Source organism: Nocardioides gansuensis, assembly GCF_003076135.1.
GTDB classification, from domain to species: domain Bacteria; phylum Actinomycetota; class Actinomycetes; order Propionibacteriales; family Nocardioidaceae; genus Nocardioides; species Nocardioides gansuensis.
Window position 1 is genome coordinate 1 of the sequence record NZ_QDGZ01000012.1, and the last position, 57671, is coordinate 57671.

The following is a 57671-nucleotide window of genomic DNA, read 5'->3' on the forward strand; positions in this document are numbered from 1 at the left end:
AGTTACGGCGGCCATAGCGAAAGGGAAACACCCGGTCCCATACCGAACCCGGAAGTTAAGCCTTTCAGCGCCGATGGTACTGCAACCGCGAGGCTGTGGGAGAGTAGGACGCCGCCGGACAAACATTTGGAAGAGGGTCACCCCGAGAGGGGCGGCCCTCTTCTGCATTTCAGGGCAAGCGCATTGCCGTATCCCGGCCAGATGTCGTCCACAGCAGGGCCCGGCGTCGCGTTCTCCACAGGCGTTCGGCTCGCCCGCGCTGGTGTGTCGGAGCCGCGGTGGATCATCTGGCGTGGAGGTGATGTGCAATGTCTGCACGAGAAAAGGACGCGGCTCCCGACGAGCTGGTGCCGGTCAACGAGGTCCGGCTCGTCGGCCGGCTCACGGCCGCTCCGGCGCAGGTGGAGCTGCCGAGCGGCGACCACCTGACCACGTTCCGGGTGGTGGTGGACCGTCCGCCGGGCACGTCCCGTCAGCGCGTCGACACCCTCGAGTGCGCCGTCTGGTCCGCGCGGGTCCGGCGCACGGTGGCCCGGTGGGGGCCGGGCGACGTGGTCGAGGTGAGTGGTGCCATCCGCCGGCGATTCTTCACCGCCGGCGCCGGAAAGGCGTCCCGGGTGGAGGTGGAGGTCGCCGGGGCTCGGGTCATTCGTCGTGCACGGAGCGCATGAGCACGCCGAGGCTGGGCTTGGGCTGGAAGGAGGTGGCCTTCTCCGGCAGAAGCAGGCCACGGCCGATGATGTCGCGCACCTGGCCGTAGTCGGTGGCCGGGAGCAGGACTCCGGTCACCTTCGAGCTCGCCGCCGACATGGCGTCCTCGGCGGAGTGGTGGTGGTCGATGCGCTTCGGAGGAGTCGGCAGGCGCGGGATCAGCTGGTCGAGCAGCCACCCCAGTGCGAGCTCGACCGGGGCGCCGGCGAGGTCGAGGACGGCCCAGCTGCGTCCGTTGGTGACCACGAGCGTGTGGGGCTCGAGGGCGTTGAGGGCTTCGTGCTGGGGCAGCTCCCGGACCCGGGCGCCGGCTTCCCTGGCCGCGGCCGACACCGCGGCCAGGGGCGTCCCGACCAGTGTGCGGTGGATGGGGCCCAGGAAGAGCGGGGTGTCCTGCTGGTCGACGAGCATGGCCAGGCCGCGGTCCCACGGGGTCCCGGGCCGTTCCTCCTGGAGGGCGAGGTAGGCGGCGTAGCGGTGATGGCCGTCGGCGACCAGGGCGTCGGTGGCGGCCAGTCCCTCGTTGACACGGTCGAGCTGGCCGGGATCCCGGATCGCCCAGATCCTGTGGTGCTGGCCCGCCTGGTCGGTGAAGTCCCACCCGGGCTCTCCGGAGCCGACCTCGTCGACGACGGCCCGGATCTGGGGGGTGCCGTCGTGGACGAGGAGGATGGGTGCGGGGTTCATGCCCATCTCGGCCATCCGGCGTGCCAGCTCCGACACCTGGCCGGGGTGGATGCCCTCGTGCGGCCAGACAGCCCGCTCCTCGATGCGCGTAGCCCGCCGCGACAGGTCGAGTGCGCCGACGAGCCCGCGGATGCTGAGCCCGGCAACCGTGTACTCGTGGAGGTAGAGGCCGAAGGCGGTGTCCTGGCTGACGTGGCCTCGTGACTGCCAGCCCGCCAACCGCTCGGCGACGGCGCGGTAGGGTCGCGCGAAGGCGCGTGCCGACGCGGGGTCGCCGACCCGGCCGGGGGACAGCGTCAACGCCCTGAACGGTGCCAGTCGAAGGGGCTTCGCCACGGAGGGCGGGGCGACCACGGCGTCGACGTCCATCGAAGCATCGTAGGGGGCAGGCCGAGTCGGACGAGGGAAGGGGTGGGAGTGCCGGAGACGTCCCTGCTCGGGTCGACCCAGGGAGCCCTGCTCGGGCTCCATGACCTGGTCATGTTCGACCTCGACGGGGTCGTGTACGTGAGCGGGCATGCCCTCGACGGCGTACCGGAGCGGCTCGAGCGGGTGCGTGCCGCGGGCGTGCACCTGGCCTTCGTGACCAACAACGCCTCGCGCACGCCTGAGCAGGTCGCCCAGCACCTCGAGGAGCTCGGCGTACGCGCGGAGGCCAAGGACGTGGTGACCAGCGCCCAGGCGGCGGCCCGCCTGCTGGTCGAGCGGTTCGGTGCGGGCGCGCGCATCCTGATGCTGGGCGGCGAAGGGCTGCGGTCCGCGCTGGAGGCGGAGGGCCTGGTGCCGCTCGAGGAGCCCGACGACGTCGTGGCGCTGGCAAGCGGATACGGGCCCGACGTGCGCTGGCGCGACATCATGCGCGCCGCCACGCTCGTGCGAGACGGATTGCCCTACGTCGCCAGCAACACCGACCACACCATCCCGACGTCCTACGGCCTGGCGCCCGGACACGGGGTGCTGGTGGGGACGATCAGCGGCTTCGCCGGAGTGGAGCCCGTCGTGGCCGGCAAGCCGGCACGCCCGCTCATGGAGGAGACGATCCGGCGGGTCGGCGGATCACGGCCGCTGATGGTGGGCGACCGCCTCGACACCGACATCGAGGGTGCCCACGCCGTGGGCGTCGACTCGCTCCTGGTGATGACCGGCGTGACGCACCTGGTCGACCTGGTGGCGGCGGGCCCGCACCTGAGGCCGACCTATGTCGCCGCCGACATGGAAGGCCTGTTCGAGGCGCACCCGGCGCCGGCGTGGGCCGAGGCAGCAGCCACGCTGGGCGGCTGGCGGGCCATCGTGGAGGAGGGTCGGCTGCACGTCGAGGGCTCGGGCAGCTCCTCGGACTGGTGGCGGGTCGTGGCCGTGGCGGCGTGGCGCCACCTCGACGACGCGGGCCAGCCCGTGGACATCGAGGGACTCTCGCCACCGGTCGCGTCCGAGGCGGCGGCGCGCGGGTAACCTCGGCGGCATGGACGAGCAGCCCACCGAGGACCAGGCACCCGAGACCGCCGTCGAGAGCCCGGTCGAGAGCACGGGCGTGCCCGCGGTGGACGAGGTGCTCGGCAGCCTGCACCGGCTTGCGGACCTGCCGCTGGACGAGCACGTCGGCGTCTTCGAGCAGGCCCACGACCGGCTTCGCCGGGCCCTGGACGCGCAGCCGGACAGCTGACGTGCCACCTCGTCGGCTCAGACTGGACGCCGAGCTGGTCCGCCGTGGGTTGGCCCGGTCGCGCGAGCACGCCAGCGAGCTGATCGCCGCTGGCCGGGTGACGGTCTCCGGCGCGGTCGCGACCAAGCCGGCCACCGGGATCACGACCGACGTCGCGATCGTGGTGCGCGACGACCCCGAGCGGGAGGAGTACGTCTCCCGTGGCGGGCACAAGCTGGCCGGGGCCCTCGCCGCCTTCGCCGGGCACGGGCTCACCGTGACGGGGAAGCGTTGCCTCGACGCCGGCGCCTCCACGGGCGGCTTCACCGACGTGCTCCTGCGCAACGGGGCCCGGGAGGTGGTCGCGGTCGACGTCGGCTACGGCCAGCTGGCCTGGTCGCTGCGCAACGACCCCCGCGTCGTGGTCCACGACCGCACCAACATCCGCGACCTCACCCCGGAGCTGGTCGGCGACCCGGTCGACCTGGTGGTGGGTGACCTCTCGTTCATCTCGCTGCAGCTGGTGCTCGACCCCCTGCTCTCCGTCACGGCGCCCGAGGGGGAGCTGGCGCTGATGGTCAAGCCGCAGTTCGAGGTCGGCAAGGACCGGGTCGGCAAGGGCGGAGTGGTCCGTGACCTCGCCCTCCGCGCGGAGGCCGTCGACGACATCGCCCGTGCCGCGGCGGGCCGGGGCTGGGGCGCGGTCGCCGTCACCACGAGTCCGCTCCCGGGGCCCTCGGGCAACGTGGAGTTCTTCCTGCTGCTCAGGAAGGGCGCCCCGACCATCGGCGCGCCCGACATCGAGGCCGAGGTGGAGCGCAGCCGGTCACTGGGGGTGGCGGGTGAGAAGGTGGACCCGTGACCCCGACCCATGCCCGCCGCCGCGTGCTGCTGCTCGCCCACACCGGCCGAGCCGACGCCCGGGACGTGGCGCGTGCCTGCGCCAAGTCGCTCACCTCCCACGGCATCGTGGTGCGGCTGCTGGAGCAGGAGGCGGCCGACCTGGCGCTGGACCCCGCGGCGTACGACCCGGTGATCGAGACCGTGGGACCCGAGTCGCTGGCCGGGGAGGGTTGTGAGCTGGCCCTGGTCATCGGCGGCGACGGCTCGATCCTGCGGGCCGCCGAGCTGACCCACGCCAGCGGCACGCCGCTGCTGGGCGTCAACCTCGGGCATGTCGGCTTCCTGGCCGAGGCCGAGGAGGAGGACGTCGAGTCGACGATCGAGGCGATCGTCTCCCGACGCTACGCGGTCGAGGAGCGGCTCACGCTGGACGTCCGGGTGCTGCGCGACGGAGAGGTCGTGACGACCACGTTCGCCCTCAACGAGGCCAGCGTGGAGAAGGCCGCGCGCGAGCGCATGCTCGAGGTCGTCGTCGAGATCGACAACCGCCCCCTGTCCCGGTGGGGCTGTGACGGCGTGGTCTGCGCGACGCCGACCGGCTCGACCGCCTACAACTTCAGCGCCGGCGGACCCGTGGTCTGGCCGGCCGTCGAGGCGCTGCTGATGGTGCCCATCAGTGCGCACGCGCTCTTCGCCCGGCCGATGGTGGTGGCACCGACCTCCGTGCTCGCCGTCGAGGTGCTGGCCAACACCGAGGGCGCGGGCGTGCTCTGGTGCGACGGCCGGCGCGCCGTCGACCTGCCGCCCGGGGCGCGCATCGAGGTGCGCAAGGGCGCCCGGCCGGTGCGGCTGGCGCGGCTCCACGAGGCGCCCTTCACCGACCGGCTGGTGGCCAAGTTCGACCTGCCCGTCGAGGGCTGGCGCGGTGCGTCCGAGCGCCGGCGCCGCGACGCGGGGGACAGCGATGCTTGAGGAGATCCGGATCTCCTCGCTCGGCGTGATCGAGTCCTCGACGCTCGAGCTCGGGCCGGGCCTCACGGTCATCACCGGGGAGACCGGCGCCGGCAAGACGATGGTCGTCACCGCGCTCGGCCTGCTGCTCGGCGGCCGTGCCGACAGCGGGGCGGTCCGCAACGGGGCCAAGGCGGCACGCGTCGAGGGCGTCGTGGCCACGGGGTCGCTGCCCGACTTCGTCACCGCCGTCGAGGACGTCGGCGGCGACACCGAGGACGGACAGGTCGTCCTGGCGCGCAACATCGCGGCCGAGGGCCGCTCCAGGGCCTGGGTCGGCGGCGCCTCGGTGCCGGTCGCCCGACTGGGGGAGGTCGCCGAGCCCCTGGTCGCCGTGCACGGTCAGAGCGACCAGCACCGGCTGCTGCGGGGGGCGGCGCAGCGCGACGCGCTCGACCGGTTCGCCGGCGAGGCCGTCGCGGGGCCCGCCGCCCGCTTCGCGGAGCTCTACGAGCGCCTCGGTGCCGTGGAGACGGAGCTCGAGGACGTCCACCGCAACGCCCGCGCCCGGATGCTCGAGGCCGACCAGCTGCGTCTCGGGCTCAGCGAGATCGAGGCGGTGGCGCCCGAGTCGGGCGAGGACGTGTCCCTGGCGGCCGAGGAGCAGCGCCTCGGCTTCGCCGACACCCTCCGCGCCGCCGCCGAGCAGGCCCGGGAGGCCCTCTCCAGCGACCAGGACGCCCCGGACGCCCTGGGCACCACGTCCGCGGCGCGTCGCTTCCTCGAGGCCGTCCGTGACCACGACGCCGAGGCTGCCGACCTCGCCGACCGGCTGGCCGAGGTGAGCTATCTGCTCTCCGACGTGGCGGCCGACGTCGCGTCGTACGCCGCGCGGCTGGACTCCGACCCCGCGCGCCTAGCCGCCGTGAGCGAGCGGCGGGCGGCGCTGACCGCCCTGACCAGGAAGTACGGCGACACTGCCGACGAGGTGCTCGCCTGGGCCGAGCAGGCTGCCGCCCGGCTGCTCGACCTCGACGACACCGACGGACGCGTCGAGCGGCTGACCCAGCAGCGCGACGAGCTGCGCGCCGAGCTCGCGCAGGTCGCCGCCCAGCTGACGGCCGCGCGCACCGAGGCTGCCCAGCGGCTCTCGCGGGCGGTCAGCGACGAGCTCACCCTGCTCGCCATGCCGCACGCCGAGGTGACGATCGCCGTGCGCCAGCAGGAGATCGCCGTGCCGGAGACGCTCACCCGCAAGGCCCTCCAGGTCGACGGACGCTGGGTCGCCGCCACCGCGACGGGCGTGGACGAGGTGGAGTTCCTCCTCGCGGCCAACACGGGTGCCGATGCCCGGCCGCTCGCCAAGGGGGCCAGCGGGGGCGAGCTATCCCGCGTGATGCTGGCGCTCGAGGTCTCCCTGGCCGAGACCAGCCCCGTGCCGACGTTCGTCTTCGACGAGGTCGACGCCGGCGTCGGCGGCAAGGCGGCGATCGAGGTCGGTCGCCGGCTGGCCATGCTCGCCCGCCGGGCCCAGGTGCTGGTGGTGACCCACCTGCCGCAGGTCGCGGCGTACGCCGATCGGCACGTCGTCGTCGCCAAGAGCAGCGACGGCACCGTGACCACCTCGGGCCTGACAGTCCTCGACGAGACCGGCCGCGAGCGGGAGCTCTCGCGGATGCTGGCCGGGCTCGAGGAGTCCGACACGGCGCTGGCCCACGCCCGCGAGCTGCTCCAGACCGCTGCCGCGGCCCGCGACGCGTGACCCGCGGCGTGCCTCCCCAACGGGCAGCTGCCGGCTGACACCATGGGTCCGTCATGAGGATTCCCACCCGTCAACGCACCGCCCCCGACCTGCCCGGCGTCCTCGGTCCCGCGCGCTCGGCCCACCGCACCGCCCTGCTGCTCGCCCGGGTCGGACCCGGCGACGTGGCGGTCCTCGACCACCACGACCTCGACCGGGCCACCGCCCAGGCGCTCGTCGACGCGGGCGTCGTCGCGGTGCTCAACGCCGTGCCGATGATCTCCGGGCGCTATCCGGCGCTCGGCCCCGAGGTCCTCGTGCAGGCCGGTGTGCCCGTCGTGGACTCACTCGGCCAGGTGGCGCTGGCCCGCCTCCCCGACGGCGCCCAAGTCCGCGTCCACGAGGGCACGGTGCTGGTCGGCGATGAAGTGGTCGGCGACGGCCGGGAGGTCGACCTGCCGCTGGTGCGCGCCGAGATGGAGCGTGCCCGGTCGAGCATGCGGGCCCAGCTGGAGAGCTTCACGCACAACAGTGCGGAGTTCCTGCGCCGGGAGGAGGACGTGCTGCTGCACGGCCGGGGCATCCCCCGGCCCTCCACCACCCTGGCCGGCCGGCCGGTCGTCGTGGTGGTGCGCAGCCACGACTGGCGCTCCGAGCTCGCCGGCATCGCGCCGTTCATCCGCGAGCAGCACCCGGTCCTGATCGGGGTCGACGGAGGGGCCGACGCGCTCCGCGAGGCCGGCCACCGCCCGGACGTGGTGGTGCTCGGCACCGTCGACCCCGACGAGCTGCCGACACGTGAGGCGCTGCGCAAGGCCGCCGATGTCGTCGTACTCCTCGAGAGGGGCGCGGCACGGTCACTCACCGAGCCGCTCGTCCGGCTCGGCATCAAGCCCGTCGTCTTCGAGACCGGGGCGACCAGCGAGGACGCGGCGCTGCTGCTCGCCGACGCGGCGGGCGCCGCCCTGATCGTGGGCGTGGGCATGCCCGCCACCCTGGACGAGTTCCTCGACCGTCGGCGCGCAGGCCTCGCCAGCACCTATCTGACCCGGCTCAAGGTCGGCCAGCGGCTCGTCGACGCCGCGGCCGTGCCCCGCCTCTACGACGGCAGCGTGCGGCCCCGCCACCTGGCGGCGCTCGCCGTCACCGGCCTGGTCGCGCTCGGCGCGGCCGTCGGCGTCACGCCGGTCGGCCAGGAGTGGGGCGACGCCCTCGCCACCACCGCCACCCAGCTCCTCGACACCCTCCAGGGAAACTTCCAGTGATCACGTTCCGCCACCACCTGACCAGCCTCGTCGCCGTCTTTCTCGCGCTCGCGGTCGGCATCGCCCTCGGCGGCGGTCTGCTGCATGAGCAGGTGGCGTCGGGGGACGCGGACCCGGAGGCGGCGGGTGCGCCGCAGGCCGACCCGCGCGGGGCGTACGCCGACGGCTTCGCGGCCGCGGTCGCGCCCACCCTGCTCTCGGGCAGGCTCGCGGAGCGGTCCGTGGCCCTGGTGACGCTGCCGGGCGCGGACGAGAACGTCGTAACCGCGCTGTCCGAGCAGGTCGCCGCGGCGGGGGGCTCGGTCACCGCGCGCTTCAGCCTCACCGACACCTGGACGACCCCGGAGCAGAAGTCCCTGGTCGACACGCTCGGCAGCCAGCTGATGACCCAGCAGCCGGAGGGCTCCGTGGCGGCCGAGGCCACGACGTACGACCGGGTCGGCGAGCTGCTCGGCGATGCGGTGGCGACGACCGAGGAGTCCGCCACGGAGCTCAACGGGAAGTCCCGTGCGGTGCTCGACAGCCTTGCCGGCGGAGAGCTGCTCACTGCTCCGGAGGAGGTCGCGAAGCGGGCGCCTCTCGTGCTGCTGGTGCTCGGTGAGCCACCCGCGGCCGAGGGCGGCGACGCGATCCTCGGCGGCCTGGTGACCGGACTGGCCCGCGCAGCCCGCGGGGTCGTGGTCGCGGGCACGACGGCCGACGGGGGAGATGGCCAGCTCGGCCGGCTCCGCGGCGATCCGGTGGCGGCCCAGGTCGCCACGGTCGACGGGATCGACACGGCCGCCGGCCGGACCGCCACCGTGCTCGCCGTCGCGCGGTCCCACGACGCGGACGGCGGAGCCTTCGGTGCGTCGGGTGCGGACGGCGCCGCCCCGCTGGGGTAGGCTAGAACCCCGTGAAGAACGCGACGCGCACCAAGCACGTATTCGTGACCGGAGGCGTCGCCTCCTCTCTCGGCAAGGGGCTCACGGCATCCAGCCTCGGCAACCTGCTCAAGGCGCGTGGTCTGCGCGTGACCATGCAGAAGCTGGACCCCTACCTCAACGTGGACCCGGGCACGATGAACCCGTTCCAGCACGGTGAGGTCTTCGTGACCAATGACGGGGCGGAGACCGACCTCGACATCGGACACTACGAGCGGTTCCTCGACACCGACCTCAACCAGATCGCCAACGTCACCACCGGGCAGGTCTACTCGACCGTGATCGCCAAGGAGCGCCGCGGCGACTACCTCGGCGACACGGTGCAGGTGATCCCGCACATCACCAACGAGATCAAGGACCGCATCCTCGCGATGGGCGGTCCGGAGATCGACGTCGTGATCACCGAGGTCGGCGGCACCGTCGGCGACATCGAGTCGCTGCCCTTCCTCGAGGCCGCGCGGCAGACCCGCCACGAGATCGGCCGCGACAACTGCTTCTTCATCCACGTCTCCCTGGTGCCCTACATCGGTCCGTCCGGTGAGCTGAAGACCAAGCCCACCCAGCACTCGGTGGCCGCGCTCCGCTCGATCGGCATCCAGCCCGACGCCGTCGTGTGCCGCGCCGACCGCGAGCTGCCCGACGGCATCAAGCGCAAGATCTCGCTGATGTGCGACGTCGACGAGGAGGCGGTCGTGACGGCCGCCGACGCCCCGTCGATCTACGACATCCCCAAGGTGCTGCACCGCGAGGGCCTCGACGCCTACGTCGTACGCCGCCTCGACCTCCCGTTCCGCGACGTCGACTGGACCGACTGGGACGACCTGCTCCGCCGCGTGCACCACCCGAAGGAGGAGGTCACCGTCGCGCTGGTCGGCAAGTACATCGACCTCCCCGACGCCTACCTCTCGGTCGGCGAGGCACTGCGCGCCGGCGGCTTCGCGCACGAGGCCAAGGTGCACGTGCGCTGGATCGCCTCCGACGAGTGCGACACGCCGCAGGGGGCCGCGAAGCACCTCAGCGACGTCGACGCGGTGCTCGTCCCGGGCGGATTCGGCATCCGCGGCATCGAGGGCAAGCTCGGCGCGCTCCACTACGCCCGCACCCACGGCATCCCCACCCTGGGCCTGTGCCTGGGCCTGCAGTGCATGGTCATCGAGTTCGCCCGCAACGAGGCCGGCCTGGAGAAGGCGGGCTCGACCGAGTTCGACCCCGGCACGCAGGAGCCGGTGATCTCGACGATGGAGGAGCAGAAGGCCTACGTCGACGGCGCCGGCGACCTGGGCGGCACGATGCGCCTGGGCCTCTATCCCGCCGCGCTCGAGCCCGGCAGCGTCGTGCGCGAGGTCTACGGCGCGGCGCAGGTCGAGGAGCGCCACCGCCACCGCTACGAGTTCAACAACCTCTACCGCGACCGGCTCGCCGAGGCCGGCCTGGTCTTCTCGGGCACCAACCCTGACCTCGACCTCGTCGAGTTCGTCGAGCTGCCTCGCGGGGTGCATCCCTACTACGTCGCCACCCAGGCGCACCCCGAGCTGCGCTCGCGGCCGACTCGGCCGCACCCGCTCTTCGCCGGCCTGGTCGGCGCGGCGATCGAGCGCCAGCGCGAGCTGCGCTTCCCGATCGACGAGTCCGGGCTGCACCGCGCCGACGAGGACTGAGCCCTCGTTCTGTCGGGATCTCAGCGCTGGCGTGCCTCGAGGATGCGCGAGAGCACGAAGTTGTTCGCGTGCAGCTGGTTGCGGGCGTAGGCGCTGATGCGCTCGTCGCTCGCGGCCTCCTGGGCTCGAGCCAGGAACTCGGCGTTGCCCGCACCGAGCGGGTACATCGCCCGGATCACGACGCCCTGGTTGAGCAGGCCGCCCTGCAGGCTGCGCAGCTCGTCGAGGTAGCGCAGCGCGAACGGGGCGAGCAGCTCGGCCTGCTGGGGCCGCCAGAACATGGCGCCCAGCTCGAGCGTCTCGCGGCTCGCCGGCACGGAGTAGTCGACGAAGAAGGCCTTCCAGACCTCCTCCTTGGACTCGACGTGCGGGTGTGCCGCCAGGACGCGGAGCCGCTTGGTGTGGGCGTCTGGGTCAGGGTCGGACTCGAGCAGGGCCTGGACCGCCTCCGGGTCGTGCTGGTCGAGCTCGGCCCGGCGCGCGGCCATCCGCCACGCGAGGTCGGTGTCGGTGGCCGCCTCCACCGCCTCCTCCAGGGCGGCCCAGTGGGCGTCGGTGGATGCCGTCACGGCCAGCGTCCGCAGCGCCGGCTGCCGGTGCTCCGGCAGCTTGGACAGCGCCAGGGTCACATCGGCGAGCTCCGCCACCAGCGCGGGCGACTCGGCGGCGGAGGCCCACCTGCCTGCGAAGGCCGCGCCCATCAACAGGAACGGCTCGATCAGGGCCGGGCTGCGCTCGGCCGCCAGTGCCCGGGTGGTGGCCCGGGCCGCGTCGCGCGGAGCCAGCTCGCCGAGGAGCAGCAGCTGGGTGCAGGTGCCGATGACCAGCGCCCGCGACGTCGCGTCGGGCAGCTCGGCCACGCGCTCCAGCATCAGCCGCAGCGACGTCGGGTCGGGCCGGACGGCGGCGAAGGTCAGGTCGCCAGCGTTGAGCAGCCGCAGGTCGCCCTCGGGCAGGTCGAGCTCCACCCGCGGCGCCGTCATCTCGACCGACATGGTGCCGGTCGGCCGCAGGCGGTCGCCCGACGCGTCGTACGACGCCACGTCGAGGCGGTGGGGCCGCGGGTCCTGGTCGTCGGGGGACTCCGCCACCAGGGTGCTGCCCTCGAGGCTGATGACGTCGGTGCCGGCCCGGTCGAGCCACGCGGTCGTCCACTCGCCGAGGTCGCGGCCGGCGGCCGCGCCGAAGGCGCTCATCAGGTCGTCGAGGACGGTGTTGCCCCACGCATGGTCGCGGAAGTAGCTGCGCAGGCCCTCGACGAAGGCGTCCTCGCCGATGTAGGCCATCAGCTGCTGGAGCACGCTCTGGCCCTTGATGTAGGTGATCGCGTCGAAGTTGGCCATCGCGGACGCGACGTCCGGCACGTCGCCCCGGATGGGGTGGCGGCCCGGGCCCATGTCCATCTCGTAGGCCGTGCGCTTGAAGAGCGCGAGGAAGCTGCCCCACTGCTCGTCGAACTCCGTCGCGCGGGCCAGGCTCCAGTTGGACGCCCAGGAGGCGAACGCCTCGTTGAGCCAGAGGTCGTCCCACCAGCGCATGGTGACGAGGTCGCCGAACCACATGTGCGCCATCTCGTGGTGGATGAACTCGGCCCGCACGTCGCGCTGGTTGTGGGTCGGGGGAGTGCGGAACAGCTGGCTGTCGCCGTAGGTGACGCAGCCCCAGTTCTCCATCGCGCCGCCGAGGTTGGGCACGAAGACCTGGTCGTAGCGCTCCTGCGGGAACGGCATGCCGAACTTCTCGCCGAAGAACGCCAGGCCCTGCCGGGTGAGCGTCACCAGCTCCTCGAGGTCGCGCTCGAGGTGGGGGACCAGCGACTGGCGGCAGAAGAAGCCGAGGTCGTAGCCGTCGTGCTGCTGGCGGACCTCGTGGAACGGGCCCGCGTTGACCACGACGACGTACGTCGAGAGCCTCGGGGTGTCGGGGAAGGTCCAGACCCTGCCGGCTTCGGTCTCCACGACCGACTCGGGGGCGCCGTTGGACGTCACCAGCCAGGTGTCCGGCGCCGTGACGACGAAGTGGTGCGGGGCCTTGAGGTCGGGCTGGTCGAAGCAGGCCCACAGCCGCCGCGCCTCGTCGGGCTCGAGGCTGGTCCAGACGTAGACCAGCCCGTCGGTCGGGTCGACCGTGCGCAGGATGCCCTCGCCCTTGCCGGTGTTGCGGGTGCTCGCCTCGACGACGAGCACGTTGTGGGCGGCCAGGTCGTGCAGCGGCAGGCGGCCGCCCTCGGCGGTCGTGATGTCCAGCTCGGCACCGTTGAGGGTTGCGCGCGTGATGTCGGCGGCGCAGTCCACGAAGGTCGCCGCCCCGGGTGAGGGGCAGCTGAACGTGATCGTGCTCGTCGAGGTGAAGAGGTGGCCCTCGAGGAGACCGGTGAGGTCGACGTCGATGTCGTAGCGGTCCACGGTGACGAGGGCTGACCGGGTCGCGGCCTCCTCGCGGGTCAGGGTGAGCAAGGTCATGGAGGTGACCGTATCCCGCGGCGACCAGCGGGATACGGTCGGAGCCATGCATCCCGAGGTGAGGGGCGAGGCGGTCGCCGACCGGCCCGCGAGCTGGCCGGTCGTCAGCAGCAGGGACGTCCACCGTGACTCCTGGGTGGTGGCCGTGCGCGAGGACGTCGTGACGCGTCCGAGCGACCCGGACGACCGCTTCGTGCGGCTCTCGGTGGAGCACCCGGGGGCGGTGGTCGTGCTCGCCGTCGACGCCGACGAGCGGGTGCTCTGCCTGCGCCAGTACCGGCACACTTCGCAGCACGACTTCGTCGAGCTCCCCGCCGGCCTGCGGGACGCGGGTGACGAGCCTCCGGTCGAGACGGCCAAGCGCGAGCTGCGCGAGGAGGCCGAGCTGCAGGCGACCTCGTGGCAGCTGATGCTGAGCACCTACGCCAGCGCCGGCATCACCAGCGAGGTGCACGAGATCTTCCTGGCGCGCGGGCTCTCCCACGCACCACGAGGAGACTTCGCGATGCTGCACGAGGAGGCCGAGATGGAGGTCTTCTGGGTGCCGATGGCCGACCTCCTCGAGGCCGTCCTCGACGGCCGGGTCCGCCAGGGGCCCCTCGTGCAGGGCGTGCTCGCCTACGACGTGCTGAAGCGGCGCGGGGGTCTCGCCCCGATGTGACGTCGGTGGGCGGTAGTGTCGTGCCGCTGTGACACTAGTCACGGCGAGCGGACCGGACGGCAGGGAGGCCACGCGGTGAAGGTCGGCGTACCGAAGGAAGTCAAGAACCACGAGTACCGGGTGGCACTCACGCCCGTCGGGGTGCACGAGCTGACTGCCCACGGCCACGACGTGTACGTCGAGCAGGGCGCGGGCCTGGGGTCCCAGGTCCCCGACGAGGAGTACGCCGCGGCAGGCGCCACGATCCTCGACACCGCCGACGACGTCTGGGGCCACGTCGACCTGGTCCTCAAGGTGAAGGAGCCCGTCGCCGAGGAGTACCACCGCCTGCGCGAGGGCCTCACCCTCTTCACCTTCCTCCACCTCGCGGCCGACAAGCCGCTCACGGAGAAGCTGCTGGCCCGCAAGGTCACCGCGATCGCCTACGAGACCGTCCAGCTGCCCTCGGGCGCGCTGCCGCTGCTCTACCCGATGTCCGAGGTGGCCGGCTGCCTGGCCCCGCAGGTCGGCGCGCACGCGCTGCTCAAGGCCCAGGGCGGTCGCGGTGTGCTGATGGGTGGCGTGGGCGGCGTCGCCAACGCCAAGGTCGTCATCATCGGTGCCGGCGTGTCCGGGCAGAACGCCGCCAACATCGCCCTCGGCATGGGCGCCGACGTGACGCTGCTCGACACCGACCTGGACAAGCTGCGACTGTCCTTCTGGCGCTACAACAACCGCGTCCACGGGCTGGCCTCGTCCAGGCTCGCGATCCAGCAGCAGGTGCGGGAGGCCGACATGGTCATCGGAGCCGTGCTGATCCCCGGTGCCGCGGCGCCCAAGCTGGTCAGCAACGAGCTGGTCTCGCAGATGAAGCCGGGCTCGGTCCTGGTCGATATCGCCGTCGACCAGGGCGGCTGCTTCGAGGACACCCGGCCGACCACCCACGCCGACCCGACGTTCCAGGTGCACGGCTCGACGTTCTACTGCGTGGCGAACATGCCCGGCGCGGTGCCCAACACCTCGACGTACGCCCTCACCAACGCGACCCTGCCCTATGTCGTGGCGCTGGCCGACAAGGGCTGGCAGCAGGCCTGCCGCGACGACCACAGCCTCGCGCTCGGCCTCAACACCCACGCCGGGCAGCTCACGAACGCGCCGGTCGGCGAGGCGGTCGGCATCGAGGCAACCGCACCGGAGGCCGTGCTCGCGTGATCGACCGCGCCGTCCGGACCTATCTCGACCACCTGGGCGTGGAGCGCGGGCTGGCGGCCAACACGCTCACGTCGTACAAGCGCGACCTGCGGCGCTACGTCGAGTTCCTGGACGGCCGGCAGATCAGCTCCTTCGACGAGGTGACAGAGGACGTCGTCGCGGACTTCCTGGTCAGCCTCCGCGAGGGTGGGCCGGACCACCCGCCGCTGAGCTCGACGTCGGCGGCTCGCACGGTGGTGGCGGTCCGCGGCTTCCACAAGTTCGCGGTACGGGACGGGCTGGCGACGGCCGACCCGGCCAGCGGCGTGAAGCCGCCGGCGCCGGCGAAGCGGCTGCCGAAGGCCCTGCCGCTGTCCGACGTCGAGGCGATCCTGGACGCCGCGGGCGCGCCGGGCACGCCACTGGCGCTGCGCGACCGGGCCCTGCTGGAGCTGCTCTACGGCACGGGGGCGCGCATCTCGGAGGGCGTCGGCCTGGACGTGGACGACCTCGACGCCGTCGACGGCACCGTGCTCCTGCGCGGCAAGGGCTCCAAGGAGCGGCTCGTGCCCGTGGGCGGCTATGCGCTGGCCGCGGTGGACGCCTACCTGACCCGGGCCCGGCCCGGGCTGGTCGCCCAGGGCAAGGGCACCCCGGCCCTGTTCCTCAACGCCCGCGGCGGGCGGCTGTCGCGGCAGAGCGCCTGGGCGGTGCTGGCCAAGGCAGCCGACCGGGCCGGTGTCACCAAGGCGGTCTCGCCGCACACGCTGCGCCACTCCTTCGCCACCCACCTGCTCGACGGCGGCGCCGACGTGCGCGTCGTGCAGGAGCTGCTGGGCCACGCCTCCGTCACCACGACGCAGGTCTACACCCTCGTCACCGTCGACAACCTCCGCGAGGTCTTCGCGACGGCCCACCCGAGGGCCCGATGACCGGCCGGCCCGTGCGCGCCGCGTCCGCAGCCCTCGTGCTGGGGCTGCTCGCCGGTGCCTGCACGGGCGGTGGGGAGCCGACGCCCGCGGAGCCGTCGCCCACTCGGCCGACCGCGTCCGCCTCGCCCACCGAGAGCCCTGCCGAGGAGTCGTCGGCTGCCACGCCGTCGCCCTCGGAGACCTCGCGGTCTCCCTCGCCGGTCTCGGTCCCGGCGCTCTTCGAGCGCACCTACCGCGGCGGTGGCCTGCGGCTCGGGGCTGTGCGGGAGCAGACGGCCGCCTACACGTCGTACGACGTGACCTATCGCAGCGACGACCTGACCATCTCAGGCGTGCTCAACGTCCCTGCCGGCAGGGGCCCCTTCCCAGCGGTCGTGCTGGCGCACGGCTACATCGACCCGGCCTACTACGTCCGCGGCCAGGGGATGACCCGCGAGCGCGGCTACCTCGCCGAGCGCGGCTTCGTCGCGCTGCACGTCGACTACCGCAACCACGCCGAGTCGAGCGACGACGCCAGCATGGTGAGCCTGCTGCGGCTCGGCTACGCCGTCGACGTGATCAACGCCGTGCATGCCCTGCGCCGCACGCAGGCGGTGCCGGTCGACGACGACCGGCTCTTCCTGATGGGGCGCTCGATGGGCGGGGGAGTCGTGCAGACCGCGCTCGTCGCCCAGCCCGGCCTGGTGTCCGCGGCGGCGCAGTGGGCGCCGGTGAGCTCGCGCGCCGCGGAGAACTTCGACAGGTGGATCCGCCGCGATCCAGGCCGGTCGGGCCTGGTGGACGCGATCAGTCGCCGGTTCGGGCTGCCCGAGGACGCGCCGAGGTTCTGGCGCGAGATGAGCCCGCGCACCTACTTCCACCGGGTCACCGAGCCGGTGCTGACCGTGCAGGGCGGCTCCGACGACACCTGCCCGCCGCGGTGGGCCCGCGCGACCCACCGGGCCCTGCTCCGGGCTGGGGCCGACTCGACGCTCGCCTGGTACGCCGACGAGGAGCACGCCTTCGGGCCCCGTTTCTTCGGGGCGATGGACCGCACGGTGGCGTTCTTCCGCGCCAGCTCACGGGGCTGAACGGCGGCAGGGTTGAATGGGGCAGGTGCCCTCCCTCGACGTCCCCACCACGACCGACGCCGACGAGGTGTACGACGTCTTCGCGGCGTGGGTGGAGGGGCAGGGCCTGACCCTCTATCCGCACCAGGACGAGGCAGTCATCGAACTGCTCGGCGGCAGCCACGTCATCCTCGCGACGCCGACGGGGTCGGGGAAGTCGCTCGTGGCGACCGCGGCGCACGCCTCCGCCCTGGCTCGCGACCAGGTGAGCTTCTACACCGCTCCCATCAAGGCGCTGGTGAGCGAGAGGTTCTTCGCGCTCTGCGAGGTCTTCGGCGCCGACAACGTCGGCATGCTCACCGGCGACGCGTCGGTCAACGCGGATGCGCCGATCATCTGCTGCACCGCCGAGGTGCTGGCCAACATCGCGCTGCGCGAGGGCCGCACCGCCGACGTCGGCCTCGTCGTGATGGACGAGTTCCACTTCTACGCCGAGCCCGACCGCGGCTGGGCATGGCAGGTGCCGCTGCTCGAGCTCGGGGACGCACAGTTCCTGCTCATGTCGGCCACCCTGGGCGAGATCGGCTGGCTCGCGGACGACCTCACCCGGCGTACGGGCCGCGACACCGCAGTCGTCGACAAGGCCGAGCGTCCGGTGCCGCTCCACTTCACGTGGTCGATGGTGCACCTCGACGAGGCGCTGGAAGAGCTGGTCACCACCGGCCAGGGGCCGGTCTACGTCGTGCACTTCACCCAGGCGGCCGCCGTCGAACATGCGACGGCGCTGCTGAAGGGGCGGGGTCTCGATACGCTCGCTGGCGCTCGCTACTCGACCACCGATCGCGAGGAGCGCCGGGCCCAGATCAACGAGCGGATCGCGAGCGTGCGCTTCGGCCCCGGGTTCGGCCGCACCCTGGCGAAGCTGCTCAAGGCCGGCATCGGCGTCCACCACGCGGGGATGCTGCCGAAGTACCGCCGCCTGGTGGAGCAGCTCGCGCAGGCCGGGCTGCTCCAGGTCATCTGCGGCACCGACACCCTCGGCGTGGGCATCAACGTGCCGATCCGCACCGTGCTCTTCACGGGGCTGGCGAAGTTCGACGGCAGCCGCCAGCGGGTGCTCCGCAGCCGCGAGTTCCTGCAGATCGCCGGGCGGGCAGGACGCGCGGGCTTCGACACGGCCGGCTACGTCGTCGTGCAGGCGCCGGAGCACGTGATCGACAACGAGAAGGCGAAGGCCAAGGCCGAGGCGAAGAACGCCGCACCAGGCGCCAACCCGAAGCGGAAGTCCAAGGCACAGCTGAAGAAGCCGCCCGAGGGCACCGTGGTCTGGACCGAGCAGACCTACGACAAGCTCGTGGCCGGGACGCCCGAGCGACTGGCGTCGCGGATGAAGGTCGACAACGCGATGCTCGTCAACGTCCTCAGCCGCGAGGAGGACGCCTTCCCGGTGCTGCGGCGGCTGCTCATGGACAACCACGAGGAGCGGCGCCAGCAGCTCAAGCTGGCCCGGCGTGCGCTGCGGCTGACCCGCAGCCTGCTCGGCTCGGGCACCGTCACCCGGCTCGACCAGCCGGACGAGCACGGACGGCGGTACGTGCTGACCGTCGACCTGCCCGACGACTTCGCGCTCAACCAGCCGCTGTCGCACTTCGCCCTGGCCGCGCTCGACGTCCTGGATCCCGAGGCGCCGACGTACGCCCTCGACGTCGTCTCGGTCATCGAGTCCGTCCTCGAGGCGCCGCGCCAGGTCCTCTTCGCCCAGCAGCACGCCGCCCGCGGGGAGGCGATCGCGGAGATGAAGGCGGACGGCCTCGAGTACGACGAGCGGATGGCGCTGCTGGAGGAGGTGACCTGGCCCCAGCCGCTCCGCGAGCTGCTCGAGGGCCTCTACGAGACCTACCGGCAGCTGCATCCGTGGCTGCGCGAGGACGCCCTCTCACCCAAGTCGGTGGTGCGCGAGATGTGGGAGCAGGCGATGTCGTTCACCGACTTCGTCGCGCGCTACCAGCTCGCGAGGTCGGAGGGGCTGGTGCTGCGCTACCTCACCGACGCCTACCGGACGCTGCGGCAGACCGTGCCCGAGGCGCACCGGTCGCCCGAGGTCGAGGAGATCGTGGAGTGGCTGGGGGAGACCGTCAGGCAGACCGACTCCTCCCTGCTCGACGAGTGGGAGGCACTGGCAGATCCCGACCACGCGCCGCCGGACGTCACCGAGCACGTGCCGCCCGCCCCGCCGCGCCGGCTGTCGTCGCAGCGGGTGTTCGAGGTCATGGTGCGCAACGCGATGTTCGCGCGCGTGCAGGCCTGTGCGCGGGACGACATCGACGCGTTGGTGCGGCTCGAGCGCGAGGCGGCCGACCGGGTGGAGCCGGCCCGCTCGGTCGTGATGGGACGCTCGGCCTGGGACGCGGCCCTCGAGGACTACTACGCCGAGCATGACTCCGTGCTCACCGACGCCGACGCACGCGGCCCGGCTCTCGTATCGCTCGCCCCGGAGCGGGTGGGGGAGCCGCCGGGGGCCGAGGAGCGCACCACGGCCCGGCTGCGCGACGTACGCCAGACGATCCACGACCCCGAGGACCACCACGACTGGGTGGTCGAGGCGGTCGTGGACTGCGACGCCTCCGACGAGTGCGGCGAGCTGGTGCTGGTGGCCACGTCGATGCGACGGCTGGACGGTTGACGCTGCCTCCACAGGCTTGTGCACAGGCGGCCTCGACCTGTGCACGGGAACGGGGCCCGGTGCACAGATTTCCGCCGTGGGGTGGGGGAATCCGCCCGAGTGTTGTGACCCCCGGGGGAGGGGCATAGGGTCACGCGGAACGGCGGGGGATCTGTCGCCGTGTCGACAAAGTTTCGGCGCCTTCACGTGGTGCAATCGGAGCAGCAAGGAGCGAGGAGCAGACATGGACGACGGTGGGTTCTCGGGTTTCCACGGACAGGGCACGAGTGCCTCCGAGATGCCGCCGCTGGTCCGGCCGCCCGCACCGCCTACTCCGGGAGCCACCGAGATGTCAGAGCCCATTCCGTTCCGGAAGCCCGAGCCCGAGCCTCTCGTGGCCAAGGTCGAGCCCGAGCTCGGCCCGACCGGACGCCCGATGCCGGTGCTGCCCGAGCCGAAGCCGGTCACCGAGCACGGCCAGGCCCGGGTCGTGTCGATGTGCAACCAGAAGGGTGGCGTCGGCAAGACGACCACGACGATCAACCTGGGCGCCGCGCTGGCGGAGTACGGCCGCAAGGTGCTCCTCGTCGACTTCGACCCGCAGGGCTCGCTGTCGGTCGGGCTGGGCCTCAACCCCCACGAGATGGACCTGACGATCTACAACCTCCTGATGGAGCGCGACGTGCGTCTCGAGGACGTCGTGGTGCCGTCCGGTGTCCCCGGCATGGACCTGCTGCCGTCCAACATCGACCTGTCGGCCGCCGAGGTGCAGCTGGTGCACGAGGTCGCCCGCGAGCAGACCCTGGCCCGCGTGCTCGCCCCGGCGCTCGAGGACTACGACGTCATCCTCATCGACTGCCAGCCCTCGCTCGGCCTGCTCACCGTCAACGCGCTGACGGCCTCCCACGGCGTGATCGTGCCGCTGGAGTGCGAATACTTCGCGCTCCGCGGCGTGGCCCTGCTCAAGACCACGATCGACAAGGTGCGTGAGCGCCTCAACCCGCGCCTGGAGATCGACGGCGTGCTCGGCACGATGTTCGACGGCCGCACGCTGCACGGGCGGGAGGTCATGGAGCGCCTCGTCCAGGCCTGGGGCGACACGGTCTTCCACACGGTGATTCGCCGGACCGTGAAGTTCTCCGACTCCACCGTCGCCGGCGAGCCGATCACCAGCTATGCGTCGTCGTCGACCGGCGCCGAGAGCTACCGCCAGCTCGCGAAGGAGGTGCTCGTCCGGTGGCCCGACGAGTGAGCCTGCCTGCCGCCGACGACCTCTTCCGCGAGACCGCCCCCGCCCCGTCCGGTGACGAGGGGCCTCGCGCCCGCGCCGTACGCGCCGTCGCCGACGAGCCGGAGCCGGCACCGGGCCCCTCGAGGCGGCCGAGCGGGCGCGTCCGGCACGACGAGAAGATGACGGTCTACGTCACCTCCGACGAGCTCCTCGACCTGGAGCACACCCGCCTGGCGCTGCGGCGCGAGCACGGCCTGGCCGTCGACCGCGGCCGCCTGGTGCGCGAGGCGGTGTCCCTGGTGCTGGCCGACTTCGAGGCGAACGGCCTCGACAGCGCGCTGGTGCGGCGGCTCACCGAGGAGTGAGTGCCACGATGACTGACCTCGCTGTGCCGGCGGCCGAGCCCGGCAGCGAGGCCCCGGCCTTCGCCGTCACCCTCGACAACTTCGAAGGCCCCTTCGACCTGCTGCTGAGCCTGATCGCCAAGCACAAGCTCGACATCACCGAGGTGGCGCTGTCGAAGGTCACCGACGAGTTCATCGCCCACGTGAAGGCGGGCGGGCCCGTCTGGGACCTGGAGCAGACCACCTCCTTCCTGCTCGTGGCCTCCACCCTGCTCGACCTCAAGGCCGCGCGGCTGCTGCCGCAGGGCGACGTCGAGGACGAGGAGGACCTCGCGCTGCTCGAGGCGCGCGACCTGCTCTTCGCCCGGCTCATGCAGTATCGGGCGTTCACGCAGGTCGCCGGCGTGCTGGAGAGGCGGCTGGCCGAGGAGTCGAAGCGGCACCCGCGCCAGGTCGGGCTGGAGGACCGCTTCGCCGGCCTCCTCCCGGAGGTGCTGATCGGCATCGGCCTCGAGCAGTTCGCCCAGCTCGCCGCCAAGGCGATGGAGCCCAAGCCGGTCCTCGAGGTGTCGCTGAACCACATCCACGCCGCGAAGGTCAGCGTGCGGGAGCAGGCGGCCCTCGTCGTCGACCGCCTGCGCCGCAACGGCACGATGACGTTCCGCGCGCTCTGCGGCGACTCCCCGGACCGGCTGACGACCGTCGCCCGCTTCCTGTCGCTGCTGGAGCTGTTCCGGGAGGGCGCCGTGTCCTTCGAGCAGGTCACGCCGCTCGGCGAGCTCTCCGTGCGCTGGACCGGGGCCGAGGACGGCGAGATCGAGATCAACGACGAGTTCGACGGTGCTCCGCCGGACGCCGAGGACGACGTGCCGCTGCCGGAGTCGGAGGAGAATGATCAGCATGACTGAGGACACCATGGCCGAGGTGGCCCCCGAGACCCTGGAGGTCGCGGTCGCGGAGCTGCGGCCCTCTCTGGAGGCCATCCTGATGGTCGCCGACCAGCCCCTCGACAAGGTGCAGCTCGCGTCCGCCGTGGGCCACCCGGTCGGCGACGTCGAGGAGGCGCTGCACGCGCTGGTGGCGGAGTACGCCGAGCAGGGACGCGGCTTCGAGCTGCGCAACGTGGCCGGCGGCTGGCGCTTCTACAGCCGCGAGGAGTACGCCGCGGTGGTGGAGGGCTTCGTCCTGGAGGGACAGCAGGCCCGGCTGACGCAGGCGGCGCTCGAGACACTCGCGGTCGTGGCCTACAAGCAGCCGGTCTCCCGGGCCCGGGTGTCCGCGATCCGTGGCGTCAACGTCGACGGCGTGATGCGCACCCTGCTGACGCGCGGCCTGGTCGAGGAGGCCGGCAGCGACGAGTCCTCCGGGGCCAACCTCTACCGCACCACGACCTACTTCCTGGAGCGGATCGGGATCACCTCGCTCGAGGAGCTGCCCGACCTCGCGCCGTACCTGCCCGACATGGACGACATGGAGGACGAGCTGGCGGCCATGGCCTCGGCGTCCTCGCCCGACCCGGGCCCGGGGCCCGCCGCATCGCCGGAGCCAGAGCCAGAGCCAGAGCCGGCACCCCAGCCGAGCCAGCCGAGCCAGCCCACCCACCCGGCGCCGCACAGCGGTGACGGCACCGAGCCCGACGGGGGCACCGAGATCACGTGAAGCCGCACGACCAGACCCCCTCCCAGCCGGCCTCGCAGCGGCCGGAGACCGACGACGAGGGCCTGATCCGCCTGCAGAAGCTGCTCGCCCAGTCCGGCGTCGGCAGCCGCCGCAAGTGCGAGGAGCTGATGCTCGACGGCCTCGTCGAGGTCGACGGTGAGATCGTCACCCGGCTCGGCACCAAGGTCGACCCTCGCACCGCGGTCATCAGGGTCGACGGCAAGCGCCTGCCGCCGATCAGCGACAAGGTCTACCTCGTCCTGAACAAGCCGCGCGGCGTCGTCTCCACCATGTCCGACCCCGAGGGGCGCAGGTGCCTGGGCGACCTGGTCGCCGACCGCCCGGAGCGGCTCTTCCACGTCGGGCGGCTGGACACCGACACCTCCGGGCTGATCATCCTCACCAACGACGGCGACTTCGCCCAGCGCCTCGCGCACCCCTCGCACGAGGTCGACAAGACCTACGTCGCCGAGGTCGAGGGAGAGCTGACCCGGGGGACGATCGCCCGGCTGCTGGGCGGGGTCGAGCTCGAGGACGGTCCGGTCCAGGTCTCCTCGGCCCGGCTCGTCGGCGGTGACCCGGTCAAGGGCGGGATCGGGCGCACGATCGTCGAGCTGGTGATCCACGAGGGCCGCAACCGCATCGTCCGGCGGCTGCTCGACCACGTCGGCCACCCCGTACGCCGCCTGACCCGCACGCAGATCGGCCCCGTCTCGCTCGGGCGGCTCGGGGTGGGGGAGATGCGCGAGCTGACCGTCGCCGAGCTGGGCGAGCTGATGGACGCCGGCGAGCTCTGAGCGCACCCTGCGCGCCCTAGGCTGCCGTCATGCGGTTCGTCGAGCTCAGCCACGTCATCGAGGAGGGCATGACCACCTACCCGGGCATGCCCGGCCCCGAGCTCTCGCCCTACCTCACGTTCGAGGAGGCGGCGGACCACTACGCGCCCGGCACGATCTTCCAGATCGCCCGGATCACGATGATCGCGAACACGGGGACATACCTCGACACGCCGGCACACCGGTACGCCGACGGGCACGACCTCTCGGAGCTGCCGCTCGAGCGAGTGGTGGACCTCCCGGCGGTCGTCGTGGACGTCGACGAGGCGGGCACCGGCGCCGAGGCGTTCGTGGACGTGGACGTCGCGGGGCGCGCGATACTGCTGCGCAGCGGCTGGGACGTCCACTGGCGCACGGAGCGCTACGGCGACCCGGAGCACCCGCACCTGACCGAGGACGGCGCCCGGCACCTCGTCGACCAGGGGGCCGCGCTGGTCGGCATCGACTCGGTCAACATCGACTCCACCGTGGACGGTGAGCGTCCTGCCCACTCGCTGCTGCTGCGCGCCGGCATCCCGGTGGTCGAGCACCTGACCGGGCTCGACCGGCTGCCGGGCACCGGCGCCCGGTTCAGCGCTGTCCCGCCCCGCGTCGTCGGGATGGGCACCTTCACGGTGCGGGCCTACGCGACGCTGGAGTAACGCAGCGCGTGCTCACGGCCTGAACCCTCGCCGCACCGCAGCCCACCCCACGACTAGTCTCTCCCCGTGGCAGTCAGGGCAGTGCGCGGAGCGACCCAGCTCGACGAGGACACCCGGGAGCACATGCTCGACCGGGTGGCCGAGATGGTGACCGACGTGATGGAGTCCAACGGTCTGAGCGTGGACGACTTCATCTCGATCCTCTTCACGGCGACGTCCGACATCGTCAGCGAGTTTCCGGCCTATGCCGCCCGCCAGCTCGGCTTCACCGACGTACCGCTGATGTGCGCGCGGGAGCTGGAGATCGCCGGCGCGATGCCACGCGTCGTACGGATGATGGCGCACGTCGAGACCGACCTGCCGCGGGCCGAGGTCACCCACGTCTTCCTCCACGGCGCCGCCGGCCTGCGGCGCGACCTGGCACGCACCCACACCGATGAGTGAGCTCGCCGGGCCGGTCGAGGTCGTCGGCGCCGGCCTGCTCGGCACGTCCGTCGGCCTGGCCTGCCGGCGGGCTGGGCTCGAGGTGCTGCTGTCCGACGTCAAGCCGTCGCACGTGCGTACGGCGTCGGGCCTGGGTGCCGGGCGCCCCCGCCGTCCCCAGGACAGGCCCCAGCTCGTCGTGGTCGCCGTGCCGCCCGACCACCTCGCCGAGGCGATCGTCGCGGCGCTCGAGGGCAGCGACGCCGTCGTCACTGATGTCGGCTCGGTCAAGGGTGCCCCCCTGGCCGAGGTCACGGAGGCGGTCACGCCCGAGGCACTGGCCAGGTACGTCGGGTCGCACCCGATGGCCGGCAGCGAGCGCTCGGGGCCGCTGGCCGCGAGCGCGGCCCTCTTCGACGGCCGGCCGTGGGCGGTCACCCCGCACGCGGGAGCCTCGCCGGAGGCCGTCGAGCTCGTCGACGAGCTGGCCCGCGTCTGCGGCGCTGTCGCGGTCCGCCTGGACCCCGCCGACCACGACCTCGCGGTCGCGCGCATCTCGCACGTGCCGCACCTGGCGGCCGTCCTGGTGGCCGCGCAGCTCGCGAAGGCCCCGGCCGACCACCTCGCGCTGAGCGGACAGGGCGTCCGGGACGTCACCCGGATCGCCGCGAGCGACCCAGGACTGTGGCAGCAGATCGTCGGGGCCAACGCCGACGCGGTGCTGGGGCTGCTCGCGCAGGTGCGCGCCGACCTCGACGCGCTGATCGACGCGATCGACGGGGCACACCACGGCGACGCCACCGCGCTGGGCGCGGTCCTGGCTCGCGGGGTCGCTGGGACCGCGGCCATCCCGGGCAAGCACGGGGGCCCCGTGCGCCCGATGGCGTCGGTCTTCGTCTCCGTGCCCGACCACCCCGGCGAGCTGGCGCGGCTCTTCGGCGACGCGGGCCAAGCCGGCGTCAACATCGAGGACGTGCACATCGACCACGACCCCGGCCGGCCGGTCGGGCTCACCGAGCTCGTGGTGGCCGAGGAGCACACCGAGCGGCTGCTGGCCGCCTTGGAATCACGGGGCTGGACGACCCACCGGTAGGCTGCGCCGGTGAGCACCATCGTCGTCGCCATCGACGGGCCCTCCGGATCCGGCAAGTCCAGCACCTCGCGTGGCGTCGCCGACCGGCTCGGCCTGCGCTACCTCGACACCGGCGCCCAGTTCCGGGCGATCACCTGGTGGCTGCTGCGCGAGGGCGTCGACATCCACGACCCCGAGGCCGTCGCCGCCCGGGTCGGCGAGGCGGAGATCGAGTCGGGCACCGACCCGCTCGCACCCACCATCACCGCCGACGGCGAGGACGTGTCGGTCGCGATCCGCAGCGAGGCCGTCAACGCCGCCGTCAGCCCCGTGAGTGCCGTGCCCGAGGTGCGGACCCGCCTGCTCCAGCTGCAGCGCGAGGCCATCGGCGAGGGCGGCATCGTGGTCGAGGGCCGCGACATCGGCTCCGTGGTCGCCCCCGACGCCCAGGTGAAGGTCTACCTCTCCGCCGACCCCGAGGCCCGGGCCGTGCGCAGGGCCCTGGAGGAGGGCGGCTCCGACGTCTCCGCCACCCAGGAGTCGCTGCTCGCCCGGGACCGCATCGACTCGAGCCGCACCACCGCCCCGCTCACCATGGCGGAGGGTGCGGTGCACATCGACACCACGATGTTCACCCTGGACGAGGTCATCGACCAGGTCGTCGCCCTGGTGGAGGCGGTGGAGGCGGTGGAGGCCAGCGCCCGTACCGGCCGCGCCCCGTTGCCGGCGAGCCAGATCGACGACGACCCCGACACCGGGTTCGTCGAGCCGTCCACAACAGGAGCACCATGAACGACCAGACCACGCTCGAGCCCGACGTCACCGGGCCCGTCCCCGTGCTGGCGGTGGTCGGTCGGCCCAACGTCGGCAAGTCCACCCTCGTCAACCGCATCATCGGGCGCCGCGAGGCCGTCGTGGAGGACGTGCCGGGCGTGACCCGCGACCGCGTCTCCTACGACGCCAACTGGAACGGCCGCGCCTTCACGGTGGTCGACACGGGCGGCTGGGACCCCGACGCGCGCGGGCTCGCCGAGCGCATCGCGGCGCAGGCCGAGATCGCCGTCGGGCTGGCCGACGCCGTGCTCTTCGTCGTCGACGCCACGGTGGGTGTCACCGACGCCGACGAGGCGGTCGTGCGCATCCTGCGCAAGTCCGGCAAGCCCGTGGTGCTGGCGGCCAACAAGGTCGACGACATGCGCACCGAGGCGGAGGCCTATGGCCTGTGGAACCTCGGCCTCGGCGAGCCGGTCCCGGTCTCCGCACTGCACGGCCGCGGCTCCGGCGACCTGCTCGACGCGTGCCTGGCCGCACTGCCGGAGACCCCGCCCGAGTCCTTCGAGGAACAGGGCGGCCCGCGCCGCATCGCGATCGTCGGCAAGCCCAACGTGGGCAAGTCCTCACTGCTCAACAAGCTCGCAGGCGAGGACCGGGTCGTCGTCGACAACGTCGCCGGCACGACCGTCGACCCGGTCGACGAGCTGGTGGAGCTGGGCGGCCGCACCTGGAAGTTCATCGACACCGCCGGGATCCGCAAGCGGGTCAAGGAGGCGTCCGGGCACGAGTACTACGCGTCGCTGCGCACCTCGACCGCGATCGACCGCGCGGAGGTGGCCGTGCTGGTGCTCGACGCGCAGCAGTCGATCTCGGAGCAGGACATGCGGATCATCCAGATGATCCGCGACGCCGGTCGCGCCATGGTGATCGCCTTCAACAAGTGGGACCTGGTCGACGAGGAGCGCCGCTACTACCTCGAGCGCGAGATCGAGCGCGAGCTCGTCCAGGTGCAGTGGGCGCCCCGGATCAACGTCACCGCCCGCACCGGATGGCACGTCGACCGGCTCGTGCCGGCCCTCGACAAGGCGCTGGAGGGCTGGGAGACCCGCGTCTCGACCGGCTCCCTCAACACCTTCCTCGGGCGGCTCGTCAGCGAGCACCCGCACCCCGTGCGCAGCGGCAAGCAGCCGAAGATCCTCTTCGCGACGCAGGCCACCACGGCTCCACCGACGTTCATCCTCTTCACCAGCGGCAAGCTGGACGCGGCGTACGAGCGCTTCGTGGAGCGTCGGCTGCGCGAGGAGTTCGGCTTCGTCGGCACGCCGATCAACATCACGGTCAAGCCGCGGGAGAAGCGCAAGCGCTGATCAGCGGGACGGCTCGGGAGTGTCGACGTCCGGCGTCTCGCAGTCCTTGACCTTCGGGTTGAGGCCGGTGTAGTTGAGCGGGCCGGCCGCGACAGTGACGGCGATCGTGCCCGCCTCTGCGCAGTTGGTGCGCTTGTCGGAGAAGTAGTCGCGCTGGTAGGCCGCTGCTGCCCCGATGACGAGCCAGACGAGCACCAGCACGGTCAGGACCCTTGTCATGCTTCCACGGTACGCCGCGGGCCATGGGCGTCAGGGCTGTAGACCCAAGGCCTGGAACCACGCCACCGGGTCCACGTGAGATCCGCCGTCGGGCCTGATCTCGAGGTGCAGGTGGGGCCCCGTGCTGTTGCCCGTCGAGCCCAGCACGCCGATCGGCTGCCCCACCTCCACGGTGGCGCCGCTGTCCACCACCGCCGCCTCCTGGTGGCAGTACCAGACCTCCGTACCGTCCCCTAGGGTGAGCACCGTCCGCAGGCCGTAGGGACCTGCGTCGCCCACCGAGGTGATGGTCCCGTCTCCGATCGCGGTCAGGGTGGTGCCGAGCGGCGCGACCATGTCCAGTCCGGTGTGGATGGTCGCCCAGTGCGGCCCGGTCTCGCCGTACCCGGCCGACAGGTAGTAGCTGGCCACCGGGAGGGGCAGGACGTGCGTGAGATCCGCCAGCTCGCCGGTGTAGCCGAGGGCCGCGAGCCTTGCCATCTCCTCGCCGATCTCCTCCGCACGGGCGTCGGCGGCCTGGTAGATCTGCGCGAGCGCCTTCTCCCGCGCACGCACCGCCCGCTCGAGCCGGGCCATCCGGGGCGCCTTGGCCGCCGGCTGGGCTGCGGTCGTGGGGTCGACGCCCGGTTCGGGGAACGGGGCAGCGGAGGCGGCAGCCTGGAGGAGGAACGGTGCGACGAGCCCGAGAATCACGCCACCGGCTTGCGCTGATGACACGGGGGAGGCCCTTTCCGAGTTGCGAAGACGCCCCATCCTCAGCAGGGATCCCCACCTCGCGGGGCCGAACAGCCCGAAGGGGGGCGATCGGGCCACTGGGCATGGGCACAAGGAGTCACGGGGCTCGTCACCCGTCTTGCTGCAGAGCCCGACGGGTAAGGCCCGGATTGTCCAGCGACAGAGGGGCTGCGGTAAGGTTTCGCTCGCTCTCGCGGCGGTACGGCGCGGGGGCGTTCGGGCTGTAGCGCAGCTTGGTAGCGCACCTGACTGGGGGTCAGGGGGTCGCAGGTTCAAATCCTGTCAGCCCGACCGAAGAACACGCTCTGACCTGCGACAACAGAACAGCGGTGTTGACGTCCAACCGGCGGAAAGCCGCCCTAATTCGGCACTTTGGCCGCACTTTCAGGCCGCATTGGCGGTTGGCGCCCCCGGGCGACCTCGCTCGGCGTCTTAGACCAGCGTCCGTTGGCCTGGCTGGGAGGCCCGGTGTTCGGCACCTCATGGATGTCAGTCGGCGGCATCGCGTCCGTTCCAGGGTGGTTCCTGGAGCACACGAGACCCGGTGTCGACCGGTTCCCCGGCCGAGGCCGGGGAGTGCTGCGCGGCTTGGTCTCTCTTTGGGTTGACTGGGGGCGACCACACGGGTTCCGGGATGCCCGATACCTGGCAAGGATGGGAGGACTCAACTGTCTCGCCGGAGGACCTCGCCGATTACCTGCGTGACCTACGCGGCATGTAGCGAGAATATGGGCTGGAGACCGCCTCGGTGTACGGCCACTTCGGACACGGTTGCGTGCACAGCGGGATGCCGTTCTACCTCTCGGACACGGCCGGTGTGGCGCGCTATCAGGAGTGCTTGGAGCGAGCCGCGGACCTGTCGGCGAGGTACCACGGGTCGTTGTCGAGGAGCACCGCGACGGTCAGGCTTGTGGGGAACTGCTCGCCTGCGCCTGTACATGGCGCAGATCCGGAGCAAGCTGGAGCCGGATCCCTCGCGGCCGGCGTACTTCCGCACCGAGCCCGGCATGGGCTACCGCTTCGACCCGTAAGCGGCGAGGGACTGTATCCACTACTTCGTGAACTCACCCGCTTTGGCAGAACCTTTCGACCAATCGTGTGGGCCCGGAGACGATGAGGTGGTCGTATCGCCGCACCTCGGTTTCGGGACGTGCGTAGGTGAAGTCCTCACCGGTGCGCTTCACGCCCACGACGGTCACTCCGTGGGTGGTACGAGGAGCCGATTCCGCAAGGGTCTTGTCCCAGGTGAAGCGCGGGGCGAGCGTGCGAGCGATGGAGAACTCATCGTCAAACTCGATGTAGTCCTCCATCCGGCCAGTCAGCATGTGGGCTACTCGCTCTCCCATGGAGAACTCGGGGTAGACGACATGCGTGGCGCCGACGCGTTGCAGGATCTTGCCGTGCTTGCGGGTGATGGCTTTGGCCCAGATGTCTTTCACCCCCGCCTCGGCCAGCGCGAGGACGGTGAGGACGCTGGCTTCGATGTCGTCGCCGATGGCGACCACGGCTCGGTCGAAGTCGGCCACGCCGAGTTGGCGCAGTGCCTGGTCGTCGGTGCTGTCGGCCTGGACGACGTGGGTCAAGTCGTCTGCCCAGCGTTCTACCAGTGCCGGGTTCTCGTCGACAGCGAGCACTTCATGGCCCATCTGGACAAGGGACTCGGCGACCGCTGATCCGAAGCGTCCGAGGCCGATGACGACGACCGTGGTGGGGTCGGAATTCCTGAACTTAGCCAACAACGGGTCGCTCCTCTGGCAGGTGGAAGTGGCGGTGACGTGACTTCAGGGCCAGGGCCGAGGCCACGGTGATCGTTCCTACTCGGCCGACGTACATCAAGGCCATGAGCGTCAGTTGAGCGATGGGCGGCAGGTCTGGGGTGATGCCGGTGGACAAGCCGACCGTGGCGAATGCCGAGATGGCTTCGAACAAGACGACGTCGAGGGTGTAACTGGTGGCTAGAAGGATGACCATGGTCCCGGCCGCGATTGCCCCGATGGCGAGGAGCACAACGGTGAGCGCCTGCCGAAGGGTGCTTCCGCTGATCCGGCGGTGCGCGATGTTGGTGTCCGGTTCGCCTCGCACCTCGGACCAGATGACGTAGGCGAGTAGGAAGAACGTGGTGACCTTGATACCGCCCGCGGTGCCGGCGGAGCCGCCACCGATGAACATGAGGACGTAGTTCACCGCCAAGGTCTCTGGCGTGATCTGGCCGTAGTCGACACTGTTGAAGCCGGCGGTTCGCGGCACCACTCCACCGGTGACTCCACCGACGATCTTGCCCCAGGGCGATAGCGAGCCCAACGTGCGGGCATTGGACCACTCCAACGCCAAGAACGCGCCCGTCCCGAGGACTAGAAGCAACAAGGACCCGTAGACGGTAAGCCTGGTGTGGACCGACCACATCGACGGACGGCGCCACCGGCGACGCAACTCGAAGAGAACCGGGAAACCAATACCGCCGGCGATGATCGCGATGCAGATCGGGAACGCGATCCAGGCGTCGTCGACGAACCCGATCAGGTTGTCGCTGTAAAGCGCGAACCCGGCGTTGTTGAACGCGGAGACCGAGTGGAACACACCATGCCAAGACGCCTCGCCGAGACTGTCGTCGTAGCGGATTCGGAACCGGGCGGTCAGGATCAATGCGAAGACCGCCTCGAACAGCAGCATCGTCACCGCCACTCGGCGGATCACATGCCGCACGTCGCCGATGTTCAGAGTCTTGGTCTCTGTCCTCGCGATGAGCGAGGACTTCAGGCGAAGCTTGCCTCCCACCAGCAGGCCGAGCAAGGTGGCGGCCGTCATGATCCCGAAGCCACCGATCTGGATGAGCGCCATGATCACGACCTGGCCGAACGGCGACCAGTAGGTCGCGGTGTCGACCGTGGTGAGTCCGGTGACGCACACAGCCGAGACGCTGGTGAACGCTGCGGTCAGAAGGGGCGGTCGCGTCGGGCCAGGCGTAGAGATCGGTAGCGACAGGAGACCTGTACCGATGATGATGGCGCTCAGAAAGGCTAACGGGACAATCCGTGCCGGATGGGTCACACTGCGCAGCGTCCTTCCCAACGCATTCCTCTCATCGACGTCACGCGGTGTCCTAACACAGCCCTAACACAGCCAAGCGGACGACACCGTCGTCCACCACGGGCCCATCCTGCATGATGAATTGCATGAGCGGAGAAGGGCGAGGTGAGGCCGCTCTTGCAGTGATGCTCATCGTCATGTGCGGAGGAGCGGCGCTGATCAATCTCACCGCGCCTCTACTCGCCGAGCCTCGCGGTCTCGCGGTGGCGCTCTTTGCGGGGCTGCCGCTCGCTGCCATCCGGTGCGCGATCGGGGTCCTCGAGAGCAATGACTAACTGGGCACCCCGAGCCGCGTACAACCGGAGGGTCGGCTCTCTGCGGCGGCGCTCCGCGCGATGACCGTGCCGACCTGGGTCGCGATTCTGCTCATGGTCATCGGAGCGGTTGGCATCGTGCGCGGGTCGCTGATCGTGGCGTTCGGCGGATCTGGCCGGTTCCGCTTCGACGCCGCGCTCAGCCTCATAGCAGGTTTCTCACTCGGCCTGCTGGGCCAGTACCTGCATGCCCAACGTTGATGTGAGCCCGGACCCGTGCGCGCGGACACGGGCGTGCCGCATCTTGCCCCGCCGGGGCGGGGCCTCATTGATGCCTGCTTTTCGGCGGTAGCTTCTCCCGTGCAGATCCGTCGCTGGCAGCAGGGGAGCGGCGTACTAGATCCCGGCATCTTTACCTACCCCAATGGCGGAAAGACGCATCTCCGCCACCGCCGAGTCGCCCCCGAGCGTCCCGATCCCATCTGGGCGCCGGTTCTGTTCGAGCATCTCGACATCGCGGAGACTGCTCGAGAGTTCTCAACTCGAGCGAAGGAAGAACCGCCCACGGTCTCGGGTCCGTGAGCGGTTCTGAGAATGAATCTACGCCGAGGTTGTCCTCAGCGCAGGCACAGATGATGCACGCTCGTGCCACTGAACAGCCAAGGGTTCGCAACAACGCACTCGAGGACCCGCCGCCCCTCGGTCCGTGATCCCGCAGGCCGACTCGCGGCGCTTAGGACGCACTATTGCAACGCACGACTCGCGGCAATAGCGAGCGGCTGCGGGGGTCGCCAGTGCCCGGGCTTGAACCTTCACCATGGTTCCGACGTGTCGGACGTGGGACGCTGTGGGGGTGAGGACCTACGGGCAATACTGCCCGATCGCGCGGGCATCGGAGCTTTTGGGCGAACGCTGGTCCACCATCATTCTTCGCAACATCCTCGTCGGCTGCCAGACCTTCAACGAGATTGCCGAGGGAGCCCCGGGTCTGTCGCGCGGCCTGCTGTCCCGACGGCTGCGTGAGCTCGAGCGGGCCGGGGTCATCGTGATCCGCCCCAAGCCGGACGGGCACGGCTCGATCTACGAGCCCACGCCTGCGGGACGAGAGCTGTCGCAGGTCATGATCGCGCTCGAGACCTGGGGTCGCAGGTGGGCCGAGCTAAAGCCGGAACACGCTCATCCGGGCGTCGTCCTGTGGGTCTGGGCCAACTTCTTCCTGGACCGTGACCGCCTTCCTCGGCGGCGCGTTCTGATTCGGTTCGAGTACCCCACGCTGCCGCAGTCCGCTCGCCGGAGCTGGTTGCTGATCGAGCATGGCGACGCCGAGTACTGCCTCAAGTTTCCGGGCGGCGAAGAGGAGCTGATCGTCGTCGTGCACGATCCTTTGGCATTCGCTCGCTGGCACATGGGCTTGGTCACGTGGAGAGAAGCCTTGCGTGCCGGAGCGATCGAGGTGCAGGGCGCCCCGACGCTGGCCCGAGCGTTGCCGACCTGGAATCGCCACGGCTGGGCCACCGATGACCCGAGGTCGCGATTCGAGCCGACATTGACCGGGCACACCGCTGCAGAGGCCTGAGGCGCAGGAACCTGGAGCTATCCCTCGGCTCGTGCGGGTTCAGATTCTGAACTAGTCGCGCCCCCGCCTTCGCCGGACATTGGAGGCAACTGATCCGATGACGGTAAGAGGTGTGCGATGGATCTCGATGAGTTGGTGTTCCACCCCTGGTCGGCGCAGGGACCGCGCACCGTGCCGACGTTCGTCGCCGGTTCGGGTAGCCATGTCGTGGACGCCCACGGCCGTCGCTACTTGGACTTCAGCTCGCAACTGGTGTTCAGCAACCTCGGTCACCAGCACCCACGCATCGTTGCGGCGGTCAAGGAGCAGGCTGACCGGTTGTGCACCCTCGCCCCGGGTTATGCCTCGGACGTCCGCGGCGAAGCCGCGCGGCTGATCGTTGAGGTCGCCCCGAAGGACCTGGGGCACGTGCTGTTCACCACCGGCGGGACGGAGGCGATCGAGCATGCGGTACGGATGGCCCGCCTGCACAACGGACGGCCCAAGGTGCTCGCCGCCTACCGCTCGTACCACGGCTCCACGACGACCTCGATCCACCTCACCGGCGATCCGCGCCGCTGGGCGTCGGACACCGGGGCCGCGGGCGTCGTCCACTTCTTCGGCCCGTTCCTGTGCCGCTCGGCATTCGGGGCGAGCACCCCCGAGGAAGAGTGCGAGCGGGCGCTCGCGCATCTGGAGCAGGTGATCCTTCTCGAAGGCCCGTCGACCATCTCCGCCTTGGTCCTGGAACCTGTGACTGGCAGCTCAGGCGTCATCGTGCCGCCAACGGGCTACCTGCGGGGTGTCCGGGAGTTGTGCACCCGTCACGGCATCGTCTTCATCGCCGACGAGGTGCTCGTCGGTTTCGGCCGCACCGGAGCATGGTTCGGCGTGAACCACGGGGGCGTCGCCCCGGATCTCCTGGTCTTCGCGAAGGGCGTGAACTCCGGATATGTGCCGCTCGGCGGGGTGCTGGTCGGCGACCGGATCTACGAAACGTTCACAGAGCGCCCCTACCCGGCGGGCATGACCTACAGCGGACACCCGTTGGCCTGCGCCGCCGCAGTGGGCACCATCGGCGCGATGCAGGACGAGGGCACCGTGGCGGCAGCCGCGCGGCTCGGCACCGGCATGCTCGGACCCGGACTTGCGAAGCTCGCCGCGAACCACCCCTGCATCGGGGATGTCCGTGGCATCGGCGGGCTGTGGACCCTCGAGCTGGTGCGTGACCGGCAGACCAAGGAGCCGCTGGTTCCGGTAGGTGCCACGGGGGAGGCGAATGCACCGATGGCCGCGTTCGCCCAGGCGTGCCTCGGTCGTGGTCTGCTCACGCTCGTCTTGGGCAACCGCATCCACGTCGCACCACCGCTCAACGTCAACGACAGCGACGCCGCCACCGGGCTAGCCATCCTCGATGACGCGCTGGCTGAGGCCGACACGTTCCTCGCGTGACAAGCCGAGGCCACCGCACCCATATCGGTATGCGTAAAGCCGTGAGGAGTCGAGCGGGTCTTGTCAGAATGAGCAAACCGGGGGCCGGACCATGACTACGGGATCGGCTCCACGTGGCGGCGTACCCGGTCTCACCGTCGAAGCTGGGCCACCTCGGCCAGCCGCTCGAGCTTGTGCGGGTTGCGGATCGCGAAGATCTGCCTGATCTGCCCGTCCTCGATGACGAACGACACGGCCGTGTCGTTCTCGCCGCCCGGGTCAATGCGCGCCGCGATCCCGCCGTTGAGCTCGACGACGAACGCCTTCGCCCCAGGCGCGAGCTCCGCGAAGCGCGCCATCACCGGCGCGAGCTTGGCTGCACCGCGCACTGGCTTAGGGATCGTCGGGGCGAGGCCGCCGCCGTCGCCGACGACGAGCACGTCGGGTGCGAGCACCTCGAGCAGGCCCGGCACGTCGCCGGTGGTCAGGGCGGCAAGGAACCGTTCGACGACCTGCTCCTGCTCGGTGCGGCTCACCGACATGCGCGGGCGGCGAGCGGCCACGTGCTTGCGGGCGCGGACGGCGATCTGCCGCACCGCAGCGGGCGACTTGCCCAGCGCCTCGGCGATCTCGTCGTGGGGCACGTCGAAGACCTCGCGCAGCACAAAGACCGCACGCTCCGTCGGGAGCAGGGTCTCAAGGACCGCGAGCATGGCGATGGACACGTTCTCGGCGAGCTCGACATCTTCGGCCACATCGGGGCTGGTGAGCAGCGGCTCGGGCAGCCACTCTCCGACGTAGTCCTCGCGCTGCCTCGCCAGCGTGCGCAGCCGGTTCAGCGACAGCCGGGCGACGATCCTGACCAGGTAGGCGCGAGGCTCACGCACCTCTGCGCGCTCGGTGTCGGTCAGCGCGGCCCACCGCAGCCAGGCCTCCTGCACCACGTCCTCGGCGTCGGCTGCCGAGCCCAGCATCTCGTAGGCGACGGTGAAGAGCAGGCTGCGGTGGGCGACGAAGGGGTCCTCGCTCATGACGCGGACGCTACTCCGGGTCGCTCGGCGAGCGGCTTCATGCCACAGGCCGCCGCGAAGCCGTCGGACTCGATGCCCAGGGCGACGTTGCCGCGCGTGGTCAGGTTGGCGAACCCGATGACAGAGGTGAGCTCGATGACCGCGGCCGGCCCCAGCTGCGCGTGCAGGCGGTCGACCAGCTCGTCGGTCACGGTGGGTGGCGTCTGGCTCATCGCCTCGGCGTACTCCAGGACGTCACGCTCCAACGGCGTGAACATGTCCGACTCACGCCACCGCGGGATCTCCCGCGCCTTGTCGACGTCAAGGCCCCGGTTGCGCGCCTCGAAGTAGTTGAAGTCCAGGCACCAAGTGCAGCCGACTAGCGAGGCGACGGCCATGTGGGCGAACGACTTCAGGCCCTCGTCGCAGGCGTCCCACTTCTCGAGCTTGCCGCCGAAGCCGAAGCTGGCGAACAGCACCTTCTGGTTGTGCCAGAACACGCCCACGGACGTTGGCACCATGCCGAGCCTCTTCTCGATCATCCGCTTGATCAGGGCTCCCTTGATGCCGGTGATCTCGGCCGGGGCGATGCGGGTGGTGTGCTCCATTGCTCCTCCTGTGTAGGTGGTCATGTCATGAAGACACCGGCCGAGCCGCGTGTGTGACACCTCGTGCGGAGCGATCTGCGAACCCGCGGGGAGGAAGTGAGCAGCCGAAGACGCCTCGCGGTCCTGGCGCGTAGGGAAGCCTGGCCCGACGAAACGCTCGAGTGCAGGGTGCCGCTAGGCCGTTGGGCGGTCAGCAACGCCCCCATCCACTAACCAGAGCCTCGCCGTCGTGCGGGAAGGGCCAAGAGCGTCGGCATCAAGGTTCTTGACCGAGGTCGTCGTGTCCCGCGGAGTTTTCGACCATTACGAGGCGGTTCACAGGAACTGATGCTTGCTCACCCTTCCTCACATACGGCGGAGTGACGCACAGCAAGGACTATTCATCCGAGTGGTCATGCGGGCAGCATTGCGCTGTGTCGGTGCGCCACACTCGTCGCGTGGAGTTGCACGCTGAGGAGCCGGATGGTGCGCGTTGGCGCGCCGTCGACGACGGCGCTCTCCTAGCGCTTCTCCGACAGTGGCTTCCGGTCGACCGTCCCGGTCTGGTTCTTGTGGACGGGCGGTCCGGCTCCGGAAAGTCGACCTTCGCCGCCCATGCGGCCGACCTCCTGGAAGGTTGCGTGGTCAGCACCGACGACATTGCATGGAATCACGCGATGTTCGAGTGGACCGATGTCCTTCTCGCCGGGGTGCTGCAGCCATGGCGCCGTGGCGAAGCTGTGAAATTCCGGCCGCCGGCCTGGGAGTCTCACGACCGCGAGGGTTCTATCGCTGTCGAGAGCGGCGTCTCAATGATAGTTGAAGGGGTCGGTGCCGCGCGCGCAGGACTGGCGGGGTTGGCCGATCTCGCGGTCTGGGTGCAGTCGGATCTTTCGCTGGCACGCACACGGGGACTCGCTCGCGACGTGTCGCAGGGGACTCGGACGCCGGCCGAGGCGGAGGCGTTCTGGGGCGAGTGGATGATGAAAGAGGAACCGTTCCTGGCCGCGGACAGGCCGTGGGAGCGGGTGCATCTATGGGTCCTTGGCACCCCTCCGGACGGGCAGACGTGGATCAGGGACGGGGTGACAACCCAGTAATGGGCGAGCGGTTATGCTCGCGGCCTGTCCCGGGCTTAAGCGCCGGTGTGACGCCCCCTGATGACGGCCGCGTGGGTGGATGCGGCCCCGCTACCCCCGTAGCTGGGCAGGGGACGACCGTTCTCGCACAACGCCCGCTACACGAGGCGCCACAGAGCACGTCCTGCAGTTCGTTGCCGACACTGAACCGAGATCGATCACTGGCCGTCAGGCCCTCTTTGTCGTGCAGTGGCGCGCTGCCGACTCTATCGGGTGACTCGTCGAGGACCACCCCGGAGCGGTGGACCGGCCCGCTCCGCACAGGTCTCGGCTCCGGCCCCTGAAATGTGCCCCGCGGACCACCTCAGCCCATCCGTGTCATGAGACCCGGGCATCGATCTGAAACCCGAGCTCCGACCCACTCATGACGGATGGAGAAACTGGCAAACACGCTGGTCGCCGTGCACCGCCACGCCGGCAGCCTCCAGACGTACCACGGCTCGCATCTGTGGGTCACCGAGGCCTCGCAGGTCTGCTCCTCGGCATGTCCAGGTGCCACCGACGCCAAGCTCAGCCGGGCCGCGGGCTGCGACGCGACCCTCGCGGGCAAGTCACTGAGCGGACACCGGGATCTTCACCCATCCTGACGGGTTCGCCTGGGGGATGGCTCACTACGCAAGCGGCGGCAGCGCACCTGCACCACACCACCGGAAACGTGAGCCTAACCGCCAAGATCGCTACCCAAGTCAGGGTTACAGCGTGGCGGCGTCCCGGAGAGCGGCGACGATCGGGGTGATCTGCTCCAGGCTGTCGGCATTCGCCTGGACCGAGACGACGACGCCGGTGCGCGGGAAGGCGACCAGCCTGGTGACGAACGTGCCCCAGCCTCCGTGTCCCGAGGCCGGGGCTGTCGTGGGGACCGGTGGAGTCTGGATGGGAGAAGTCGATGCTCCCCAGGCCGTAGTACTGGCCCGGAAGTCGACCATCGCCCGCAGGGACGAGGCGTCGGAGAGCACGAAGCCGCCGTACAGCTCGTAGCCCCACCGGGCGAGGGTCGCCGCGTCCGTCTCGACTCCACAGCCGTCTGCCGCACGTGCATCCGTGAGCGTGAAGGCCAGGTTCTCGAGCCCGGGATGGTCCAGGACGTCCCCGTGGACGACCGACCAGAACTCGCGATGGGTCACGTGCTCAAGGATCTCCCCGAGGAGCAGGTAGTTGATGTTGGCGTACTCGATCGTCGTACCTGGGCGGGAGTGCGGCGAAGGGAGGGCCTCGAGCTGTTGATCGGCGGTGGCACCACACTCGCCGAGCGGGCCGACGGGGTCGGAGAGCCCGCTGCGCATGCCGAGTAGGCCCCGGACGGTCGCGTCGTTCAGGTCGAACCGGGCCAGCGCGGGTGGAAGGTGCGCGCGCGCCGCGTCGTCGAGACCCAACTTGCCCTCCTCGACCAGGCGCAGCACCTCGGCGGCGGTGATCGTCTTGGCGATGCTGGCGGTCTCGACCCTCGTGTCCGGCGTGAGCCCGGCGCCCTGCGGGTCGACGCCGGCAGCGCCCACCCAACTCCCCGCGTCGGCGACGATGACCGCCGCGACGATGCCGCGGACCGTGCCCCGTTCCACGGCCTCCTCGAGCACCGCCTGCAGGGAGTCGGCCACGGGGTCTGGCAGATCCGGCTCGGGGTAGGGCGGGAAGTTCCCGATCTCCACGGCCATGGGTGGACGGAGACCGGTCACGGGGGCGTCGGTCGGGGTGGGACGCGGTTCGGTCGTCGAGCCGCACGCGGCCAGCACTGCAGCCATCGTCGTCATCACGACCATCCGCAGCAGTGTCGAATCCATGGTATGAGCTCCGATCGTGGTGTGGCTGCCACGACGCCCCTGGTGACATGACGAGGCGGACGAGATCGCGCGTGTGCCATCCCTGGGGCCAGTTCCGCTGACCCAGCGGCGACCAGGTGTCATTGGGCGGGCCGGACGTCCATGGTCGACAGGAAGGCTTCGAGGAGCGGCTGGGCACCGCCGTACGGCGCAACGGCCGGGTGTGACCGGTTCCGCCAGACCGCGACGACGGTCATCGCCCGAGCGTTGTAGATGCCGCCGCTGAAGAAGGCCTGGACGTCGTACCGGAACGGCACGAGCAGGCCGGGATGGCAGTCCCGCTTCTCGAGGCACAGCTCGACGGCGCGGTCCTCGATCCCGGTGCCGGGCGTGTTGCTCGATGCCTCGCAGTAGTCCTCCACCCACGCCTCGATGTCGGCGATTGACTCGATCCTCGTACCGGGATCGAGGGGCACGGACCAGACGCTCACGCGGACGTCACCGGCCGGGGACTGGAAGGCTTCGTGCGCGGGGCTCAGCGGGTTCCGGGAATCGGCGTCGCCCCTCCAGCCCCGGCTGGCGGGCACCACCGTCCAGTCCGAAGGGTGGCCGACCTCAAGGTCGTACCGGTCCGACCTGTAGGCACTCCACCCGCTCGTGTCGAGCCGCTCGATCGCCGTGGACGGCGTCGGACTGGAGGACGGCGTGTCGATCGGCTCGACGTTGTCGGACCGGTCCCGACCGACGCCGGAAACTCCTGCGGCGACCACCGCGACGACCGCGGTGACCGCGCATCCGACTGCGATCGCGGCGCGTCGGCGTGATTTGGTCTTCGCCGATGCTCGGATCACCGCCAGGTCGGGGACGGCCGGCTGCAGGAGGTCGGTCTGGGCCCGGATGGCTGAGGCCACGCACTCCTCGAGGTTCATCTCACCTCGCCCCTTTCGAGTTCTCGCCAGCAGGAATCGTCGTCTCGGTGTCGGCCAGCAAGCCACGCAGACGTGCCATCGCCGCCGACGACTGCGACTTCACGGTCCCCGGCCGAATGCCGAGCAGCTCCGAGATCTCGGCCTCGGACATGCCCTCGTAGTAACGCAGCACGATCACGGCACGCTGCCGCGGCGGCAGGTCGCCCACCGCCGACCAGACCCTCTGGTGCTCGACGACTCGTTCTCGTGCGAAGGCCGGCTCGGCTCGGTACCCCGACCCATGGCGGACGTCGTGCTCCACGACTTCCGGCGCCGCCAGCTCATCAGCTGGTTCACCACCATCTTCCGCAGGTACGCCTCCGAGCTGTCCGCGTCCCGCACCCGCGGCCAGGTCCGGTACGCCGAGACGAAGGCGGCCTGCACGGCGTCCTCTGCCAACGGGCGGTCGCCGCAGATCGCGTAGGCCATCCGGTGCAGCCGGTGGGTGACGGCCGCGACCAGCTCCGCGTACTCCGCCTCATCCTGGGCCTGCATGACGCTCCTCGCCCGATGTCCGACCAACCTTGACCCTAAGACGCCGCGACCCGTCTCACCGGTTCGTAGAACGGCTCAAGAGATCTAAGATCTCGGTCCCGCCGCGCGGGATTGGCCCGCCGACGGGAAGGCCTGGATCAGGAGGTCGGCGTGAGCAGTGCCCTCGAGGTCATGCCAACGGTGTGACCCAGGCTGTCGAGGAAGCGGCCACGCAGAAAGCTCGTCCGCCGGAGCGCCCACAGGGTCTCCACGGTGACCCACGAGAGGTCGCGTGCCTTGTCCATGTTCCAGGTGCTGAGCAAGTGCACGACCGGGCCGATGTGGTCGTCGATCTCACGTCCGACCGCATCCAGGAAGGATCGCCGGATCGGTGCCTCGACCTGCGCGAGGACGTCGTTGACCGCTTCGTAGTCCTGATGGACGTCGGCGGGCGCGAGGCCGTGTGCCTTGCACGTGTCGACCACGGCGATCGGCAGGTCGTGCTCGATGTGGCTGTTCATCCCTGCGATGGCGTACTGCACCGGCAACCGACTGCCGCGGCGCGACTCGAACAGCGGTCGCCACGGGGTTGGAACACTGCGCCGCCCAGCGTCTGCGTCGTACGCCGCCAGCCAGAGGTTGGCGAAGCGGACATCAAGGTCGGCCATCACTTGCGCATCCTGGAACCTGATCGCCGAAGCGCCTGGCAGGGCGATGATCTCCGCTATGCGCTCGGTCACCGTGAGGTACATCCGGTTGAACACCGCGACCCCGTCGTCAGCGGCGAGCGCCGCGTCGATCTCCCACATCCGGGCAATGACGCCGGCGACGGTCGTAGGCAGGCTCACAACATGAAGTATTCACTGCCGCAGTACTGATCGTGTGATCGGCGGACGAAAACGTCACGGCCGACAGCCGGGTTTGCTGCATGGAGGGGTGGACGAAAACTGGAACGCCGGGCGAGGCGGTCTTGCACTCTCCCTCTTGAACTTTGGCGGGCGACAACATAGGGCCGCTGAGTGCATTAGGGCTTGTGGCGCTCGGCTTCCGGTACTCCGGCGTCGTGGAGAGAGCGTGTTGAGCATCGCTGGCTCTTGCTGCACCTACGAGAGGCTTGTAAGCGCGCTGGCCGTCGTGCGCGCACATGCCGCGGTCTTGGGCGGGTCACATGCGGAGGTGCTGGGACTTCGAAGGGTGTCGGTGCGATGCAGAACCCTATGGGAGGGCGGGAAGCCAACCGGGAATGGGGCAGGGGCGCCCGGGGCCAAACCGGATTCCATCACCGTAAAGACTCCGGCAAGCCTGGTCCATCCGGGGCATTGCATTGCGGTTGGACGTGTCCGAAGGTGGTTGCGTTCCCTTCGGGAAGGATCATGGTGATGAGTCCTGATGGCGCTGGACTGACGGCCGGACGGCCGATCGATTCGCCGTTCGAACGTTCGCGGGGGACACAGCCGGTGCGGGGATTGCCTGATGAGCACGATGGGCTCGAGTCGGGCATGGCGCTGTGCCTGTCCGGGGGTGGGTGTCGGGCGATGCTGCAGGACCCGCTCGACGCGGATTCCGCGGGCACAATGCCCCTCGCGGACATATTCACGCGTCTCGACGCTATGCCCGAGGCGCTACTCGTCAACTGCGGAGATGTCGTCGCCGACGCGGGCGTCAGGTCGTGTGTCGACCGAGAACCCGACCGGGGCAGGCTCCCATATCCTGCCCGTCCTCTCAGTGACGCGTCGGCGTACGGTGCCTGAAACAGCGCCACCACGAGATGAGGGCGCGCCTCCGTGGTGGCCGTGGGCCCTGCGCGGAGCCGTTCGCAGCCCGGGGAAGCTACGCGATGACTGGCAGTACGTCGTGGTGGAGGAGGTCGTGGGGGCCACCATCGAGTTGATGCGTTGGCCGTGGCCGCATGCTGACAGCAGAGGCCGGCTGTTCTGGACCCCCGACGCCGAGGAAAAGGTCATGACTGCGGCCGTACCGCAGCGATTGATGCGGCTGCAGCTGTACCGACCCAACCAGCTCCTACGACGGCCGCGGGCCGGCGACACTTTCGCCGCCCGAATCTCGTCTCCAGCACCAGGGTGGGCTGGCGATGTCCAGGTCGACGATCTGGCGGACATCTTCCCCGGTCCGGTGTACGACGTCAGTGCCGAGGCCCGCGAGGCCGCCAAGCTGGCCTACCAAGGGGCCTCGTCAGCAGTCTTCGATGGCAGCCAGAACGAAGATCTGCTGGCGGAAGCCCGAGAGCAGCGTGAGCAGCGCCCGAAGGCAAGACGCCTCAGGGTGACTCCTCTAAATGAGGTCATCGACGACGAGGGGGATGCAAGGTGAACCCGGTCCTTCAACCGGTAGAGAGTGCCACACTCGCGCCTCCCACGGACGGGGCCGGCGCCCTTGTCCAGGCGATCCTCGAAGAGCCGGATGCCTTGGCGTACTTCCTGCTCAACGTCGGGGACGGTGACACTCAGCTGCTCTTGCTACCCCCGGACAGCAACGACGGACAGCGTCGACTGGTGATCGTTGACGTGGCCACGACCCGGAAGCTGCCTGACCTGATCGAAAGCCTGCACCGGGTCCAGGTGCCCGCCGCCACGGGCAACCAGCCGCTGATCCAGCGACCCGGTTCGCCGGGGCAAATCCGCCTCGTGGTCGCTACCCACCCTCACTTCGACCACATCGGCGGAATGTTTGAGCTGTTCGAGACCTACAACGCACTCCACCCCGGACACTCCGGCGAGTCAGCCGAGACCGCAGGCGCGGACCCAACTGCCCCCAACGAGACCAGCAAGTCGACGCCGTACGCCTCGAGCGCCTGCATCGACCAGTTCTGGGAGCCCGGCTACTTCTTCCCGGGTCCGAGCTTCCATCGGCTCATGGCGCACCTGGAAACCAGCCCGTGGATTCGACGGCTCCAGCCCACGAGCGGAACTTCCACCTTCCTGGACTCCGTGAAGGTCACTGTCATGGGGCCGGGCGTCGGCCTGCGCACCCGGTTCGACACCTACGGGGTCGAGGTCAACAACTCCTCATTGACCTTGATGTTCGAGTACCCGGCCCACCGCATCTACACCGAACCGGACCCAGACTCGGACGACCGGCTGAACCGGCGGAGCGTACGCAGGAGGAGCCGCCGCCTACTGCTCGGAGGCGATGCCCAGTTCGCGTCGTGGGCCCAGACCACGGTCGACTTCCCTGACCTCCACAGCGAGCAGAACCCCGTCCTCGCCAAGGAGCTACAGGCGGCCAGGGGACGGGACTATCTCGCGTGCGACCTGTTCAAGATGCCGCACCACGCCTCCAAACACGGCATCAACCTGGAACTGATGGAGCGGGTCAACGCAAAGTACGTTCTCGTCTCCTCGACGGGAGGCGGGGGTCGCTATGGCTTCCCCCACGCACTGGCCATGGACGCGGCCCGCGAGGCCCGCCAAGCAACCACTTCCTCTCAGGCCGCCAGGCTCACTGACCACGCGCTCGGAATCCACGTCACCGGTGCCGTGCTCGACGACCAGGCCAAGACCGCTCTGGGATCAATAGCCGTGCTGGTGTCACCCCAGCCCAAGCGCGGCATGCGCATCTTCCGCCTGATGGACGACGCGGGGGAGTTGATCGATCTCGCGGCCGCGCGCGAGGTAATCACCTGACCGTGCTCTCCGCAACGACCAGCATGCGGAAGAGTAAGGGCGCGCTGCACGATGACGTGGAGACAGGGATGATGTGGAGACAGGCTTGTCAAGCGATGAGGGGCTGGACCGGGCCCTGTCGCGCCAGCCGGCGTCGATGCTTGGCCCCATTGGCATCTCCGTTTCGACGCTTCGCCCATCGCTAGGCACATGACCGCCCGGCATGAGCGGCCTCCACCGAGTTCCCGCACAAGCCCCGCCGCCGAGGCGAGGAGTAATCTCGGTCGCGACGGGAGGAGCGCCGCATGAGCGAGGAAATCCGGGTGGAGTTCGTGAGCGGTCCGGACGCCGATCCGGCGGAGATAGACGCGCTGACGAGGGCGTTGCGGGCCGAGATCCTAGAGGTGGACGAGGTGGACCGCGTCGAACAGGCGTCCGCCGGTCCGGCGCCGGAGGGTTCCAAGGGGCTCGATGTCGCGGCCATCGGGGCGCTCGTCGTCGGCGTCGCTCCGGGAGTACAGGCGGTCACGAAGGTGATTGAGGTGGTCCGCAGCTGGCTGGCAAACCGCTCGCCGTCAACGCCCCCGCTGCAGATGTCGATCGGCGACAAGAGCATCACCGTAGTGGCTAGCAAGAAGCAGCAGGACGCGTTGGTTGCCGCCTTCGTCGCGGCGTTGGCGACCGGGGACGCCGGCGAAGCCGGGAAGCCGGCAGAGTGATTCAGCGGCTGCCCCAGGCGGGCGGTCCGTAGGCGCCGGTGTTCAGCTCGATCGGGGACGTGTCGCCGAATGCCTTGAGCCAGAGCGTCTTACCAACACCCTCCGTGGCGGGCTCGAGCCAGACCACCGCCGGCTCGTCGCTGGGGGCCCAGGTCGGTGATTGTGCGCTCCCGCTGACCGTGATGGGGCTCACGCCGCGCGCGTCGACACTCTCCTGGTAGACCACGTTGCTGGATCCGTCCCGGTCCCGGAGGAAGAGCAGACCATGGTCCGACCAGTCCGGGTGGCTGTCCGAACCGTCCAGCCCGTCGGTGACGGGTTCCTGCGCCTCGCCGTCGGCCGAAATCGCCCACAGGGCCGTCGTGTCATCCCCCTCGACATCCCGCATCACGATGATCCGGCCGTCGCCGGTCCAGGTCGGTGCGCCACGAAAGTCGTCCTGCCTCACCAAGCGGACCAGGTGCCCGTCCGGGTCGATGATGCCCAGGCCGACCGACTGGCCATTGGCGTCCACGCAGATCGCGGCGAGAAGCCCGCCGTCTTGGCTGAAGGCTGGCCTCGTGGTGAACGGGCAGTCCTGGCTGGCTACGCTGTCGAGGAGCCGCGCGTCATTGCTGCCGTCGACGCGGGCCAGCCGAGGTATCCCTCCAGGGGCTTCGCCCCGGGTGGTCAGGTACACCATCCACTGGCGATCCTCAGAGATCGTCGGGAAGCCCGCCGCCGGATCGTGGAGGATCAGACGGGTGTTTCCGGTTTCGGTGTCGAAACCGAAGATCCCCTGACCGAGCTGCGGGTCCTTGGCAGCCACGAGAAGCTCGGTGTCCGGCAGTACGGGCCCGGATTCTTCGACGCCGGAGGTCACGCCGGAGGTGCTGTCGTCGCCGTTCAGTGCCTGCCAGGTGTACCCACCGATGACCAGCACGCCGATGAGACCCGCCGCGGTCAGACCGGCGCGCTTGAGCGCGACTGGGTGCCACCGTCCAGGAATGCCACCTCCACCATCGGCCTCGGTCTCGGTGTCGGTCTCGGTGTCGGTCTCGGTGTCGGTGTTGGTGTCGGTGTGGGTGGTGTCGATGTCCGGTGCTTGTTCTTTCACGGGCCGGTCTTCGACGGTCGGTCCACCGCGCGTGGCCGACGCCGGCTCATAGTCGGGGATTGCCGGTGTCGGCAGCTCTCCGGCCGCGTCCAGCACCTTCTGCGCCTGGCTTCGGACCGACAGACTGTCGTCGTGGCTGGCCAATCTGGCCAGCTCTAGGCGGGCGGCGAGCGAGCGGCCGGGGTGTTTCTCGTCCAGGACGTGGGCCAGGCCCTGCACGGCACCCAGGCGCTTGTAGGTCACCAGGGCGCGAGCATCAGCGAGGAGGTCGGGTTCCAGCGGGGCGGGCCGGGTGACGGGCGTGCTGCGGCGGGCGACGTACACCTCGCCCTGGACATCGAAGCTCTTCACCGGGGTCTGGTTCGGATTGCGCGAGGTCACCCGGTCGTGCACGAAGTTGTACAGCTCGTCCAGCGAGATGAGCCCGTCGAGGTCGCGGTCGGCTTCACCACTGCGAAGACCGTCGATCACCGCATGGGTGAACAGGGACGGCTCCTCCTCCCCGTCGAGCGCCAGCTGTAGCGAGGTCGACGCGGTGATCACCGCTCTACCCTTACCGCCGAGACGCTCGGTGAGATCGACAGTGTCGGCCGCCTTGGCGAGCTTGACGAAGGCTCCTGAGTAGCAGCAGTCGACCAGGCAAAGGATCAGGCTGGCTCGTGACTCCTCCATGGCGTCGCGAACGAGTGCGGATGGGACGCCGGTGACCTTGAGCTTGAACGCGTCGGACAGGTCGGTGTTCGTCGTCGCGAAGTAGAGCTCTCCGCTGGGGGACTTCACGCCGTGACACGAGAAGTGGGCGAGCAGGGTGTCTCCGTACTTGCCGGCCCCGAAGAACTCCGCGATGGCGAGTTCTATGTCGTGGCTGGGTCGGTTGAAGACGGTCTTGACCCCGAAGCCGCCGACCGCCTCGTCGCGGAGCACGTCGGCCAAGGCGCGCGCATCGGTGGCGGGCGCGTTGAGACTCGTCAGCTTCGGATCGCTGTACTCGTCCGTCGCGACGATCAAGGCCCTTCGTACGCCGGCCATGGCGCCTCCCGATCGAGTATTCCGGGTCCTACGGTCCTCGCCTCCTGATTGAGGTGTCAACGTGGAATCTGCACCTGCTGGGGAGGACGGCGGGAGCGCTGTCGGACCGCCGCGTCAACACCGTGGTTTGGACGCGGCCACGCGAGGTGCCTGAGATGCGTTCATATGGGGAACCCTTGGAACCGGACCGGTGAGCGATCCCCGTGCTTGGTCGGCATCGAGACCTGGGCACTTGTCCCACCTGTGAGCGCACTCTTTGGTTCGCCGCTCAACCGGGGACGACCGGACGAACAACCGGCGCGCCCAGGAGCGGGAGATGGTCTCAGATGCGCCACGACAACTTGGGCTGGATCTCGGCTACGGGCCGGAGCCGTGAGCTGAAGCTCTACGGCACCACCGATGCGCGACAGAATGCCGCCGATTTGCCTGGAACATGACTCGTTCGGGCCTTGTCCATCGCGGTGTTGTCGGAGGACCGTGGGCCCACGACGGATCGTTTCGGGGAGACGCCATGGCTAGGACGCGGCATGACATCGCCACAGTGTCGCTGGGCAAGGTTGCCGACGCAGAGACCCAGGCGTGGCATCCGGTCCTCGACACCTACGCGCGGGGTGTCGAGCTGATGCGTGCTCTGCCCGCAGAGGACCCGGAATCCTGGCAGTGGGCGGCCAACACTCACGGGGTCCCCGTGGGTACGCCGCTGCGTCCGGCTTGGGGGCAGTGCGCCCATGCTTCGCTGTTCTTCTTGCCCTGGCACCGCGCCTACCTTGCCTGGTTCGAGGGGACAATCCGCAAGCTCACGGGCGATGACGGCTGGGGGCTGCCGTACTGGGATTACTCCGACCCGGACAATCCGGACGCGGTGTTCCTTCCTGCGGAGTTTCGGGTGCCGACCAGGGTTGTCGACGGCGAGGCCGTGCCGAACCCCCTGTTCGATCCAGCCCGGAACGAGGGCCCCATCCCAGGCGAGGACATCGACATCGTGCAGGCGCTCGCCGAACGCAGATTCGTCGGGGGTGTTCCTGACGTCGGATTCGGCGGCACCGACCGTGATCGTCGCTTCGGTGATGTGGAGAGCACGCCGCACAACTGGGTCCATGTGGACATCGCAGGGCTCATGGAGAGCCCGGCAACGGCGGGCCAGGACCCGATCTTCTGGCTGCACCACGCCAACATCGACCGGTTGTGGGAGGTGTGGCTTTCCCTCCCAGGCTCACTCCGGTTGACGGATCCCGGCGGGGGTTCGGCCTTCCTCGTGACGCAGTGGCAGTCGGCGATCTTCTGGTTCGGCTCCGAGCAGTCCCCGTCGACGTACACGATGGACGATGTCGAGGATCTGTCCAGTGTGAAGATGGGCTACGAGTACGAGTCGATCGAGCTGCCGGAGGCGTCGGCGGAGGCAATCGCCGCCGCGAGGGAACCGGTGCCGGTCGGGGGAAGTGGGTTTCCCTTGGACGAGGCCCAGGCTCGGTGGGAACCAGTTGCTGCCAGTTTCAATCTGGATTCCAACGAGGAGCGGGATCTCACCTTCCACGCCACGCCCCGGGGCCTGGATGAGGCGCCGCCGACCCGCCTGGTCCTGGAGTTCGCCGGGGTGCGTGCGGTCGTGCCGCACGCGGCGTACGTCGTTGAGGTGAGGTCCGCGCCGGACGCGGAGCCCCATCGAGCCGGGCGGTTTGCGACCTTCGGTCTGGCAGGGACGCCGCCGGAGGAGGAGCGCAACTACCTGGTCGACGCGACGGAGGTTCTGCCCGACCTGGTTGCGGAGGGATGGACCGGCGGGCAGTTGTCGGTGAAGCTCGTGCCCGAGGAGGGGCGTCCCGACTCGGACGATCCCGACCGCGCGATTCATGTCCAGCAGGTCACCGTCTACGCGCAGACATCATGAGCCTGCTGCAGGCGACGCTGCTGGCCGGACGCCTGTCGGGGTCGGTCCGGTCCACGTCCACCCGGGTGGTCCTGGGTTGTGCGGCGGCGGCGTGGGTTGCGCTGAGCGTTCCGCGGCCAGGTGGTGGCCAGGGCGCTGGCGAGATGGGCGTGGCGCACGTTCACCACCCTCACACCGTGCCGCCGGTCGCAGCTGAGGTGGTCGACCCCTGGAGCTTGGCCTGGATCGGCAGCTGGCTGCTGATGGTGGTCGCGATGATGTGGCCGCTGACCATTCCCAGCGTTGGAGCGATCACCCGCTCCAGCTTCCGCGGCTGGCGCATGCGGCTGGGGGTTGTCTGCCTGGCGACGGTGACCATCCTGTGGCTGGCCGTGGGTCTTGCGGGCGCCATGTTTGCCCGGACGCTTTCGGTTCCGCCAGGCAGCGTCTGGTGGCAGCTGGCCTTCGTCTGCCTCGCGCTGGTGGCGTTCCGCTCGTCGTGGCGCAGCCGGGTGCTGGAGGGGTGCCTGAGGTTGCCCGCCCTGGCGCCGGGAGGTCGCCGTGGAGTGGTGACCGCGACGAGGGCGGGCATGCTGACCTGGCGCCGCTGCGCGCTTCTGTGCGGGCCGGTGATGCTAGCGATGGCCATTGGCCACAGCCTGGTCCTGATGGTCTTCGCATCGCTGGCTGCGTGGTGGGAGGCCTGGCATCCCAGGGCATGGCGAGACCCCGTGCCCGTTTTGTTGATCGCCGGCGCTGGCGCCTGGATCGCGGTCGCTGCTCTGCTCGACGGAAGGATCGGCCATGCCTGACATCTTCGCCGAGGTGGATCTCCTCATCCAGGACGCATCGGTCTCCCAGCTCGAGAGCCGCATAGGGGGCAGCGACGCCGGCAAGGAGAGGAAGAAACTGATCATCCCCGGCGACGCCAACGACCGGTTCCTGGACGGGCCGGCGTGTCGTCGGATCGCAGTGGTCGACTTCGACCCCGCGTCCGGAGACCCTCTACCGCCACCGGTGGTATTCACGCCGTTCGCCTCGAATCCGCGGTCCGGGAGGTACGTCGCTGACAGCGACCCGACCTCAGCGGCGAGCATCGCGGTCAACACGTTCGGAACGGTGTTCCAGACGGTGCGCATGTTCGAGGGTCCGGAGGCGCTGGGAAGGCAGGTTGACTGGGCGTTCGGCAGCGAGCAGCTGCTGGTCGTGCCCCGGGCAGGCGAGTGGGCTAACGCCTTCTACGACCGCGGGACCCGCAGCCTTCAGTTCTTCTCGTTCCTGGACGACGACGGGAAGCGGGTCTACACCGGGCTGAGTCGCGACATCGTCTCGCACGAGTGCGGACATGCCCTGCTCGACGCCGTCGTGCCCTCGCTCTACGACAGCTCCACCCCGCAGTCGGTCGCGCTCCACGAAGCGGTCGCGGACCTGGTTGCGGTGATCATGGCCCTCGACAGCAGTCGACTCCGACAGGCGGTGCTCGCCCTCGGTGACAACTCACTGAGTGGACCCAACGCCTTCAACAACATCGCCGAGGAGTTCGGCATGGCGCGGCCCGGTGCCGACGGGATGGCCCGCACCGCGCTCCGGGCGCTGCAGAACGACTCCACGCTCGAGACGCTGGCGGGCGAACGTCCGCACATGCTGAGCACGCTGCTCTCGGCGATCTTCTACGACACGCTGTCCAAGATCTTCATGGCCCGGTTCGAGGACGAACAGATGACTGACGACGCGGGTGTGGCCCTCCCGAGAGAAGAAGCCGCCAACAAGGCACTCGGCACCGCGCTGATCATCTTCCGCAGGTTCCTGCTCCGCGGGATCGACTACCTGCCGCCTGGTGAGCTCAGCTTCGCCGACGTTGGTCGCGCCACTCTGGCGGCCGACCGTGCGGCCCGCCCCGACGCCGACTCGAGCGTGGCCCTCATCGAACAACGGAAGGGTTTCGCGGAGAACTTCGTCAAGCGACTCATCGTGGCCAAGGCGGGTGACCTCGACGGTGCCCAACCCAAGAAGCTCGACGTGCCCGCCGATCGAGTGGGGCAGCTGCACGTCAGCGACTGGGCGGCCTACCAGTACGTCACCCATCACCGCGCGACGCTGGGCATCCCGAAAGGCTCCTCCTTCACGGTGCTGCCCCGTGTCGACAGCACGAAGGTGATCGGCCCCAAGCGCGATGGAGTGGCGCCGGTCCAGCGGGAACTGATCCTGAAGGTCGCCTGGAACCACACCGAGGACGCCACCGGGCGTGCCCGCAGGATGCGAGTGGTCCCGACCGGTGCGACCGTCGCACTCAAATGGGAGACCGGGGAGTGCCTGGCCCTGGTCCGCAGCGACGTCACCAGCGCCGATCAGCAGCGTGAGCGTGATCGGCTCCTGGTCGAGCTGGAGCACGAGGGCGTGCTCGAACCCGACGACGAGGCCGGTGTCGGGCTTCGGGGCGCTGGCGATGCCGGCCTACACGGCAGCCACAGGTTGCTTCACCTCGCGGGGTGGGATGCATGAGCGAACTGGTGGTGCGTTCGTACAACGTGGGCTTCGGCGACGCGATCCTGGTGTCGATCCCCGAGGCCACCAACGCAGGCGCCGAGGAGACGCGGCACCTGCTGATCGACGTCGGCAACCTGTTGGCCGGGGACGGCAACGACGACAAGGTCTTCACCGGTGTGGTGCAGGACATTTCGGATCGCACCGGCGGGACCGTCGACCTCTATCTGATGACCCACGAGCACCTCGACCACGTCCAGGGGCTGCTGGCCGCGGAGCGGGCAGGTGTCGAGCTCGCGGCGCGGCACGCATGGCTCACGGGGTCGGCCCACCCGGCGTACTACGAGACCCATCCGGAGGCGAAGGAGAAGATGCGCACGCTCCAGCTCTCTCTCGCCGAGGCGCACCGGATGCTCCAGGCGGAGCCCGACCCGTGGCTGGAGATGATGGTGCGCAACAACTCCGCGATGCTCCCACCCGGGGCGCTCGGCTTGAGAACCAGCGACTACGTCGACCATCTGCGCGGCATCGCCCCGGAGGACCAGACCCACTACGTCGACAACACCACCGACATCGTCGGCAAGCACCCGTTCCACGAGGCGGTGCTGAGGATCCTCGCGCCCGAGGAGGACACGTCGTCGTACTACCGGAAACTCGGCCCGACGCACACCACAGCGGATGAACTCCCGGCTGCGGGCGCAGCAGAGGCGCCTGCGGGCCTCTCCGTGCCACCGGTGGGCGTGGATCCAGGAGCGTTCTACGACCTCCAGGCCTCCCGGCGGAAGAGCACCCGCCGCCAGATCATGGAGATCGATAAGGCCAACAACAACACCAGCGTGGTGCTCGAACTCGAGTGGCGCGGCTGGCGACTGCTCTTCGCCGGCGACGCCGAGCTCGGTTCGTGGAAGCTGATGCACGAGCAGAACCTGATCAAGCCCGTGCACTTCGTGAAGGTGTCGCACCACGGCAGCCACAACGGCACGTACGACGAGCTGTTTGACGAGCTCATGCCCGCCGAGAGCCCGGACGGTCGGGAGCGGCACGCGCTGGTGTCCACCCATGACGGCGACTGGGACAGCGTGCCGGACACGGACGGGACCCTGTCGCTGTACTCGTCACGCTGCACCTTGCACGACACCCGCGCCCTTGCCCACGGGGCGTTTCTTGAGATCCGGTTTCCCGGCTAGCGCCGGTGGGCAGGACAAGCGGAGGTATGAGATGACTGACCCAGAAGCGCTGTTGCCGGGGCCCCAGGAGGAGATCACCGCCGACCAACCGGTGTCCCGGCCACCGGGCCATGACGAGGCGCCCTCGGAGGGCCTGGCTCTGTGCTTGTCAGGGGGCGGGTACCGGGCGATGCTCTTCCACGTCGGCGTCCTGTGGCGGCTGAACGAGGCCGGGATGCTGCGCGAGCTCGACCGAATCTCGAGCGTCTCCGGCGGTTCGATCACGGCCGGGGTTCTTGGCCTCAACTGGGAGAACCTCGACTTTGACGACGCCGGCGTGGCGCGGAACTTCCAAAGCCAGCTGGTCGACCCGATTCGCAAGATGGCCGGCGTCGGCATCGACGTTACCTCGGTACTGACCGGGCTGGGTCTTCCGTTCACCTCGATCTCGGACCGGATCGTCAAGGCCTACAAGCAACATCTCTTCGGCAAGGCGACGCTCCAGAACCTTCCCGACGACGACCCGAAACCGGTTGGCCCTGAGAAGCCCCCACCGCGGTTCGTGATCAACGCGACGAACCTCGAGTCCGGCGTGCTGATGCGCTTCAGCAGGCCCTACCTGGCTGACTACCGCGTGGGCAAGGTGCACTTCCCCGACCTGCCGCTGGCTGTCGCGGTGGCCGCATCCTCTGCCTTCCCGCCTGTGCTGTCGCCGTGCACGGTGGACCTTGAACACGAGGACTGGGTGACCGAGGAGGGCAACGACCTGACCGGCGCCGGCTTCCGCGGCCAGATCAGGCTCTGTGACGGCGGGGTCTACGACAACCTTGGCCTGCAAACAGCCTGGAATCAGTTCCGCACGATCCTGGTGGCCGACGCCGGTGGCCACATGGGCGCCGATTCCTCCCCGCCGACGGACTGGCCAAGGCACATGGTGCGGGTCCTGTCCGTGATCGACAGCCAGGTCCGGTCCCTTCGCAAGCGTCAGGTCATCGAGGCCTTCAAGTCGGACCGCCGAACAGGTGCCTATCTCGGCATCCGCAGCCACGTCGCGGACTACCACCTCGACGGCGCGATGCCGGCCGACCCGGAAATCACCGACAAGCTCGCCGCGATCGCAACCCGGCTGGACGACCTGCCAGCGGAGCGGCAGGAGTCGTTGATCAATTGGGGCTACGTGATCACCGACACCGGAATCCGAAAGCATGTCCGAGAGGGGTTGCCTGCAGGCGACCTGCCCTACCCGGCCCGCCCTCTGGTCAGCTGAGCCATGGCTGGGTCACGGAGACCCACTCGCGCTGGAACCCTCCGGCCAGCCGGCTTCTGCGCCTCAACCCCTGCCAACGCGACACATCGAGACTGTTGTCCGGTCAGCGCAGGACCGCAGTTTCTGTGACGCGCTGACCTCGCGGGTTGCCTCGCGGCTCAGCGTCCGTCGCAGCGTTTGAGGATCACAAACTTTCCCTCGTCCGCAGTGACGACCTCTATCCCGCAAGGCACCCCTTGGGTCGGACAGCATGAGTCCGCTCGACCCCGCCTCCGCGTGGTGCGCCAGCAGCGGCGCGTCGAGCGCAAGCGCCGGGGGACTGCATCGTCGGCGCTGGATGTCGGCCTGAGTCGCCCGACCCGCAGGCTTGGCTCAAGGCCAGAAGCCGCCGAGGTCCTGGAAGGAGGCCGCTGATCTGATCGGCTGGAGCCGGTACGCGGTCGCGAAGCTGCTCGAGGCTGGGGCCCGGTGAGCGAGCGCCCGAGTCAGCAGGAGTCCGTGGGCTGCAGTGAGACCAGGTCGACCAGGTCCACGCGCACCACGGTGCCGCGCACGTCGAGATCGATCCACCCGGCAGCGCTGTCGACGACCTGGCCGCAGGCGGTGCCGCTGCTGGTAGTGACCTGAACAGGGCGTTCTGCGCCGGACTGCGGCCACCAGTTGCTGGATGCCGAAAGCGCGGTCAAACCGACCGCGACGCAGGTCAAGATGACGCCGGCCCGGAGCCGACGGGCACCGGCGGCTGGGTCCGCCGGTGCGCCGAGCGGCCACGCCACAACCGCCACAAGAAAAAGCCCGATTGCTGCGACGGCGAGGGCGAGCAGCGCCAGGATGCCGGCGACGGACTGCAGCCATATGGGGAGCCTGGTGCCGCTGTCGCCGGTGAGCACGCCGCAAAGTCCCACGAAGGCCAGGGCCGCGAGCTGCAACTTGTGCCACTCGCGGGCCGAGGCACTGAGCGCGTCGGGCGCCGCGAAGCGTTGCGGTTCCTGCTCGGGCGTGTCGGCCATCTTCCATGCACCCCTTCTTGCGGTTGCCTCGACGGTATGCGCCACGCCAGCACGGAGCCCATGGACTCAACTGCCCGGTCCAGGAACCGGCGGCATCGGCGGGGATGCCGGGCCCCCATCACCCGCAAACGTACGCCCAGCCCGGAACGCAATCTGCCTGAGCATCGGACGAGGCGCCCAGGAACACTCGAGCTGCGTGAGCGAATGCTCCGGGGCGCCTCGTGGGAGACAGGTGTAACGGACCCTCCCCCAAAGTGCAACGATGCTTGAAGATGGGAACATCTGCGCTGCGTCCCCGGGGAGGTCTCAACGGGTGGGAAGGCGCGGGCCGTGGACGTCGCCCCCGTTTGAGGCGAGCCCGCCGAGAAGGGGAACCCAGTGACCGCCGAGATCCTGGAGCCCTTGGCGCCTCGTGCGGAGAAATCGGTCCGCAGGGACGATGTGGCGGAGATGTGCCGGCGAGCACACCGCCGGAATTCGGGTCGCGGGGCTCCACATAGTCCCAAGTGACTATGCCGCTCGGCGCTCGACCGCCGCTAGCGTGACAGGGCAGCGGGACGCCGGTCGGCGGGCAGGCCTCGCGTCCCGTCCACCTCGAACAGGGGGAGGCGCGATGGACGCCAGCTGCACCGCCGGACGGCACCGGGCCAAGCCCCATGCCTGAGGAGTCGCCGGTCCCGATCGAGGGCGCAGTCGCGGGCTTCCTCACCCGCGTCCTGGACGAGTTGCTGGCACGGATCGCCGACGACGACGCCGTACGTCGTGCCCTGGCGGAGCTGGGCATCACCGGGCCCGACGCCGACAGCGTCGCGACGTTCGTGGCCGGCCAGGCCGGGGTCGTCGCCGCCCTGAAGAACGGGGTGCCCGAGCTGGTGCTGGAGCTGGCCAAGCCCAAGCCGAACCTGCTCTCGATCGCCCCCCACGTGCAGGACCTGCTGGAGGCGGCGGTCTCGTTGACCGACGGCGCACCGGAGGTCGTGCTGCCCGGCCTGCCGGACGCCGGCACCGTCATGGACGCGCTCCTCGCGCAGGCGGTCGAGCACGCGGTCCAGCAGGCGAGTGCACTGGGCTGGTCCTTCGCCAAGTCTCTCCACCTGGTGGGTCCCGAGCTCCCCGTCTTCACGGTCGTCTCCGACTTCGCGGACTCGCCGACCGGCTTCGTGTGGCGCCGGTTCAAGGACCTGCGCCGGCACCTGGACATCACCATCCACGGTGTGCTCACCGGGCCGCGCACGGTCTCCTACGTCACCGTCCCGCTGACCGCGGAGGACCATGTGTCCGAGGCTGTCACGGCGAAGGTGCCGGACGCCAACGTGGTCCTGCAGCGCATCACGCTCAGGCTCGCGACCGACGGCTACCCCAAACCCGACGAGGTCCACAAGATCTCGCTCGAGGTGCTCGGCCACGATCCGGGCAACGGCGACGCCCCCGGCTTCGCCGCCGTGGTGCTGCTGTCTGCGCCGATCGCGCAGCCGCTCAGCCTGTCCCCGCGGGTGACCCTGCACCTGGATCCGTTCGCGAGCGAGTTCGGGGTCGCGGTCACCGGCTGGGGCGAGGTGGTCCCCATCGCGGACGGCTCGCCCCAGCTGACGCTCGACCCGGGGCTCGGGGCGGGCTTCTCCTTCGGTGAGCCGGGAGGTGTGCGCCTGGCGCTGACCGAGCCGGTCCTGGAGCCGCGCGTCTCGGTGGAGGACTGGGGACTGCGCGCCGGCTTCGGGTCCTTCGAGCTGACGATCCCGCAGGACATCGCCGGAGACCTCCTCGGCCTGCTGCTCCCGCGCGACGGGGTCCGGCTCAAGGGCAGGCTCCTGATCGTTGCGGACGCCGAGGGCCTGCACGCGGAGGGCGGGATCGGCCTGCGGACGACGTGGCCGGAGACCCTCCGCCTGCCCGGGCTCTTCGTGCGGGGCCTCACCACCGAGGTCGGCGTCCTCGACGGTGGTGGATTCAAGCTCACCGCGGCAGGGACGGTCACGGTCGACCTCGAGGTGCTGACCGCCACGATCGAGGGGTTCGGCGTGTCCCAGCCGATCACGCTGCACCCCGAAGGGGACGGCAACCTCGGTCTGGTCGCGCTCGGCGACCCGACGTTCGAGCCGCCCACCGGCGTCGGCCTCAGCATCGACGCCGGCATCGTCAAGGGCGGCGGGCTGCTGCGCATCACAGAGCGGGAGATCTCCGGGGCCCTCGAGCTGGCCCTCAAGCTCGGCAGCGTCGAGCTCGCGATCCGTGCGGTCGGTGTGTTCGAGTCGGTTGACGGACGGCTGTCGTTCGTCGTGGTGATGTCGGTCGAGTTCAGCCCCGCCATCGAGATCTTCCTCGGCCTCACCCTCAACGCCGTGGGCGGCGTCTTCGGGATCAACCGCACCATGGACGCCGACGGCCTCCGCGCTATCGTCCGGTCGGGCCGCATGGAGGACGTGATGTTCCCGCGCGACCTGGCGGCCCGTGCGGTCGAGGTGATCGCCGCAGTCAAGCAGGTCTTCCCCG

Annotated in this window: 52 protein-coding genes, 1 tRNA gene, 1 rRNA gene and 1 pseudogene (1 of these 55 running past the window's edge); 40 read left to right on the top strand and 15 right to left on the bottom strand. The window is 70.1% G+C overall.

Annotated features, from left to right (window positions below; all coding sequences use genetic code 11):
- The first annotated feature begins 3 nt into the window (after positions 1–3).
- A 5S ribosomal RNA gene (gene rrf / locus DDE18_RS20740) occupies positions 4–120 on the top strand.
- A gap of 188 nt (positions 121–308) precedes the next feature.
- A complete protein-coding gene (locus tag DDE18_RS20745; protein ID WP_116574239.1) occupies positions 309–671 on the top strand; it encodes a single-stranded DNA-binding protein in 363 nt (120 codons plus the stop codon).
- On the opposite strand, the gene DDE18_RS20750 is transcribed toward DDE18_RS20745, so the two are convergent.
- Positions 646–1767 carry a DUF1015 family protein gene (locus DDE18_RS20750; protein WP_165821273.1) on the bottom strand — a complete coding sequence of 374 codons (1122 nt, stop codon included), beginning with the start codon at positions 1765–1767 and terminating at the stop codon, positions 646–648. The genes DDE18_RS20745 and DDE18_RS20750 overlap by 26 nt on opposite strands.
- Positions 1768–1815: 48 nt before the next feature.
- Here DDE18_RS20750 and DDE18_RS20755 point away from each other — a divergent pair, with 48 nt between their 5' ends.
- Genes DDE18_RS20755 through DDE18_RS20790 form a run of 8 tightly spaced genes read left to right on the top strand, consistent with a single transcriptional unit; the run spans position 1816 to position 10421 of the window.
- On the top strand, positions 1816–2850 hold the full coding sequence (locus DDE18_RS20755) for an HAD-IIA family hydrolase (protein ID WP_245916915.1): 1035 nt from the start codon (positions 1816–1818) through the stop codon (positions 2848–2850).
- 10 nt (positions 2851–2860) lie between these two features.
- Positions 2861–3061, top strand: a complete 201-nt coding sequence (locus DDE18_RS20760; protein ID WP_116574244.1) for a hypothetical protein — start codon at positions 2861–2863, stop codon at positions 3059–3061.
- 1 nt (position 3062) lies between these two features.
- Positions 3063–3902 carry a TlyA family RNA methyltransferase gene (locus DDE18_RS20765; RefSeq protein ID WP_116574246.1) on the top strand — a complete coding sequence of 280 codons (840 nt, stop codon included), beginning with the start codon at positions 3063–3065 and terminating at the stop codon, positions 3900–3902.
- Positions 3899–4855, top strand: a complete 957-nt coding sequence (locus tag DDE18_RS20770; RefSeq protein ID WP_211754670.1) for an NAD kinase — start codon at positions 3899–3901, stop codon at positions 4853–4855. The genes DDE18_RS20765 and DDE18_RS20770 overlap by 4 nt, the downstream gene beginning before the upstream one ends.
- Positions 4848–6596 (top strand): DNA repair protein RecN, encoded by a 1749-nt coding sequence (recN, locus tag DDE18_RS20775; protein ID WP_116574350.1) that lies wholly within the window; start codon positions 4848–4850, stop codon positions 6594–6596. Before DDE18_RS20770 ends, recN begins: the two co-directional genes overlap by 8 nt.
- A gap of 53 nt (positions 6597–6649) precedes the next feature.
- Positions 6650–7840, top strand: coding sequence for a putative cytokinetic ring protein SteA (gene steA, locus DDE18_RS20780; RefSeq protein ID WP_116574248.1), 1191 nt, complete (start codon positions 6650–6652; stop codon positions 7838–7840).
- Entirely contained in the window at positions 7837–8724 is an 888-nt protein-coding gene (locus DDE18_RS20785; RefSeq protein ID WP_165821274.1) for a copper transporter, read from the top strand. Before steA ends, DDE18_RS20785 begins: the two co-directional genes overlap by 4 nt.
- 11 nt (positions 8725–8735) lie before the next feature.
- On the top strand, positions 8736–10421 hold the full coding sequence (locus tag DDE18_RS20790) for a CTP synthase (protein WP_116574251.1): 1686 nt from the start codon (positions 8736–8738) through the stop codon (positions 10419–10421).
- 20 nt (positions 10422–10441) lie between these two features.
- Here the strand turns inward: DDE18_RS20790 and pepN are convergent, their stop codons facing one another.
- Positions 10442–12883 (bottom strand): aminopeptidase N, encoded by a 2442-nt coding sequence (pepN, locus tag DDE18_RS20795; RefSeq protein ID WP_165821275.1) that lies wholly within the window; start codon positions 12881–12883, stop codon positions 10442–10444.
- Between the two features lie 46 nt (positions 12884–12929).
- On the opposite strand from pepN, the gene DDE18_RS20800 reads away from it, so the two are divergent.
- The 15 genes from DDE18_RS20800 to der all read left to right on the top strand — a co-directional run bounded on the left by DDE18_RS20800 (position 12930) and on the right by der (position 27704).
- Positions 12930–13544: an NUDIX domain-containing protein gene (locus DDE18_RS20800; protein WP_116574352.1), complete on the top strand. Its 615-nt coding sequence runs from the start codon at positions 12930–12932 to the stop codon at positions 13542–13544.
- A 75-nt stretch (positions 13545–13619) separates the two neighbouring features.
- Positions 13620–14735 (top strand): alanine dehydrogenase, encoded by a 1116-nt coding sequence (ald, locus tag DDE18_RS20805; protein ID WP_116574254.1) that lies wholly within the window; start codon positions 13620–13622, stop codon positions 14733–14735.
- Positions 14732–15646, top strand: a complete 915-nt coding sequence (gene xerD, locus DDE18_RS20810) for a site-specific tyrosine recombinase XerD (protein ID WP_116574256.1) — start codon at positions 14732–14734, stop codon at positions 15644–15646. Before ald ends, xerD begins: the two co-directional genes overlap by 4 nt.
- The gene (locus tag DDE18_RS20815) at positions 15643–16716 is read left to right on the top strand and encodes an alpha/beta hydrolase family protein (RefSeq protein ID WP_116574258.1); all 1074 of its coding nucleotides are present in this window, start codon (positions 15643–15645) and stop codon (positions 16714–16716) included. The genes xerD and DDE18_RS20815 overlap by 4 nt, the downstream gene beginning before the upstream one ends.
- A 16-nt stretch (positions 16717–16732) precedes the next feature.
- A complete protein-coding gene (locus DDE18_RS20820) occupies positions 16733–19378 on the top strand; it encodes a DEAD/DEAH box helicase (RefSeq protein WP_116574259.1) in 2646 nt (881 codons plus the stop codon).
- A gap of 328 nt (positions 19379–19706) precedes the next feature.
- On the top strand, positions 19707–20609 hold the full coding sequence (locus tag DDE18_RS20825) for a ParA family protein (RefSeq protein WP_425437590.1): 903 nt from the start codon (positions 19707–19709) through the stop codon (positions 20607–20609).
- Positions 20594–20953, top strand: coding sequence for a hypothetical protein (locus DDE18_RS23480; protein ID WP_211754671.1), 360 nt, complete (start codon positions 20594–20596; stop codon positions 20951–20953). The genes DDE18_RS20825 and DDE18_RS23480 overlap by 16 nt, the downstream gene beginning before the upstream one ends.
- A gap of 8 nt (positions 20954–20961) precedes the next feature.
- Positions 20962–21840, top strand: a complete 879-nt coding sequence (locus DDE18_RS20835) for a segregation and condensation protein A (protein WP_116574261.1) — start codon at positions 20962–20964, stop codon at positions 21838–21840.
- A complete protein-coding gene (gene scpB / locus DDE18_RS20840) occupies positions 21833–22591 on the top strand; it encodes an SMC-Scp complex subunit ScpB (protein WP_116574263.1) in 759 nt (252 codons plus the stop codon). The genes DDE18_RS20835 and scpB overlap by 8 nt, the downstream gene beginning before the upstream one ends.
- Entirely contained in the window at positions 22588–23388 is an 801-nt protein-coding gene (locus DDE18_RS20845) for a pseudouridine synthase (RefSeq protein WP_116574265.1), read from the top strand. The genes scpB and DDE18_RS20845 overlap by 4 nt, the downstream gene beginning before the upstream one ends.
- Positions 23389–23417: 29 nt before the next feature.
- Positions 23418–24068, top strand: a complete 651-nt coding sequence (locus tag DDE18_RS20850) for a cyclase family protein (RefSeq protein WP_116574266.1) — start codon at positions 23418–23420, stop codon at positions 24066–24068.
- A 66-nt stretch (positions 24069–24134) separates the two neighbouring features.
- Entirely contained in the window at positions 24135–24512 is a 378-nt protein-coding gene (gene aroH, locus DDE18_RS20855; protein WP_116574268.1) for a chorismate mutase, read from the top strand.
- On the top strand, positions 24505–25584 hold the full coding sequence (locus DDE18_RS20860; RefSeq protein WP_116574269.1) for a prephenate dehydrogenase: 1080 nt from the start codon (positions 24505–24507) through the stop codon (positions 25582–25584). Before aroH ends, DDE18_RS20860 begins: the two co-directional genes overlap by 8 nt.
- Positions 25585–25593: 9 nt before the next feature.
- The gene (gene cmk / locus DDE18_RS20865) at positions 25594–26355 is read left to right on the top strand and encodes a (d)CMP kinase (protein WP_116574271.1); all 762 of its coding nucleotides are present in this window, start codon (positions 25594–25596) and stop codon (positions 26353–26355) included.
- Entirely contained in the window at positions 26352–27704 is a 1353-nt protein-coding gene (gene der, locus DDE18_RS20870; RefSeq protein ID WP_116574273.1) for a ribosome biogenesis GTPase Der, read from the top strand. Before cmk ends, der begins: the two co-directional genes overlap by 4 nt.
- Here the strand turns inward: der and DDE18_RS20875 are convergent, their stop codons facing one another.
- Both DDE18_RS20875 and DDE18_RS20880 read right to left on the bottom strand, forming a co-directional pair.
- A complete protein-coding gene (locus DDE18_RS20875) occupies positions 27705–27923 on the bottom strand; it encodes a hypothetical protein (RefSeq protein ID WP_116574275.1) in 219 nt (72 codons plus the stop codon).
- A 30-nt stretch (positions 27924–27953) separates the two neighbouring features.
- Positions 27954–28640: a M23 family metallopeptidase gene (locus DDE18_RS20880; RefSeq protein WP_133241292.1), complete on the bottom strand. Its 687-nt coding sequence runs from the start codon at positions 28638–28640 to the stop codon at positions 27954–27956.
- 235 nt (positions 28641–28875) lie between these two features.
- Between DDE18_RS20880 and DDE18_RS20885 the strand changes: the two genes are divergently transcribed.
- Positions 28876–28949, top strand: a tRNA-Pro gene (locus tag DDE18_RS20885).
- Between the two features lie 773 nt (positions 28950–29722).
- Here the strand turns inward: DDE18_RS20885 and DDE18_RS20900 are convergent.
- Both DDE18_RS20900 and DDE18_RS20905 read right to left on the bottom strand, forming a co-directional pair.
- A complete protein-coding gene (locus tag DDE18_RS20900; protein WP_245916917.1) occupies positions 29723–30397 on the bottom strand; it encodes a potassium channel family protein in 675 nt (224 codons plus the stop codon).
- Positions 30387–31706, bottom strand: coding sequence for a TrkH family potassium uptake protein (locus DDE18_RS20905; RefSeq protein ID WP_211754672.1), 1320 nt, complete (start codon positions 31704–31706; stop codon positions 30387–30389). The genes DDE18_RS20900 and DDE18_RS20905 overlap by 11 nt, the downstream gene beginning before the upstream one ends.
- A 374-nt stretch (positions 31707–32080) precedes the next feature.
- Between DDE18_RS20905 and DDE18_RS20910 the strand changes: the two genes are divergently transcribed.
- The 3 genes from DDE18_RS20910 to DDE18_RS20920 all read left to right on the top strand — a co-directional run bounded on the left by DDE18_RS20910 (position 32081) and on the right by DDE18_RS20920 (position 35006).
- Complete coding sequence (locus tag DDE18_RS20910) at positions 32081–32260, top strand: hypothetical protein (RefSeq protein WP_116574283.1); 180 nt, start codon at positions 32081–32083, stop codon at positions 32258–32260.
- A gap of 592 nt (positions 32261–32852) precedes the next feature.
- On the top strand, positions 32853–33575 hold the full coding sequence (locus tag DDE18_RS20915) for a winged helix-turn-helix transcriptional regulator (protein WP_116574355.1): 723 nt from the start codon (positions 32853–32855) through the stop codon (positions 33573–33575).
- A gap of 117 nt (positions 33576–33692) precedes the next feature.
- Positions 33693–35006, top strand: a complete 1314-nt coding sequence (locus tag DDE18_RS20920; protein ID WP_116574285.1) for an aspartate aminotransferase family protein — start codon at positions 33693–33695, stop codon at positions 35004–35006.
- 131 nt (positions 35007–35137) lie between these two features.
- Here DDE18_RS20920 and DDE18_RS20925 read toward each other — a convergent pair whose 3' ends face one another.
- Together DDE18_RS20925 and DDE18_RS20930 are read right to left on the bottom strand one after the other, a co-directional pair.
- Positions 35138–36016, bottom strand: coding sequence for an RNA polymerase sigma-70 factor (locus DDE18_RS20925; RefSeq protein WP_116574286.1), 879 nt, complete (start codon positions 36014–36016; stop codon positions 35138–35140).
- Entirely contained in the window at positions 36013–36603 is a 591-nt protein-coding gene (locus tag DDE18_RS20930; RefSeq protein WP_116574288.1) for a carboxymuconolactone decarboxylase family protein, read from the bottom strand. The genes DDE18_RS20925 and DDE18_RS20930 overlap by 4 nt, the downstream gene beginning before the upstream one ends.
- Positions 36604–37040: 437 nt before the next feature.
- Here DDE18_RS20930 and DDE18_RS20935 point away from each other — a divergent pair, with 437 nt between their 5' ends.
- Together DDE18_RS20935 and DDE18_RS20940 are read left to right on the top strand one after the other, a co-directional pair.
- The gene (locus DDE18_RS20935; RefSeq protein ID WP_211754674.1) at positions 37041–37682 is read left to right on the top strand and encodes a nucleoside/nucleotide kinase family protein; all 642 of its coding nucleotides are present in this window, start codon (positions 37041–37043) and stop codon (positions 37680–37682) included.
- Positions 37683–38092: 410 nt separating this feature from the next.
- Positions 38093–38308 (top strand): hypothetical protein, encoded by a 216-nt coding sequence (locus DDE18_RS20940; RefSeq protein ID WP_116574290.1) that lies wholly within the window; start codon positions 38093–38095, stop codon positions 38306–38308.
- 105 nt (positions 38309–38413) lie between these two features.
- On the opposite strand, the gene DDE18_RS20945 is transcribed toward DDE18_RS20940, so the two are convergent.
- The 5 genes and pseudogenes from DDE18_RS20945 to DDE18_RS20965 form a co-directional block, all read right to left on the bottom strand.
- On the bottom strand, positions 38414–39499 hold the full coding sequence (locus DDE18_RS20945) for a serine hydrolase domain-containing protein (protein WP_165821277.1): 1086 nt from the start codon (positions 39497–39499) through the stop codon (positions 38414–38416).
- 119 nt (positions 39500–39618) lie between these two features.
- Positions 39619–40407, bottom strand: a complete 789-nt coding sequence (locus DDE18_RS20950) for a hypothetical protein (protein ID WP_116574293.1) — start codon at positions 40405–40407, stop codon at positions 39619–39621.
- Between the two features lies 1 nt (position 40408).
- Positions 40409–40708 carry an RNA polymerase sigma factor gene (locus tag DDE18_RS23850; RefSeq protein ID WP_245916918.1) on the bottom strand — a complete coding sequence of 100 codons (300 nt, stop codon included), beginning with the start codon at positions 40706–40708 and terminating at the stop codon, positions 40409–40411.
- Positions 40709–40716: 8 nt separating this feature from the next.
- Positions 40717–40941 (bottom strand): annotated as a pseudogene (locus tag DDE18_RS24115) (RNA polymerase sigma factor); the annotation flags it as partial.
- Positions 40942–41078: 137 nt separating this feature from the next.
- The gene (locus DDE18_RS20965) at positions 41079–41768 is read right to left on the bottom strand and encodes a DUF5995 family protein (RefSeq protein WP_211754676.1); all 690 of its coding nucleotides are present in this window, start codon (positions 41766–41768) and stop codon (positions 41079–41081) included.
- A 1021-nt stretch (positions 41769–42789) separates the two neighbouring features.
- On the opposite strand from DDE18_RS20965, the gene DDE18_RS20975 reads away from it, so the two are divergent.
- The 3 genes from DDE18_RS20975 to DDE18_RS23160 all read left to right on the top strand — a co-directional run bounded on the left by DDE18_RS20975 (position 42790) and on the right by DDE18_RS23160 (position 45262).
- Positions 42790–43251, top strand: a complete 462-nt coding sequence (locus DDE18_RS20975; protein ID WP_133241293.1) for a hypothetical protein — start codon at positions 42790–42792, stop codon at positions 43249–43251.
- Positions 43252–43433: 182 nt separating this feature from the next.
- Complete coding sequence (locus tag DDE18_RS20980; protein ID WP_165821278.1) at positions 43434–44564, top strand: MBL fold metallo-hydrolase; 1131 nt, start codon at positions 43434–43436, stop codon at positions 44562–44564.
- Between the two features lie 284 nt (positions 44565–44848).
- Positions 44849–45262, top strand: coding sequence for an effector-associated constant component EACC1 (locus tag DDE18_RS23160; protein ID WP_165821279.1), 414 nt, complete (start codon positions 44849–44851; stop codon positions 45260–45262).
- 1 nt (position 45263) lies between these two features.
- Here the strand turns inward: DDE18_RS23160 and DDE18_RS20990 are convergent, their stop codons facing one another.
- Positions 45264–47366 carry a caspase, EACC1-associated type gene (locus tag DDE18_RS20990; RefSeq protein WP_165821280.1) on the bottom strand — a complete coding sequence of 701 codons (2103 nt, stop codon included), beginning with the start codon at positions 47364–47366 and terminating at the stop codon, positions 45264–45266.
- 562 nt (positions 47367–47928) lie between these two features.
- Between DDE18_RS20990 and DDE18_RS20995 the strand changes: the two genes are divergently transcribed.
- The 5 genes from DDE18_RS20995 to DDE18_RS21015 are packed head-to-tail and all read left to right on the top strand — an operon-like array spanning position 47929 to position 54171.
- A complete protein-coding gene (locus DDE18_RS20995; protein ID WP_165821281.1) occupies positions 47929–49275 on the top strand; it encodes a tyrosinase family protein in 1347 nt (448 codons plus the stop codon).
- On the top strand, positions 49272–50066 hold the full coding sequence (locus DDE18_RS21000) for a DUF2182 domain-containing protein (protein WP_165821282.1): 795 nt from the start codon (positions 49272–49274) through the stop codon (positions 50064–50066). The genes DDE18_RS20995 and DDE18_RS21000 overlap by 4 nt, the downstream gene beginning before the upstream one ends.
- Positions 50059–51756 carry a gluzincin family metallopeptidase gene (locus DDE18_RS21005; RefSeq protein ID WP_116574305.1) on the top strand — a complete coding sequence of 566 codons (1698 nt, stop codon included), beginning with the start codon at positions 50059–50061 and terminating at the stop codon, positions 51754–51756. Before DDE18_RS21000 ends, DDE18_RS21005 begins: the two co-directional genes overlap by 8 nt.
- Entirely contained in the window at positions 51753–52925 is a 1173-nt protein-coding gene (locus tag DDE18_RS21010; protein WP_133241294.1) for a ComEC/Rec2 family competence protein, read from the top strand. Before DDE18_RS21005 ends, DDE18_RS21010 begins: the two co-directional genes overlap by 4 nt.
- 31 nt (positions 52926–52956) lie before the next feature.
- Positions 52957–54171, top strand: a complete 1215-nt coding sequence (locus tag DDE18_RS21015) for a patatin-like phospholipase family protein (protein ID WP_116574309.1) — start codon at positions 52957–52959, stop codon at positions 54169–54171.
- Between the two features lie 485 nt (positions 54172–54656).
- Here the strand turns inward: DDE18_RS21015 and DDE18_RS21020 are convergent, their stop codons facing one another.
- Positions 54657–55181 carry a hypothetical protein gene (locus tag DDE18_RS21020; protein ID WP_116574311.1) on the bottom strand — a complete coding sequence of 175 codons (525 nt, stop codon included), beginning with the start codon at positions 55179–55181 and terminating at the stop codon, positions 54657–54659.
- 656 nt (positions 55182–55837) lie between these two features.
- On the opposite strand from DDE18_RS21020, the gene DDE18_RS21025 reads away from it, so the two are divergent.
- Positions 55838–57671, top strand: the 5' portion of a protein-coding gene (locus DDE18_RS21025) for a DUF6603 domain-containing protein (protein WP_116574313.1). Its footprint extends 1463 nt past the window's final position; the window shows 1834 of its 3297 coding nt (coding positions 1–1834); it begins with the start codon at positions 55838–55840; its stop codon lies off the right edge, out of view.

Excerpts from the sequence above, each read along its gene's own strand:
- DDE18_RS20745 (WP_116574239.1), top strand. The coding sequence starts at position 309 with ATGTCTGCACGAGAAAAGGACGCGGCTCCCGACGAGCTGGTGCCGGTC.
- DDE18_RS20750 (WP_165821273.1), bottom strand. The coding sequence starts at position 1,767 with ATGGACGTCGACGCCGTGGTCGCCCCGCCCTCCGTGGCGAAGCCCCTT.
- DDE18_RS20760 (WP_116574244.1), top strand. The coding sequence starts at position 2,861 with ATGGACGAGCAGCCCACCGAGGACCAGGCACCCGAGACCGCCGTCGAG.
- recN (WP_116574350.1), top strand. The coding sequence starts at position 4,848 with ATGCTTGAGGAGATCCGGATCTCCTCGCTCGGCGTGATCGAGTCCTCG.
- steA (WP_116574248.1), top strand. The coding sequence starts at position 6,650 with ATGAGGATTCCCACCCGTCAACGCACCGCCCCCGACCTGCCCGGCGTC.
- pepN (WP_165821275.1), bottom strand. The coding sequence starts at position 12,883 with ATGACCTTGCTCACCCTGACCCGCGAGGAGGCCGCGACCCGGTCAGCC.
- DDE18_RS20800 (WP_116574352.1), top strand. The coding sequence starts at position 12,930 with ATGCATCCCGAGGTGAGGGGCGAGGCGGTCGCCGACCGGCCCGCGAGC.
- DDE18_RS20815 (WP_116574258.1), top strand. The coding sequence starts at position 15,643 with ATGACCGGCCGGCCCGTGCGCGCCGCGTCCGCAGCCCTCGTGCTGGGG.
- DDE18_RS20820 (WP_116574259.1), top strand. The coding sequence starts at position 16,733 with ATGGGGCAGGTGCCCTCCCTCGACGTCCCCACCACGACCGACGCCGAC.
- DDE18_RS20825 (WP_425437590.1), top strand. The coding sequence starts at position 19,707 with ATGTCAGAGCCCATTCCGTTCCGGAAGCCCGAGCCCGAGCCTCTCGTG.
- DDE18_RS20835 (WP_116574261.1), top strand. The coding sequence starts at position 20,962 with ATGACTGACCTCGCTGTGCCGGCGGCCGAGCCCGGCAGCGAGGCCCCG.
- scpB (WP_116574263.1), top strand. The coding sequence starts at position 21,833 with ATGACTGAGGACACCATGGCCGAGGTGGCCCCCGAGACCCTGGAGGTC.
- DDE18_RS20850 (WP_116574266.1), top strand. The coding sequence starts at position 23,418 with ATGCGGTTCGTCGAGCTCAGCCACGTCATCGAGGAGGGCATGACCACC.
- DDE18_RS20860 (WP_116574269.1), top strand. The coding sequence starts at position 24,505 with ATGAGTGAGCTCGCCGGGCCGGTCGAGGTCGTCGGCGCCGGCCTGCTC.
- der (WP_116574273.1), top strand. The coding sequence starts at position 26,352 with ATGAACGACCAGACCACGCTCGAGCCCGACGTCACCGGGCCCGTCCCC.
- DDE18_RS20875 (WP_116574275.1), bottom strand. The coding sequence starts at position 27,923 with ATGACAAGGGTCCTGACCGTGCTGGTGCTCGTCTGGCTCGTCATCGGG.
- DDE18_RS20910 (WP_116574283.1), top strand. The coding sequence starts at position 32,081 with ATGACCGTGCCGACCTGGGTCGCGATTCTGCTCATGGTCATCGGAGCG.
- DDE18_RS20920 (WP_116574285.1), top strand. The coding sequence starts at position 33,693 with ATGGATCTCGATGAGTTGGTGTTCCACCCCTGGTCGGCGCAGGGACCG.
- DDE18_RS20925 (WP_116574286.1), bottom strand. The coding sequence starts at position 36,016 with ATGAGCGAGGACCCCTTCGTCGCCCACCGCAGCCTGCTCTTCACCGTC.
- DDE18_RS20930 (WP_116574288.1), bottom strand. The coding sequence starts at position 36,603 with ATGGAGCACACCACCCGCATCGCCCCGGCCGAGATCACCGGCATCAAG.
- DDE18_RS20940 (WP_116574290.1), top strand. The coding sequence starts at position 38,093 with ATGGAGAAACTGGCAAACACGCTGGTCGCCGTGCACCGCCACGCCGGC.
- DDE18_RS20945 (WP_165821277.1), bottom strand. The coding sequence starts at position 39,499 with ATGGATTCGACACTGCTGCGGATGGTCGTGATGACGACGATGGCTGCA.
- DDE18_RS20950 (WP_116574293.1), bottom strand. The coding sequence starts at position 40,407 with ATGAACCTCGAGGAGTGCGTGGCCTCAGCCATCCGGGCCCAGACCGAC.
- DDE18_RS23160 (WP_165821279.1), top strand. The coding sequence starts at position 44,849 with ATGAGCGAGGAAATCCGGGTGGAGTTCGTGAGCGGTCCGGACGCCGAT.
- DDE18_RS21000 (WP_165821282.1), top strand. The coding sequence starts at position 49,272 with ATGAGCCTGCTGCAGGCGACGCTGCTGGCCGGACGCCTGTCGGGGTCG.
- DDE18_RS21005 (WP_116574305.1), top strand. The coding sequence starts at position 50,059 with ATGCCTGACATCTTCGCCGAGGTGGATCTCCTCATCCAGGACGCATCG.
- DDE18_RS21010 (WP_133241294.1), top strand. The coding sequence starts at position 51,753 with ATGAGCGAACTGGTGGTGCGTTCGTACAACGTGGGCTTCGGCGACGCG.
- DDE18_RS21015 (WP_116574309.1), top strand. The coding sequence starts at position 52,957 with ATGACTGACCCAGAAGCGCTGTTGCCGGGGCCCCAGGAGGAGATCACC.
- DDE18_RS21020 (WP_116574311.1), bottom strand. The coding sequence starts at position 55,181 with ATGGCCGACACGCCCGAGCAGGAACCGCAACGCTTCGCGGCGCCCGAC.